Source organism: Actinosynnema sp. NPDC050436 (assembly GCF_040655415.1).
GTDB lineage: Bacteria > Actinomycetota > Actinomycetes > Mycobacteriales > Pseudonocardiaceae > Actinosynnema.
This window is the reverse complement of sequence record NZ_JBFAJV010000028.1, coordinates 1-50,275: the sequence shown is the minus strand read 5'-3', so window position 1 is coordinate 50,275 and position 50,275 is coordinate 1. Positions and strand designations below refer to the sequence as shown.

The following is a 50,275-nucleotide window of genomic DNA, read 5'->3' as shown; positions in this document are numbered from 1 at the left end:
TGGTTGTCTCCAGACCAGGCCACACGGGGAGAACACGACGAACCGCACTTCTCCCCCGGCGGCCTGCCCAGCGGCGAGCGCCGCTTTTGATCTTTCCCCTACACGCTCACAAACCCCGACAACCGCTCACGACTTCAGCCCTGCTGCAACTCTTCAACCAACCGGAACGCGTCGTTCGAAACCTTCTTCATCAACGCGTTGTGCGCTGCTTCATCGGCCCCGTGCTGCACCGTGTCGGATTCGATGATGATCACGTCCCGGTCCTGCTGACGGGCCGCGAACCCGCCGGTTCCCAGCGACCGCAGACCGGGCACCTGCACAGCGCCGTCCTTCACCAGGTCGTTGACGTTGCCCGTGCCGTCGCGCGAGGTCAGTTCCTTCAACTTGGTGGCGTCGTCCAACGTCTTCATCCGCACCACCGACACGGACGTGTACACAGTTCGCCCGTCCGGGGTAGTCGTGGTGAACAGACCTCGGGTCAACTGCTGGCACGGCGTGGAGGTCAGGAACGTCTTCGTCTCGCCGTACGCGTGCGAGGCGCACTGGCTGTCCTTCAACGCCTCGGGGACCTGCGGCGACCGGGTGAAGGTGAACTCACCGACCGGCTTGGACGTAGTAGTGGGTGGCGAGGAGACCGGCGTCTCCTTGGGCATCACGACCAACCAGATCAACCCCGACACCACAGCCACACCCAGCAGCCCGGCACCCTTCAACAACCAGCTCTTCCGCGACGCCTTCGCTGCCCGCGCACTCCCCGACCCAGGGCCACGCCCCACCCCGTGCCCGTACCCCGGCCCCGGTCCCGCCCCAAGCCCCGGACCCGCACCCGGACCCGGACCCGGACCCGGACCAGCGTCCAACAGCGAATCCAACTGCCCCATCTCGGACCGCTGGAACCGCGACGTAGGAGGCCCGGACGGACCACCGAACCCACCCCCGGGCACAGGCCCACCAGCCGGCCCAGGCGGCGAGCCCGAGATGCGTGGTAACCGCTGTGTCACCTCTTCAGGTGACTCGGGAGGTACAGACACAAACAGTCACCGTATCGGACACCGCCTACCGAAGCGCTCCGAGCACAAGATCCACGTCCTCCACCGTGGTGTACAGGTGGCAGCCGAACCGCACCCGACCTGCGCGAACGGAGAACCGCACGCCCGCCGCCCGCAACTTCTCCCCACTGCCCTCCGGCAGCGGCAACGACACGATCGCCGACCCCCGCGCCTCCAGCCCCAGCCCGGCCAGCAGCGAGTCGGCCAGGCCGACGTCGTGGTCCCGCACCGCCCCCAGGTCCAGCGACGCCACGTAGGGCAGCGACGCGGCGGCCCCGATCTGCGACAGCCACACCGGCGAGATGTCCAGCCGTCGCGCGTCGGTCGCCAGCCGCAGCGGCAGCCCGTACACCGAACTCCACGGGTCTTCGCCGGCCCACCAGTTGGCCGCCACGGGCACCGCCGACTCCAGCCCGCGCGGCGAGCACGCCAGCCAGGCGCACCCGCGCGGTGACATCAGCCACTTGTACCCGGCCGCCACCACCCAGTCCGCCCACTCCAAGGACAGCGGCAGCCACCCCACGGCCTGCGAGGCGTCCAGCAGCACCGGCACCCCGGCGGCGCGCAGCCCCTCCAGGTCCACGATCCGGCCGTCCGCCGACTGCACCACGCTCACCGCGACCAGGTCGTACCCGCTCGCCCTGGACGGCACCTCCTCGAGCGGGGCCTCGGTGACGTGCAGCCCGCGCGCCGCGAACGGGAACGTCAACGACGTGAAGTCGCCTTCCGCCACCAGCACCCGCGCGCCGGCGGGCAGCGACGCGGCGACCATCGCCACCATCTGCCCCACGGACGCCCCACTGGCCACCCGGTCGACCGGCACCCCCACCAGCCGCCCGAACGCCTCCCGCGCGGTCGTCACCGCCGCGTCGACCGCGTCCGGTCCGTCCGCGCCGGTGCCCCACCGCTGCACGGCATCGGCGACCGCCGAGGCGGTCGGTGCCGGCGGCACCCCGATGCTCGCGGTGTTCAGGTACCCGACCGGCGGGTCGAAGGTGGTGCCGAATGCAGTCCTCACACCCCACCCCTACCTGCCGCGACGAGGCACCGTCCACCGCTTTCCGACGACCGGGCCCCTCAGGCCCCGACCTCGCTCGACGCCCGCTCGCCCGACGAACCGGCCTTGAGCCGCGCGTAGACCTGCTTGCGCACCCGGGCCACCACGGTCCCGTCCTCCGCGACCACGTCCACCGGGAACCACAGCAGCGCCTTCCCGCCGCCGGACGCCTGCTCGCGCAGGTCCTCCACCTGCTCCCCGGTCAGCCGGAACTCCGCGTACACGGTCCCCCGCCCCGGGCGCACGAACTCGATCTCACCCGCGCGGTCCCACACGACGTGGTCGCGGCCGAGGTGCCGCAGGACCATCAGCATCCAGAACGGGTCGGTCATCGAGAACAGCGAGCCGCCGAAGTGCGTGCCCACGTAGTTCCGGTTGTACCAGCGCAGACGCATCCGCACCTTCGCGTACCGGTAGTCGTCGGACAGCGCCACGACCCGGATGCCGGCGAACAGGAACGGCGGCCACAGGTTCATCCCGAACCGCAAACGAGAAGCCTTCACACCCTCACATTACTCACCAGTAACCCGCCAACCCACCGCACGCGTCACGCCTCACACCCGCTCCGCTCGCGCACCCCGACTCACCTCAGCGAGCGCCCAACTCACCTCAGCACCCCGACTCACCTCGGCACCCCGACTCACCTCGGCACCCCGACTCACCTCAGCACCACCACGTTCCCGGTCACCCGCCCCGCAGCCTCCGAGCACAGGAACGCCACCACGGACGCGACCTCCTCCGGCAGCGCCACGGGGAACTCCGCCCGCACCGCGTCGGACACCCACCCGGTGTCCGTCACCCCCGGCTTGACCATGTTCGCCGTGATCCCGTGCGGCCACAGCTCGGCCGCGGCGGACATCGTGTAGCTGTCCAGCGCCGCCTTGGCCGCCCCGTACGACACCTCGCCCGGGAAGCCCTCCGGCGAGCCCGACGTCAGCCCGACGATCCGCCCCCAGTTGCCGCCGCGCGCCAGGTGGCGGCGCGCGAACTCCGCGATCAGCAGCGCGCCCGCTCGCGCGTCCACCGCGAACTGCGCGTCGAACGTCTGCGGCACGACCGCCCGCTGCACCCGGCCGAACCGGTCCTCGGGATCGGCCAGGAAGGTGTCCTGCACCCACCCCGACGCGTTGTTGACCAGCACGTCCACCGGCCCGAACAGCTCCTCGGCGGTGTCGAACAGCGCGGTCGGCGCGGTCACGTCGGTCAGGTCGACCTCGACCGCGTGCGCGCGGCCCCCGGCCTCCTCGATCGCCGCGACCACCGAGTCCGCGCCGGCCTCGCGGGCGCTGAAGTACTCGCCGGGCAGGCTGGGGTCGGGGGTGGGCGTGCAGCGCAAATAGGTGATCAACACGGAGACGCCCTGGGCGGCCAGGGCTCGCGCGGTCGCCGCGCCGATCCCCTGGTTGGCCCCGGTCACGACGGCGGTGTGCGGCACGGTCCGGATACTGCCCGACCACGCCGCCCGCGAGCAGGTCATTTTCGTCCCGCTGCGCCTAAACTGGCCGGTCATGCGCAGCGAAGAGGTCGAGATCCGCACCGGCACCGACGAGGTCGTCCACGACCTGACCCGCACCTGCGAGGAGTTCCTCGGCGACGTCGACGGCGACGGCCTGCTGCACGTCTGGGTACCGCACGCCACCGCAGGCCTGGCCGTGCTGGAGACCGGCGCGGGCAGTGACGACGACCTGCTGGCCGCGCTGCGGGACCTGCTGCCCCGCGACGGCCGCTGGCGGCACCGCCACGGCACGCCGGGCCACGGCCGCGACCACGTGCTGCCGGCCCTGGTGCCGCCGCACGCGACGATCCCGGTCCTGGGCGGCGTGCTGGCGCTCGGCACGTGGCAGTCGATCTGCCTGGTCGACACCAACGTCGACAACCCGGTCCGCAAGGTCAGGCTCAGCTTCCTCTCCTCCTGAAACACCCACCGGGCAGAACCGGCGCGGTACGGTTTGGCCGTGACGAACCCAGGTGACGGGCAGAGCGGCTGGGGTGGCCAGCCCGGACAGGGCGACTGGGGTCAGCAGGACCCGGCCAACCCCCAGCACCACGGCCAACCCCACCACGGCCAGCCGACCTACGGCCAGCCCGCGTACGGGCAACCCCAGTACGGCCAGCCCGGCTACGGCCAGCCCGACCAGCAGCCCCAGTACGGCCAGCCCGGCTACGGCCCGCCCGACCAGCAAGCGCAGTACGGCCAGCCCCCGTACGGCCAGCCCGACCAGCAGGCCCAGTACGGGCAGCCCCCCTACGGGCAGCAGCAGTACGGGCAGCAACAGCAGCAGTACGGCGGCTACGGCGGCCTGGGCGTGTTCTCCGGCGGCGAGGGCCCGCCTCCCAAGAAGGGCAACGCCAAGATCTGGATCGCCGTGGCGGTCGTCGTGCTGCTGCTGGGCGGCGGCATCACCGCCTTCCTGCTCGTCCAGGGCAAGGACTCCGAGACCGTGGCCAACACCTCGACCCCCGCGCCGTCGACCACCACGCCGAAGCCGACGACCACCACCACGCCGAAGTCCGGCACCGGGAACGCCACCTGCAAGGCGAGCAAGCCGGACTGGAACTGCCTGGCGGTGGAGAGCCTGTTCTCCAGCTACGAGGTGCCCAAGGCGTGGGCACCGAGCCCGAACTCGGCCGCCGTCGACGGCATGAAGGACGTCAAGCTCACCGGTCTCACCGTGTACGGCAACTACGACTGCGGCGGCTCGCGCTACAACCGGGGCAGCACGGGCGGCGTGGTCGTGCCGCCGGGAGACTCGACCGCCACGGCCAAGGACTTCGCGCAGAAGCTCGGCACCCAGTACTACAGCTCGGGCAAGTCGATCGACGTGAAGTTGAGCGAGCCCAAGGCGGTGAAGGTGCCCAACGGCGACAAGGCCGAGATCGAGGGCGTGCAGGTCGACGCCACCATCACCACCACCGGCAGCGAGTGCCTCGCCACCAAGGGCATGGTGAAGGTCCTGGTGCTCAAGGGGTCCACCGGTTCCCTCGTGTTCATGGCCAACGGCGACCTGGAAGGCGGCCCGGCCGAGCCGAAGCCGCCGACCGAGGCCGACCTCCAGGCGGTGGTCGACTCCGTCAAACCCCTGGCGGGCTGACCGGGTGGGCTACTCCGGACTCGGCGTCTACCAGCAGCAGCCGCCACCACCGAACCGCCGCCCGCTGTGGATCGCGCTCGCCGTGGCCGGCGTGCTCGCGGTGGCCGGCGGCGCGACGGCGGCCGTGGTGCTCACCGACAGCACGGCGGCACCCGCGCCCACCACCGCCCAGACCACCGCGCGACCGGAGTGGACGGTGGTCGAGGACACCCAGGCCGGCCTGCGCTACGAGGTGCCGCCGTCCTGGGAGGCGAGCGCCGGCGGCGCGGTCGCCGGCGTGCAGCTGACCAAGTCCCTGGTGTCGCGGCCCTTCGACTGCCAGGGGCGCAGCATGATCCAGGCGCAGGTCGCGTCCGGGACCGGGTCCGGCGAGGTGCCCGACGTGGCCGAGGCGGTCATCGTCGAGCTGGCCCGCAACGGCTACACCGTGAACGGGAAGAAGCCCGAGCTCGGCAAGCCCGAGGTGCGCGGCGTGGGCGAGCACACCGAGGCGTCCGTCGAGGTGACCCCCAGCGCGGTGAGCCCGTGCTACGCGCCGAAGGCGACGATCCGGGCCTACGCGACGTCCAACGGGTCGAGGGTGTCGGTGCTGGTGCTCAACGTCGCGGAGGGCGGCCCGCACGTGGCCGAGGGCCCCAGCGAGGACGACGTGGAACGGATCATGGAGAGCGTGCGACCGCTGTGAACACCCTGGTGCTGTGGGACATCGACCTGACCCTGATCGACGCGCGGGGCCTCGGCCACACCTGGTACCGCACCGCGCTGCACGCCGTGGCCGGCCTGGAGCTGCTGCACACGCCCAGCTTCCCCGGCCGCACCGAGCGCGCGATCACCCAGGAGCTGCTGCTGGCGCACGACCTGGAGCCGACCGAGGAGCTGATCTCCCGGCTGCACGCGGAGCTGATCGACGTGGCGACCCGCGAGCACACCGAGCTGCCGACCCTGGGCCGCGCGCTGCCCGGTGCGGCCGACGCGCTGGAGGCGCTGGCGCTGCAGGAGGCCGTCGTGCAGTCGCTGGTCACCGGGAACCTGGTGGAGATCGCCCGGTTCAAGCTGGCCGCGTTCGACCTGGACCGGCACGTGGACTTCGACATCGGCGGCTACGGCACGGTGTCCGAGCACCGGCCGGAACTCGTGCTGGAGGCGATGCGGCTGGCCTCGGCCAAGCACGGCGAGGACCTCGCCGCCGTCGTCATCGGCGACACGCCGCACGACGTGGACGCCGCGCTGCACCACGACGCGTTCGCCATCGGCGTGGCCACCGGCCGCAGCACCGCCGCCGAACTCCGCGAGGCCGGGGCGCACGTCGTCCTGCAGGACCTCTCGGACACCGCCGCCGTACTCGAAGCGATCCTGGACCGCTGATCCCCGGCACGGTGACGCCGACCGGCCCGACCCCGCCGACAGCTCGGCGCGGCCGTCGTGCGCCGACCGGGGTCCGACGCGCGTCGGACCCCGGTCGGTCAGCACGGTGATCAGCCGCGCACGACGTCCAGCACGTGCTGCACCGCGTCCGCGACCGCGACCTCCACCCGCTCGCCCGAACGCCGGTCCTTGACCTCGACCAGGCCGTTCGCCAGGCCGCGCCCCACCACCACGATGGTCGGCACGCCGACCAGTTCGGCGTCGGCGAACTTCACGCCGGGGCTGGCCTTGCGGTCGTCCAGCAGCACCGCCAGCCCGGCCGCCGACAAGCCGCCGGCCAGCTCCTCGCCACCCGCCAGCAGCGCCTCGTCCTTGCCCGCCACCACCACGTGCACGTCGGCGGGTGCGACGTTGCGCGGCCAGATCAGGCCCCGGTCGTCGTGGCTCTGCTCGGCGATCACCGCCACCAGGCGGGACACGCCGATGCCGTACGAGCCCATGGTGATCCGGGCGGGCTTGCCGTCCGGGCCGAGGGCGTCCAGCCCGAACGCGTCCGCGTACTTGCGGCCCAGCTGGAAGATGTGGCCGATCTCGATGCCGCGCGCGGCGACCAGCACGCCGTGGCCGTCCGGCGACGGGTCGCCCTCGCGGACCTCGGCCACGTCGATCGTGCCGTCGGGCGTGAAGTCGCGGCCCTGCACGAGGTCCACCACGTGGTGGTCGGCCTTGTCCGCGCCGGTCACCCACGCCGTGCCGCGCACCACGCGCGGGTCGACCAGGTAGCGCACGCCGTTGGCCTGGAGCGCCGCCGGGCCGATGTACCCCTTGACCAGGAACGAGTTCTTGGCGAAGTCGGACTCGTCCAGCATCGCCACCTCGGCGGGCTCGACGGCCGCCTCCAGGCGCTTGAAGTCCACCTCGCGGTCGCCGGGGAGGCCGATCGCCAGCAGCTCCGGGGCCTGGCCCGGGGTGACGAGCTTGACCAGCACGTTCTTCAGCGTGTCGGCCGAGGTGAAGGTGCGGCCCAGGCCCGCGCCGTTGAGGAACTCCACCAGGGAGTCGATGGTCGGCGTGTTGGGCGTGTGGTGGACCTGCGCGGCGGGCTTGTCGTCCACCGGCTGCTCCTGGGGCGGGGTGGTGACCACCGCCTCGACGTTCGCCGCGTAGTCCGACCCGGTGCTGCGCACGAAGGTGTCCTCACCCGTCGGCGCGACCGCCAGGAACTCCTCCGACGCCGACCCGCCCATCGCGCCGGACGTGGCGGAGACGATGACGTAGTCCAGGCCCAGCCGGTCGAAGATCCGGATGTAGGCGTCCCGGTGCCGCTGGTAGGACTCGGCCAGGCCCTCGTCGGTGAGGTCGAAGGAGTACGAGTCCTTCATGACGAACTCCCGGCCGCGCAGGATGCCCGCGCGGGGGCGTGCCTCGTCCCGGTACTTGGTCTGGATCTGGTAGAGCGCGACCGGGTAGTCCTTGTACGACGAGTACTCGCCCTTCACGGTGAGCGTGAACAGCTCCTCGTGGGTGGGCCCGAGCAGGTAGTCCGCGCCCTTGCGGTCCTTGAGGCGGAAGATGTTGGGGCCGTACTCGGTCCACCGGTTGGTGGCCTCGTAGGGCTCCTTCGGCAGCAGCGCGGGGAACTGGATCTCCTGCGCGCCGAAGGCGTCCATCTCCTCGCGCACGACCCGCTCGATGTTGCGCAGCACGCGCAGGCCCAGCGGCAGCCACGAGTACCCGCCCGGCGCGACGCGGCGGACGTAGCCGGCGCGGACCAACAGCTTGTGGCTGGGGACTTCGGCGTCGGCCGGGTCCTCGCGCAGGGTGCGCAGGAACAGCGACGACATCCTCGTGATCACGGTGGGTGCTCCTCGTGGCGCTGGTAGTCCCACGAAGGGTAGTGAACACCCTCCGACCAGTTCCAACGGGTTCCGCGCGGGCCGGCGTCCGGCACCGGCACGAGCCGGCGACGCACCGTGGCCGCAGGCTCGGAGACCACGGTGGTTGTCGGGGGTCGCGGTTACCGTCCCCGGCATGACCCTGACCATCGGCATGATCACCATCGACACCCCGGACCCGCACAAGCTCGCCGAGTTCTGGACCGGCGCGCTGGGCACCGACGTGCGGCACGACTGGGGCGAGTTCCTCATCATCGGCCCCGCGACCGAGGGCGGCCTGCAACTCGGGTTGCAGCGCGTGGAGGGTGTGACGCCGGGCAAGAACCGGGTGCACTTCGACGCGCACGTCGCGGACCGCGCCGCCGAGGTTTCCAGGCTGGTGGAGCTGGGCGCGACCGAGGTGGGCGAGCACACCGTGCCCGGCCTGACCTGGACCGTGCTGGCCGACCCGGACGGCAACCAGTTCTGCGTCGGCCAGCCGGGCTGACCGCGCCCGCCGCACCTCCGCGCCGCGCCCGCCGCCGGCCCGCACCGCGCGGGCCGGTCGCGCCGCGCCGGCCTAGGCTCCCGGTCCGTGCTGGTACTGCTGCCCCCGTCGGAGACCAAGGCGACCGGCGGCGACGGTGCGCCGCTGGACCTCGACCTCCTCGCGCGCCCCGAGCTGAACCCGGTCCGCGCCAAGCTGGTGGACGCCCTGGTCGACCTGGCCGGTGACGTGCCCGCGAGCCTCGCCGTCCTGGGGCTGTCCGGGCGGCAGGAGGCCGAGGTGGCGCGCAACGCCGAGCTGCGCACCGCACCGACCAGGCCGGCGCTGGAGCGCTACACCGGCGTGCTCTACGACAACCTCGACCTCAAGACGCTCACCAGGGCCGAGCGCGCCCGCGCCGACCGGCGGCTGGCCGTCGCGTCGGCACTGTTCGGGATCGTGCACGGCGGCGACCCGATCCCGGCCTACCGGCTGTCCGGCGGCAGCGTGCTGCCCGCGACCGGCCCGCTGGGTGCGCTGTGGCGGCCGGTGCTGACGCCGGTCCTGGCCGACACGCCGGTGGTCGACCTGCGGTCGGCCCCCTACAGCTCGCTGGCGAAGATCCCGCACGCCATCACGGTCCGGGTGGTCACCGAGGACCCGGACGGGCGGCGGCAGGCGGTAAGCCACTTCAACAAGGCGCACAAGGGCCTGCTGGCCCGCGCGATCGTGCAGTCGCGCGCCGAGGTCAAGTCGCCGCGCAGCCTGGTCAGGATCGCCGCCGCCGCCGGGCTCCGCCTGGAGCCCACCGGTGAGCTGGCCCTCGACCTGGTCGTCTGACGGGACAACCCGTCCCAGCTCTCGCGGACCCGGCGGCGCGGCGCACCACCGCACCGCCGGGTCCGTCTCGTGGTGCCCGCTCACACCGAGCGGACGGAGAGCCGGGCCGCGACCCGGGGTCGGGCCGGCGCGGGGTGGTCGGCCGGCGCGTGCAGCTCGGTCGACACGCGGACCAGGTCGCGGTCGTCCACGTCGTGGCTGCCGGCGAGCCGGGGGCCGAAGCGGGCGTGGCGGTGGTGGTTGCGCTCCAGTCCGTAGACGACGAGGGCCAGGACGGTCAGTACGACGAGCAGTGCGGTCATGGCACCAACTATGCGACCGACAAGAAACCGCCACAATTGGCAGTCTTGCCGTTGTCCATCAAGATCCCGCCAGTTACGCTGGTGCCATGCTCACCTCCGTGGCCGTGCCGGTGATCGAGGGCCTGGCCCCCTTCGAGTTCGGTGTCATCTGCGAGGTCTTCGGCGTCGACCGCACCGAGGAGGACGTGCCGCTGGTCGACTTCCGGGTCTGCGGCGAGCACCCCGGCCGGCCGGTGCGCACGAACGTCGGCGCGTCCGTGGTGGCCGACCACGGCTTCGACGCCCTCGACGACGTCGACCTGGTGGCCGTCCCGGCGTTCGCCATCCGCGACGAGTACCCGCCCGCCCTGCTCGACGCGCTCCGCCGGGCGTCCACCGTGCTGTCGGTGTGCAGCGGGTCGTTCGCGCTCGGGGCGGCGGGCCTGCTGGACGGCCGGCGGTGCACCACGCACTGGCGGCACGCCGCCGAACTGGCGCAGCGCTTCCCGCTCGCCCACGTCGACCCGGACGTGCTGTTCGTCGACGAGGGCGACCTCATCACCAGCGCGGGCACGGCCGCCGGCATCGACGCGTGCCTGCACCTGGTCCGCCGCGAACTCGGCTCGACCACCGCCACCACCATCGCCCGGCGCATGGTCGTCGCACCGCAGCGCGAGGGCGGGCAGCGCCAGTTCGTGCAGCCGATCCCCGTCCAGGCGGACAGCCTGCAACCGACCCTCGCCTGGATGATGGACGCGCTGGACACCGAGCACACCGTGGCGGGCCTGGCCGAGCACGCGCGGATGTCCGAGCGCACGTTCGCCCGCCGCTTCGCCGCCGAGACCGGCACCACCCCGCACCGCTGGCTGACCACCCAACGGGTGTTGCGGGCGCGGCAACTGCTGGAGGAGACGCAACTCAGCGTGGAGACCATCGCCCACCGATGTGGTTTCGGCACAGCGGCGCTGCTCCGGCACCACTTCAATGCAGTAGTCGGCCTGTCGCCGAAGGACTACCGGAGGTCGTTCGCTCACCGCTAGCTACACCGGTAGCCGCCATTGGCGTGACTCAGCGCAGTGACTTGTCACCTCGCGTGACGGTGCTGCCACAATGGCCGAGTGAGTCCCGACACACCCGGCGATGCCGCCGCCGAAGGTGCCCCCGACGTACCGGGCGACCACCTCGTGACCGCCGCGACCCTGCGCGACCTCACCGACGACCTGGACACCGGCGAGCTGGACGCGCCGGAGGCGTTGAAGCGGGTGTGGGCCGGGCTCTGCACGGCGCGGCTGCTGGGCCTGCGCCTGGCCGCGTCCGGGCTGTGCCGGCTCCAGCGCAACGCCGAGTCCGTGGAGCACCAGTTGGCCGGGGACCTGGCCGGCACCGCGACCTTCGGGCACGAGCGGCTCGCCCTGCCCTCGCCGGCGGCACCCGTGCCGCTGGCCGCCGACGAGGTGGACGACGCCCTGGAAGCCCTGGTCGAGTTCAGCGCCACCGCGCGCCGCCGGATGCTCGCCACCGCGCGCCTGGCCCACGAGTGGCACGACGAGCGCGTGCTGCGGCACGACTCGCTGGTGATGGGCGAGCTCGCCGCCGCGTGGCTCGGCCACCGCACCAGCTACCGGGTGGACCGCCGACCGCAGTGGCCCTGACCAGGCAGGACGGCGAAACCGATAAATCGGTTGCCCGCGCCCGGCGAGTCGGGCAAGCTGCACGTCGTACGCGCTGAGCGCCGGTTTCGACGCGGCGGAGACAGAGGAGGTGCCCCGATGGCTACAGCTGTCCGGGACGTGGCACCGACCCGTCCTCTCGCCCCGAACCCCTAGCGCGCCGACCACACGCGCCGGTGGGGCGATCCTCCTTCTTCTCCTTGGAGCCCACCCAGTGCGCAAGCACGAACGTTCTTCCGATCTCGACGACGACTACGACTCCACCTTCGGCCACGCCGACGACCTGACCTGGCGCTCCAAGCGCCGGAGCAACCGCGACGCGGACGAGCCCGCGCCCACCCGGCGCGGCCGGCTCACCGAAGAGGCCCGCGAGCGGCTGGCCCAGCAGCGCGACGACGCCGAGGACGCGGACGTCCCCGACGGGGCCGACCGCTGGTCCAACTGGGACACCGCCGACCACGGCCCCAAGCCGTGGCCCCAGTGGCTCATCCCCGACCTGTCGGCGGTGGACCGCGAGCTGGGCATCGTGAAGACCGGCAAGGAGGCGGACGTCTTCCTGCTGGAGCGCTCGCTGCCCGGCACCGACCGGTCCTGCCTGCTCGCGGCCAAGCGGTACCGCAGCAACGACCACCGGATGTTCCACCGCGACGCCGGGTACCTGGAAGGGCGCCGGATGAAGCGGTCCCGCGAGCAGCGGGCCGTCGAGAACCGGACGTCGTTCGGGCGCAACCTCATCGCCGAGCAGTGGGCGGTCGCGGAGTTCGCCGCGCTGTCCACGCTGTGGCAGATGGGCGCACCCGTGCCCTACCCGGTGCAGCGCGCCGGCACCGAGCTGCTGCTGGAGTTCGTCGGCGAGGACGGCGCGGCGGCACCCCGGCTGGCGCAGCTCCGGCCGGACCAGGACGAGCTGCTGGACCTGTGGCGGCAGCTGGTCGAGGCGTTGACCACGCTCGCCTCGGCGGGCCTGGCGCACGGCGACCTGTCGGCGTTCAACCTGATGGTGCACGACGGGCGGCTGGTCGTGATCGACCTGCCGCAGGTGGTGGACGTGGTGGCCAACCCGCGCGGCGCGGAGTTCCTGGAGCGGGACGTCCGCAACGTGGCGGGCTGGTTCGCCTCGCGCGGCCTCGCGCCGGAGCTGGCCGACCCGGCCGACCTGGTCGAGCTGCTGCTCGACACGGCCGGCCTGACCCGCTGACCCCACAACCGGCACACCGCCGCACCCGTACCGCCGCGCGCCGCAAGTCGGCGCGCGGCGGTCGGGTGCCGCTTCCCGTCGCGGCGGAGCGGGGAAACCGGAACGGTCCGGCGAGGTGATCGTGATCAGTGCCGAAAACGCCTCCGCACACCTCGGCGGAACCGCATAAATGTGGTTCCAATGATCCCTTCGACTGCGTTCGCGCAACCGCCTGGGTGCGGCCTGAGCAGCACCGCGACCCCCGCACCCGGCCACCCGTGTGCGCGATTTCACCGGCTCGATGCGGATGCCGGCCCATTGATCGGCTAGACTGAGTGGTGCACCGCCCGGAGGCGCGACAACCGTGTGCGGCCCAGACCCGGCAGGGCGGCGGTGCTCCCAACCACTATCGGCGCAAGCAGCGCCGGGCCCGTCCTTGCGATTAGCGCCTGCGCCAAAGGCAGAAGCGATCCCCGAGACGTGCCTTGTCCCGGAGGTTTCTTTTGCCACCCATGTCCCAGAGCCGTTCCGAGCGCCCGCAGTTCCGCAAGCCGCGCGGCAGGCGCCCCGCCGGCCAGGGCAACCGCCGTCCCCAGCCCGTGCTGGAGACGACCGTCCCGGACCACGTCGAGAGCACGATGCCCGAGGGCCCGCTGCCCTCGTTCGCCGAACTCGGCCTGGCCGACGAGCTGCTGAAGGCGCTCACCCAGGCGGGGATCACCGACCCGTTCCCGATCCAGGCCGCGACGCTGCCCGACGCGCTGGCCGGTCGCGACCTGCTCGGCCGGGGCCAGACCGGCTCCGGCAAGACGCTCGCGTTCGGGCTGGCGCTGCTGTCCCGCCTCGCGGGCGGCCGGGCCAAGCCGCTCAAGCCGCGCGCCCTGGTGCTCGTGCCGACGCGCGAGCTGGCCATGCAGGTCGAAGAGGCCCTGTCGCCGTTCGCGCGGGCCCTGGGCCTGTGGTGCCGCACGGTCGTCGGCGGCACGTCGTTCCCGAGGCAGATCGACGCGCTGCGGCGCGGGGTCGACCTGCTCATCGCCACCCCCGGCCGGCTCTCCGACCACGTGCGGCAGGGCACGGCCGACCTGTCCGAGGTCATGTTCAGCGCGCTGGACGAGGCCGACCAGATGGCCGACATGGGCTTCATGCCGCAGGTCCGCGCCATCCTCGACCTGACCCCGCAGGACGGCCAGCGCCTGCTGTTCTCGGCGACGCTCGACGGCGACGTCGACAAGCTGGTCCGGCAGTACCTGCACGACCCGGTGGTCCACTCCGTCGCGCCGCCCACCGGCAGCGTGACCACGATGGAGCACCACCTGCTGTTCGTGTCGGCGGAGGACAAGCAGTCCGTGGTGACCGAGGTCGCCGCGCGCGAGGGCCGCACGATCATGTTCGTGCGCACCAAGCACCACGTGGACCGGCTGGCGAAGAAGCTGCGGTCGATGGGCGTCCAGGCGGGTGCCCTGCACGGCGGCAAGGCGCAGAGCGCCCGGACCCGCGTGCTCGGGCAGTTCCGCGAGGGCACCACGCCCGTGCTGATCGCCACGGACGTCGCCGCGCGCGGCATCCACGTGGACGACGTGAGCCTCGTCGTGCACGTCGACCCGCCGGCCGACCCGAAGGACTACCTGCACCGGGCCGGGCGCACCGCGCGGGCCGGGCAGTCCGGCACCGTGGTCACCCTGGTCACCCACGACCAGCGCCGCGCGGTGCAGGGCCTGACGGCGCGGGCGGGCATCCGCCCGGAGTCCACCAAGGTCCGGCCGGGCGACGAGGACCTGATCCGCATCACCGGCGCCCGCACGCCCAGCGGCGTCCCGGTGGTCGAGCCCGAGGTCCCCGTGCGCGCCGCCCGCCGGGGCGGTCCCCGGCGCACCGGTGGCGGCGGGTTCCGGGGCGGTCGCTCCGACCGCGCGGACCACGGCCGCGACCGCGAGCGCGGTGGCCGGCCGCGTCGCGTGGCCCAGCACTGACCCACCCGCGTGGCGCCGCCCGCCACGCGGACCGGTCGACACCCGAGCCGCCCGCTCCCCGCACTCCGGGGGCGGGCGGCTCGTTCCGTGCGCCGCCCACCGCCGGAGCGCTCTCACTCCAGCAACGCGTCCGCGCGGGCGGTGCGCAGGTGCAGGACGGCCCGCCCGTCCCGCCGCGTGGTCACCAGGCGGGCCGCCCGCAGGACGCCGACGTGCTGCGACACCGCGCCCGCCGTGACACCCAGGCGCGCGGCCAGCTCCGTGGTCGACATCGGGCCGGCCAGCAGCACCAGCAGCGCCGCCCGGGTCCGCCCGACCAGCGCCGCCAGCGCGTCCGGCGCGGCCGGGGCGGTCTCCCACAGCGTCGCGATCCCGCGCGCCGGGTACCGCACGACGCCGGGCCCCACGGGGTCGATCGCGGCCCACGCGCGCGGCCAGCAGAAGGCGCTGGGCGACAGCACGAGCCCGTCGCGCGCCAGGTCCACCGAGTGCGGCCGGTCCGGGCGCAGGTCCCCGTAGAGCACCAGCTCCCCGTCCGCCCACGTCACCTCGGGGTGCAGGTCGGCGAACACCGCCGCCGCGCCGCGATCCGCGAGCAGCGCCGCCCGCGCGGCCACGTCCGCCTCCAGCACCGCCGCGATCCGCCGCCAGAACGGCGCCACCAGCACTTCGTGGCACCTCCGCACGACGTCCGCCACCCGCGCCGGCACGTCGGCCAGCTCGGTCTCCAGGTCGGGCATCCGGACGTCCGGCACGGGCATCAGCAGCGCCGGCTTCACCGGCCCCTCCAGCAGGTCCAGCAGCACCGGCAGGTCGTCGATCGTCGACACCCGCTCGCGCGCCCACGCCACCCACGGCAGGTGCACGGCGTGCGCGCCGGGCACCCGCAGGCCGTCCACCGCCATCACCGTCTCGAACACCGGCGAGAAGGCGAAGCGCACCTTCGCCAACCCCGCGCCGGCCAACGCGATCCGCACCGCCACCGGGCTGCCCTCCTTCCACGACTGGGGTTCCCCCCACCTCCGACCGGCCGGTCGGCACCAGTGAGCGGGCCGCCGGGACCGAGCACGCTCTACCGCATGACGAAGACCTGGCACCGACCCACGCTCTGGCTGGCGTGGGCGATGGCCGCGCTGACCCTGGTGTCCCTCGGCGGACTGCTGTTCGACGGTCGGGTGCTCCAGGGTTCCCCGGTGTGGCTCAAGCCGTTCAAGTTCGCCGTGTCGCTGGCGGTCTACTCGGCGACGCTGTCCTGGATGCTCTCCCTGGCGCACCGGGGCCGGCGGTTCACCTCCGGCCTGGGCACCACCATCGCGGTCATCATGTTCGCCGACGTCGGCCTGATCGCGGTGCAGGCGGCGCGCGGCACGTTCAGCCACTACAACACGAGCCAGGACTTCTGGAACGTGCTGACGCAGAACATGTTCAAGTACACGATCCCGGTGATGTTCTTCGCCAACGTGGCGCTGGCGATCGTGCTGTCGGTGCAGCGGCTGCGCGACCGGCAGACCACGTGGGGCATCCGCACCGGGCTCTACCTGGCGGTGCTCGGCATGGCGTCGGGCTACCTGATGGTCGGGCAGGGCAAGCGGTCCACCGCCACCGACGCGGCCGGCCACGAGATCGGCCTGCGCGGCGGGAACACGGTGGGCGCACCGGACGGCGGCGACGGCATCCCGGTGACCGCGTGGAGCACCACGGGCGGGGACCTGCGCATCCCGCACTTCTTCGGGATGCACGGCCTCCAGGTGATGGTCCTGGTCGCCCTCGCGGTCACCGCGCTGTCGCTGAGCGAGCGCGCCCGGGTGCGCCTGGTCGGTGTCGCCGCCTTCGGCTACGGCGGCCTGTTCGCCCTGCTGACCTGGCAGGCGCTGCGCGGTGAGCCGCTGGTGCACCCGAGCACCACCACGCTGGTCGTGCTCGCCGGGTTGGTCGCCCTCGTCGCGGCCGGGGTGGCGTGGACGATCACGCTCGACAGGGCAGCTCCCGCGCCAGCCCGGCAACCGGTCCGACCACGATGATCGCCGGGGGGCGGACCCCGTGCTCGACCACGTCGTGCCCCAGGGTGTCCAAAGTGGACTGCACGACGCGCTGCGCACGGGTGCTGCCCTCCTGGATCACCGAGACCGGCGTGCCACCGGGCCGCCCGGCCCGCAGCGCCGCCGCGAACGCGCCCGCCCGCTCGACGCCCATCAGGATCACCACGGTGCCGCGCAGGCGGGCCAGCGCGTCCCAGTCCACCAGCGAGCGCTCGTCGTCCGGTGCCGCGTGCCCGGACACCACGACCACCTCGTGCGCCACGCCCCGGTGCGTCACCGGCACGTCGGCCAGCGCGGGCACGCCGAACGCGCTCGTCACGCCCGGCACGACGGTGACCGGCACGCCCGCCTCGGCGCAGGCGATCAGCTCCTCGAAGCCGCGCCCGAACACGTACGGGTCACCGCCCTTGAGCCGCACCACGAACTTGCCCGCCTTGGCGTTGTCCACCAGCGCGGTGTTGATGAAGTCCTGGGTGGCGGCCCGCCCGTAGGGGATCTTGGCCGCGTCCACCACCTCGACGTGCGGCGGCAGCTCGTCCAGCAGCTCCATCGGGGCCAGCCGGTCGGCCACCACGACGTCCGCGCGGGCCAGCAGCCGCCGCCCGCGCACGGTGATCAGGTCCGGGTCGCCGGGCCCGCCGCCGACCAGCGCCACGCCGGCGGGCTGGTCGTGCTGGTCGGCCAGCGACCCGTCGCGCAGGGCCGCCAGCACGCCGTCGCGCACCGCCGCCGAGCGCCGGTGCTCCCCGCCCGCCAGCACGCCCAGCAGCAGGCCGTCGTGCCCGCCCACGGCGGGCGTCACGGCGGTGCCCTTCACGGCCACGTCCGCGCGCACGCAGAACACCCGCTGCGCGGTGGCGTCGGTGGTGATCCGGGCGTTCACCTCGGGGTCGGACGTGCAGGCCAGCACGTACCACGCGCCGTCCAGGTCGCCGGCCGCGTAGCGGCGCTCGTGCCAGACCGCGCCGCCCGCCTCGACGATCCCCTGGACCGAGGGCGTGACCTCGGGCGAGACGACCTCGACCAGCGCGCCCGCCGCCACCAGGCGCGGGAGCCGGCGCTGGGCGACGGTCCCGCCGCCCACCACGACGACCTTCCGGCCGGCCAGGTCGAGGCCCACAAGGTAGTGCTGTTCACCGTGCATGGGTAGAAGCATCCACATCAGACATGGCCTGTCCAACCCGGGTGCTTCACATCACCACCAGTTCGAAGGGCACCGCCGGGCGACCGCCGAACCGCTCGCCCGCCGCCTCGGCCGTCCGGCGCAGGAACGCCTCCGGGTCGGCCATCTCGCCGCCGCCGAGACCGGCCAGGTAGGCGGCGTGCGCGCGCAGCGACTCGACGCCCCGGTCGAACGTGGCGGTCAGGTCGACGGCGTGCCCGGCGTGCGGGGAGGAGGCGATCGCCACGGCGCGGACCCCGTTCCACGGCCCCAGGTCGGGGTCCGGGAACACCCACCGGTTGCCGGCGTCGCGCACCGCGTCGAGCACGGCCTGCCCGACCACCCGGTGGTCGGCGGTGTTGAGCGCGCCGCCGACGAAGGTGGGGTGGTGGTTGGCGGTGATCACCAGGTCCGGCCGGTGCCGGCGGATGGCGACGGCGATGTCGCGGCGCAGCGGCAGGCCGTACTCCAGCACGCCGTCCTGGTGGTCGAGGAACCGCACGTCGGTCACGCCGACCACCGCCGCCGAGGCGACCTGCTCCCGGACCCGCAGCGGGCCCGCCTGCTCGGGCGGCAGGCCGTCGATCCCGGCCTCGCCCCTGGTGACGAGCAGGTAGGCGACGGTCTTGCCCTGGTCGGTCCACCGCGCGACCGCTCCGGCCGCGCCGTACTCCAGGTCGTCGGGGTGGGCCACCACGGCGAGCGCGCGGTCCCAGTCCTCGGGCATCGGCAGGTAGTCGTCCACGGGCTCGGACACTACGCGCCGACGATCGTGCCGTCGGCGAGCAGCTCCTCGACCTCCGCGCCCACCGCGCGCGAGCCGCAGGTGGCGTCGGTGGTGCCCCGGCGCTGGTCGATGGTGAGCCACGGGCCGCGCGCGAACCGGCCGTCCTCGCAGGCCACGAGGACGCGGAAGGTGCCCGTCCCGCTGCACCGGCCGGTGCCGGTGCGGTCGGCCACCTCGGCGGCGCAGTCGTGCAGGCCGCTCCCGGCGGCCGACGCGGTGACGGGCAGGGTGTGCAGGGCGAGCAGGAACAGCAGGAGGACCACGGATCGCATGATCAACATCGGACCACGCGCGCCGTGCCCACGCCGGAGAACCACCCGGTCGTGGGCACGGCGCGAGGTTTCAGCCGTTGATCTGCTGCGTCAGCACGGAGTGGTAGGTCGCGATCCGGGCGTACACGCCGGGGTAGCCCGCCGACGCGCACCCACGACCCCAGGAGGTCGCGCCGATCAGCTTGCCGCCGGCCACGATCGGGCCGCCGGAGTCGCCCTGGCAGGTGTCCGTGCCGCCCTGCGGGTAGCCGGCGCACACCATCGCGGAGGCGTTGTACTGCGAGTAGGACTGCTTGCAACTGGCGTCCGAGACCACCGGCACGGTCGCCTTGAGCAGGTAGCGCGACGCGGAGCCGCCGGAGGACGTGGTGCCCCAACCGAGGATGGTGGCGCTGGTGCCCGCCGCGTACAGCGCGGTGTCGGACGGCCCGGCCAGCGGCAGGTAGGCCGAGCTGATGGAGCGGTCGAGGGTCAGCACCGACACGTCGTAGCCCGACGTGGCGCTGCGGTAGCTCGGGTGGATCCAGATCTTCGTCACCGAGGCGACGATCCCGGTGGAGCTCTGCTTGTCCTCGCGGCCCCACACCACCCGGGTGCTCGCGGCGGAGCGCCCGCTGGTGCAGTGCGCGGCGGTGACGACCTTGTTGCCCGCCACCAGGGTGCCGCCGCAGAACTGGCCGCCGCTGGAGGTGGCCAGGTAGACGGTCCACGGGTACTGGCCGATGGTGGCACGGGTCCCGCCGACGATGTAGGGGGACACGTCGGCGCTCGCCGGGACGACGGTGAGCAGGCCGACCGCGGCTGCGGCGGTGGCCAGCGCGGTGATCAGGCGACGCAGGGTTTTCGCCATGGGTGCGCTCGTTCCTTCCGGACGGTTGACGGCAGGCGGCGTCCCCCCAGCTAGGACCAAAACCGCAGACCCGACAAGCGCCGAACCCGGCTTCACAGTTGACGTGCGGCGTTCCCCGACCGCGCACCGCCCGGCGGCGCAACGATGTGGCCACCCCACGGCGAATCGTTGCTCACGACCCGCCGCGCGGCGGTACGGGGATCAGGGGGCGACGCCGCCGACCCGCACGACCTCGGCGTGCACCGGGCCGTCCACGACCGGGCCGCCGTCGCGGCCCACGAAGGCGACCGCCGCGCCCGCCTCCGCCAGCCCCACCGCGCCGTCCGGCCGGACCCGGGTGCCGGGGCGCAGCAGGTGCCGCACCTGGGCCACGCACTCGTCCGTGCCGACCACGACCGACGCCCGGCGCAGCTCGGCCTCGGCGCGCGGGGTGCGCTCGTCCGCGCCGCCCGGCCCGAGGCCGATCAGCGCCAGCCGGCCGCGCGGCAGCACGCGGGCCGCCGCCACGGTCACCGCCGCGCCCTTCACCTTCTCCACCGCGATCTCCACCCGGCCGCCGCCGGACAGCTCCATCGCGCCGCGCAGCGCCGCCGCCTCGGCCACGCTCGGGATGCCGATGGCCAGCTCCGCCGGGTTCGGCACGGGGATCACCGCCAGCTCCTCCCCCGAGTAGGCGAGCAGCGGCGCGGTGGTCGAGTCGTGCCAGAAGCCCCAGTCGTCCAGGGCGTCGGCGATGCCGCGCTCCTCGGTCTTGCGGTCCAGCGTGGCGAACGCCCGCACCGCGCGCAGGTCCAGGCCCCGGACCTCCAGCTCCGCCAGCGCCTCCGACACCGCCGACGCGGAGACCCCGGTGCCCGCGCCGACGCCGACCACCAGCGTGCGCGGCACCAGCCGCAGCACCCGCTCCGGCTGCGGGCCGGACGGCACCCGGTCGTCCAGCACCACGGTCCACTCCGGGTGCCCCGACGCGTCGTCGACCTGGACGTTGTCCGGCAGCGCGGGCAGCGGGAAGCCCAGCGGGTTGCGCAGCAGCACCGGGTCGCCGTCGCGGACCACCGCGCCGAACGCGGCCAGGTCGCCGTCCACCACCACGTCGAGCAGCTCGACCAGCTCGTCCAGCGGCGACGCCGACGACGCGGAGGTCACCACCGGGGTGCTGTCGAGCAGTTCGCCGATCCGGCCGGCCAGCGCGTCCACGCCGCCCAGCAGCGCCACCGCGAACCCGCCGTCGACGCACACCACGCCCGGGTCCGAGCGCTCGTCGCGCAGCAGCGGCGCGACCAGCCGGACGGTGGCGTCCGTGCCGAGGAAGAACACGGCGGACCCCAGGCGGGGCCACAGCCGGCGCAGCGCCGGGCCGACCGGCCCGTCCGGCACCACCGCGTCCGGCCCGAGGAACCCCGCGAGCTCGACGGCCGCCCGCCGCCCGCGCTCGCCGGCGGCGAACAACCCGATCACGCCCAAGCCCTCCCCATCACGACTTCCGCACCCCCTGAACCGGGAGCGGCGACCACCGCGCGCGACCCCGTCCGGTCAGCGCTTCCTGGTGGCCCACAACACCATCACCGGGTCCACCGCGCGCAGGGCGCCACCGACCAGCCGCGCGGCGGAGAGCTGGCTGCCCGCCACCTCGTAGCCGGCAACGGCCAGCGCGTCCCGCGCGGGCAGCACCCGTTCCAGGTCCGCGGTGGCCACCACGACCCGCGACGCGCCGACCCGCGCGCACTGCCGCACCACGTCCGGTCCGCCGCCGCCGACGAACACCGCGTCCGGGCGCGGCAGGTCGGCGGCCTCGGCCAGCGGCGACTCCACCACCCGCACGTCCACGCCGTGCGCGGCGGCGTTGGCGATGATCCGCACGCACTGCACCGGGTCCCGCTCCACCGCGACGACGGCCGCGCCGAGCCGGGCGCACTCGACGCCGACCGCGCCCGGACCCGCGCCGACGTCCCACACCAGCTCGCCGGGGCGGGGCGCGAGCCGGGGCAGCGCGAGCGCGCGCACCTCGGCGGTGGCCACCATCCCGTCCCGGTGGGCGAAGTCGTCGTCGGGCAGCGCCCAGCCGCCGGGCGAGGGCGTCCAGCCGGCGTCCGCCGCGCACAGCGCGAACCCCGGCTCGACCCAGCGCCGCACCACCGCGTCCGCCGGGTCCACAGTGGACAGACCGGACGCGTCGGCGACGGTGAGCGTGCGCCGCCAGCCGGCCAGGCCCCGGCCCAGCTCGGCCGGGTCGGCACCGGACACCGCGACGGCCGGCCGCGCGCGGCACACGTTGAGCGCGTGGCGCAGGCCGTGCGAGCCCACGTCCACGACGGTCACCGAGTCCCAGCTCCGACCCGCGTCGGCGAGGAACCCGTGCAGCGCGACGACGTCCACGTCAGTCGGCGCGCTTGGTCTTCTTGGCCCGGGTCGCGGCGGCGGTCCTCGCAGCCGGCTTGCGCGGCGTGGTGCTGGCCTGCACCGTGGTCGGCTTGCGCTTGGCCGCCGCCGCGACGGTCGGCTTGGGCTTGGCCTGCTCGACCGGCGCGGCACCGCCGGCGTCGACCGGCACGGCGTCCGCCGGGACGTCCTCGGCACCGGTCGGGCCGGTCACCAGCTCCAGCACCGGGTCGTCGCGGTCCGGCTTCGGCCGGGCGGGCGCGGACCGGCGGGCCCGCGCGGTCTCCTGCCAGTCGTGCACGGCGGACCACGCGGCGACCGAGGCCGAGTCGCGGGACGCGCGCATCGACCACTTGGACCGGGTCCGGCGCACCGGCTCGTCACCGGGGGCCGCGCGCCGGGGCGCGGCGGGCCTGAGCACCTCGCCGACCAGGAACAGCGTGGTGCGGTAGAGCTTGTGCTCCTTGACGCACGCCTCCAGCCCGCCCAGCGTGGTCTGCGCGACCGTCTCGTCGGGCAGGGAGACCTTGTAGGCCACCACGACCGGCGTGTCGTCGGGGTAGCCGCCCGCCCGCAACTGCTCCACGATCCGGCCGGTCCGCGCGCCGGACGCGCTGATCGCCATCGTGGTGCCGTGCGCGGCGAACTCGGCCACGTGCTCCGCGCCCTCGGGCCCGGTCAGCACGAGCGACTGCGCGACGTCCGAGGTGGTCAGCTCGCGGCCGACCGACGCGCCCACGGCGGACACCGCCGACACGCCGGGCACGACCTCGACGGCCAGCCCGAGCTTCTGGCACGTGTCGTGCTGCTCGCGCAGCCCGCCCCACAGCGACGGGTCGCCCGCGTGCAGCCGCACCACCGCGAGCTTGCTCGCCGACGCGCGCCGGTACAGGTCCACGACCTCGGACTCCGACACCCGGGAGAGGTCCACCAGCTCCGCGTCCGGGCGGGCGTGCTCGCGCACGCACTCGACCTCGACGACGGCGGGCGACCACACGACCACGTCGGCCTCGGCTATCCGCTTAGCGCCCCGGACGGTGATGAGATCGGCGGCACCGGGACCGGCGCCCACGAAGGAGACCCGACCAGTCATCACAACTGCTCCCCACGACGTGTACGGCTTGCTGGGCACGGACGGTACCGCGCCGGAGTGAACCACTATCGAGTGGCCTCGTGCCGCGCGGACGTGCCCGCGCACGCCCGCGCGAAGCGGGCCACCGCTCCCGGCGCGGACGCCGGGTGGGTGTGCAGGTACGACGCGTGCACGCGGTCGAGCACGAAACCCTCGGCGACGGGCCGCTGGTCGTGGCCGCGCCACTGCCAGGCCGGGCGGGCGCCGCCGGGGCCGCCGCAGGGCGGGCTGAGCGCCGTCCGGTGGAACTCGTGCCCGGTGATCCGGGTGCCGGCCACGGCCAGCACGGAGTCGGCCGGCGCGACGGCGTCGCGGTAGCCCAGCGTGAGCTTGGGCGTCATCGAGCCGACCGCGTCGAGCACGCCGCACATCGGCACGCCGTCCAGCTCCCGCGCCAGGTACAGCAGGCCGCCGCACTCGGCGTGCACCGGGCCGGTCCGCGCGAACGCGGCGACGGCGGCGCGCAGGCCGGTGTTGGCGGACAGCTCGTGGGCGTGCTGCTCGGGGAACCCGCCGGGCAGCACCAGGCCGGCCGTGCCGTCGGGGAGGCCCGGGTCGCGCAGCGGGTCCACCACCACGACGTCCGCGCCGGCCGCGCGCAGCAGCTCGACGTGCTCGGCGTAGCCGAAGGTGAACGCCGCGCCGCCCGCGACCGCGACCACCGGTGCGCCGCCGACCGGCTCGACCTCGGCGGCCGGGTCCCAGGCGGGCACGGCCAGGGCGGGCACCTGTGCGGCGAGCCGGCGCACCGCGTCGAGGTCGACGTGCTCGGCGACGGCCGAGGCGATCGCGTCCACGGCGTCCAACGCGGCCTGCCCGTGCTCGGCGGCGGTGACCAGGCCGAGGTGGCGGGACGGCAGCCGGAACCTGTCGTCGCGCGGCAGCACGCCCAGCACCTCCAGCCCGACTTCGGCGCACGCGCCGCGCAGCACGTGCTCGTGCCGCTCGGAGCCGACCTGGTTGAGCACCACGCCGCCCAGCCGCACGGTCGGGTCGTAGCCCCGGAACCCGTGCAGCAGGGCGGCCAGGCTGCGGCTCTGGCCGCGCGCGTCCACCACGAACAGCACGGGCGCGGACAGCAGCTTCGCCACGTGCGCGGTGGAGCCGACGCCCTCGGTGTCGACCCGGCCGTCGAACAGGCCCATCACGCCTTCGACCACGGCCAGGTCGCAGCCGCGCGCGCCGTGCGCGAACAGCGACGCGACCCGGTGCTCGCCGACCATGACCGGGTCCAGGTTGCGGCCCGGCCGGCCGGTGGCCAGCCCGTGGTAGCCGGGGTCGATGTAATCCGGCCCGACCTTGAAGGGGGCCACCCGGTCCCCCGCGCGGCGCAGCGCCGCCATCAGGCCGGTGGCCACGGTGGTCTTGCCGCTGCCCGAGGCGGGCGCGGCGACCACCAGGCGGTTCACCACTCGATCCCCTTCTGGCCCTTCTGCCCCGCGTCCATGGGGTGCTTGACCTTGGTCATCTCCACGACCAGGTCGGCGGCGTCGACCAGGGCCTGCGGCGCGTACCGGCCGGTGATCACCACGTGCTGGTGGCCGGGGCGGTCGCGCAGGGCGGCGACCACCTCGTCCACGTCGACCCAGCCCCAGTGCAGCGGGTAGGTGAACTCGTCGAGCACGTACACGCCGTGCTGCCCGGCGGCGAGCCGGCGGGCGATCTCGCGCCAGCCCTCCAGCGCGGCGGCGGCGTGGTCCTCGGTGCCCGCCTTGCGGGACCAGGACCAGCCCTCGCCCATCTTGTGCCACTCGACCGGCCCGCCCTCGCCGGTCTGCTCGTGCAGCCGGCCCAGGGCGCGGAAGGCGGTCTCCTCGCCGACCTTCCACCTGGCCGACTTGACGAACTGGAACACGCCGATGGACCAGCCCTGGTTCCACCCGCGCAGGGCGAGCCCGAAGGCGGCCGTCGACTTACCCTTCATCTCGCCGGTGTGCAGGATGGTCAGCGGCCGGTTGCGGCGCTGCCGGGTGGTGAGCCCGTCGACCGGGACGACGGACGGCTGTCCTTGGGGCACGGCGGTCTCCTAAGCGGCCCGCACGGCGCGCACGACGCCGGCGACCTGGTCGGCGGACAGTTCTTCCAGGCGCAGGCACACCGCGCCCAGCGCCCCGGCGACCCGGCCGGCGAGGCCGAGCCGGACGTGACCGGACTCGCAGTCCACGACCACTGAGGCCACCTCGTCGGCGGCCAGCAGGCCGGCCGCGCGCAGGGCGTCGCGCAGCGGGTCGCCGCCGGAGCCGGTGGCGGTGGCGCGGCCGTCCGTCAGCAGCACCAGCAGCGGGCGGCGGCGCGGGTCGCGGACCCGTTCGGACTCCAGCACCCGGCGGGCGCGCAGCAGGCCGTCGGCGAGCGGGGTGCGCCCGCCGGTGCGCAACTGCCGGAGCCGGGCCGCCGCCGCGTCCACCGAGGTGGTCGGAGGCAGGGCGGTCTCCGCGCCGGCGCCCCGGAAGGTGATCACGCCGACCTTGTCCCGGCGCTGGTAGGCGTCGCGCAGCAGGGAGATCACCGCGCCGCTGACCGCCGACATGCGCTGCCGCGCGGCCATCGAGCCGGAGGCGTCGACCACGAACAGCACCAGGTTGCCCTCCTTGCCCTCCCGGACCGCTCGTCGCAGGTCGGTGCCGCGCAGCACCAGGCCGGGCCCGCTGCGGCCCCGGGCGGCCTGGAACGGGGCCGCCGCGCCGAGCGTGCCCACCAGGTGCAGCCCCGATCCGTCCACAGTGGACGCCCGGACCACCCGCCCGGTCCGGGCGCGGGCGCGGGAGCGCCTGCCGGGCGCACCCTCGCCGACGCCGGGCACCTGGAGCAGCCGGGCCTTGAACGACGGCGCGGGCGTGTGCGGGCGGTCGCCGGACGAGCCGCCCGGCCGCTGCGGCGGACCGTCCGGAGTGGACTCGGCGGGCGGTTCGGCGGTGTCCGGCGGCAGCCCGCCGTCCGGGCCGTCCGGGTCGTCGTCCGGGTCATCCGGGCTGTCGGGGTCGTCCGGGCTGTCGTCGGGGTCGTCGGCGGCGTGCTCGGCGCCCTGCCGCATCGCGTCTTCGAGCTGCTGCTCCTCCAGGCCGGGCTCGTCGAACGGGTCGCGGCGCTTGCGGTGCGGCAGCGCCAGCCGGACGGCGGCCTCCACGTCCTGCTCCGCGACCTCGGCCACCCCGCGCCACGCGGCGTGCGCGACGGCCGTCCGGGCGACCACCAGGTCCGCGCGCATCCCGTCGACCTCGAACGCGGCGCAGATGCCGGCGATCCGGCGCACCTCGGCGTCGGGCAGCACGACGGCGGGCAGCCGGTCGCGGGCCGCCACGATCCGGTCGGCCAGCGCGGCGTCCTCGTCGGCCCAGCGTGCCGCGAAGCCGCCGGGGTCCGCCTCGTAGGCCAGCCGGCGGCGGATCACCTCGGTCCGGGTGGCCACGTCCCGCGCCGCCCGCACGGACACCGTGAGGCCGAAGCGGTCCAGCAACTGGGGCCGCAGCTCGCCCTCCTCCGGGTTCATGGTCCCGACCAGGAGGAACGACGCGGCGTGCGACACGGACACGCCTTCGCGCTCGACGTGCGCGCGGCCCATCGCGGCGGCGTCGAGCAGCAGGTCCACCAGGTGGTCGTGCAGGAGGTTGACCTCGTCCACGTAGAGCACGCCCCGGTGCGCGGCGGCCAGCAGGCCGGGCTGGTAGGCCCGCACGCCCTCGGTCAGCGCGCGCTCCAGGTCCAGCGAGCCGATCAGCCGGTCCTCGGTCGCGCCGACCGGCAGCTCCACCAGGCGCGCGGTGCGGCGTTCGGCCGGACCGCCGTCGTGCGGGCCGTCCGGGCAGTCGGCGACCGCCGCCGGGTCGCAGCCGAAGCGGCAGGCCGCGACGACGTCCAGGGCGGGCAGCAGCGCGGCCAAGGCGCGGACCACGGTCGACTTCGCGGTCCCCTTCTCACCTCGGACGAGCACGCCGCCGATACCGGGGTGCACGGCGTTGAGCAGCAGCGCCGTGCGGAGGTCGTCGTGGCCGACGACGGCGGAAAAGGGGAAACGCGCGCCCATGCGGCGGTGTCCTTCCTCGGGTGTCCACGCCCGTGTCCGGTCTCGTGAGATCGGGGCCGAGTTCCTGACTCCCGGATCCACGCGCCCGGTCACAGTGGCGGGACCGCGCCGGATTCGCACCGGCTTCCTCGCGCACCCCTACAGCCCCGGCATCGTCGCACTTCGGCCGACCGGCTCCAAGCCCCCGGCGGGCTCCGGCCGGGCGAGCGCCGTCACACCCGATCGGACCTGGTCGGACGGCGGACCCGCGCTCCGGGGCGGTGCACGGGACCCGGTCGACCGGCCCTCGCCGGGGACCTGACCTGCGCAGTCGCGTCCCCGGACCGGTCACGGACCCGGCGCGACCACTACGGGTTCCCGGGGCGCGGGCACCGGGGAACCGGGCCGCCGAGGGCCCCGGCGGACGTGATCACCCTCTCGTCGGCGAGCCCACGAGCCCCGCGCCCGGAGCGGCCACCCGGCCGGCACCGCCCAGCTCGACCCGCACGCTGAGCGGCGCGCGGAACGACAGCAGCCCCAGCATCGGCGGCGGCTCGGCGGAGGCCAGGCGCAGGTCCGGGAAGCGCTCGCGGGTCTCCCGCAGCACCACCTCCGCCTCCAGCCTGGCCAGCCCCGCGCCCAGGCAGAAGTGCCGGCCGTACCCGAAGGCGAGGTGCTTGCGCGCGTTCGGCCGGGCCGGGCACAGCCGCTCCGGCTCGGCGAACACCTCCGGGTCCGAGCCGCTGCCCGCGAGCATCAGCAGCAACTGCGCGCCCGCCGGGACGTCCACGCCGGAGATCGTCACCGGCTCGGCCGCGACCCGCCGCCACGTGCTGACCGGCGGGTCGCGGCGCAGCACCTCCTCCACCACCCACCCCGCCGTCCCCGGCTCGGCCAGCCGCGACCACAGGCCGTCCTGCCGCAGCACCGCGTCGAACAGCGCGCCGAGGAGCTGGGTGGTGGTCTCCTGGCCGGCGATCAGCAGGAAGTAGCACAGGCCGGCGGCCTCCCGGACCGGCACGTCCCGCAGCGCGCCGAACAGGTCGTCGCCCCGGGCCGCCCGGAGGCGCCCGGTCAGCCACCGGTGGAACTCGGCGGTCGGCCCGGCCAGCTCGTGCTGGCGCTCCGGCGACGGGGTGCCCCAGAACAGCTCCAGCGACGCCGTGCTCCACCGCTTCAGCAGCCCGACGTCCACCCCGTCGATCCCCATCACCTCCAGCAGCACGACCGCCGGCAGGTCGCGGGCCAGCGCGGCGTGCAGGTCGGCGACCGGGCCCGTCAGCCGGTCGAGCCGTTCCCGGGCCAGTTCGGCGATCCGGGGCCCCATCGCGCGCACCCGGTCCGGGGTGAGGAACCGGGCGACGAGCCGGCGCAGCCCGGCGTGGGTGCCGGTGCCGTTGTTGGCCAGCGTCGGCGGCAGCGAGAAGCCCGCGCGGGCCAGCACCCGCAGCACCGGGCGCGGCACGGCGGTGACGGCGGTGAGCGCGTTGTCCGGGTGGAAGCGCTTCGGGTCGGCCAGCACCGCCCGCACGTCGTCGTACCGGCTGACCAGCCACAACCCGGTGGCCGGATCCCGGTGCACCGGCGCGGTCGCGCGCAGCGCCCGCAGGTCGTCGGAACCGAGCTGGAAGAGGTCCACGCCGGGACGCTATCCGCCGGATGCGACACTGCCGGCGTGAGCGTGAGCACAGGGGCGGCGACCGGACCGGAGTCGGTGTTCGACTGGATCGACACCCGCGCGGAAGCCCGCGCGAAAGCCGGCCTGGCCCGCCGGGTGCGCCCCCGCCCGGCCGACTCGACCGACCTGGACCTGGCGTCCAACGACTACCTCGGCCTCGCCCGCGACAAGCGGGTGATGGGCGCGGCGGCAGCCGCCACCCTGCGCTGGGGCGCCGGTTCCACCGGCTCCCGGCTGGTCACCGGCTCGACCGAGCTGCACACCGAGCTGGAGTACGAGCTGGCCAACTTCTGCGGCGCGCAGTCCGCGCTGGTGTTCTCCTCCGGCTACCTGGCGAACCTGGGCGCGCTCACCGCGCTGTCCGGGCCGGGCACCGCGATCGTGGCCGACCAGCACATCCACGCGTCGCTGATCGACGGCACCCGGCTGTCCAAGGCGGACGTGGTCGTGGCGGGGCACTGCGACGTGGCGCAGGTCGCGCACGCGCTGGCCACCCGGGGCAAGCGGCGGGCGCTGGTCGTCACCGACTCGGTGTTCTCCGTGGACGGCGACCTGGCCCCGCTGGGCGAACTCGCCTCGGTGTGCCGGGAGCACGGGTCGGCGCTGGTCGTGGACGACGCGCACGGCCTGGGCGTGCTCGGCGACGGCGGCCGGGGCGCGGTGCACGCCGCGGGGCTGGCCAAGGCACCGGACGTGGTGACCACGGTGACGCTGTCCAAGTCGCTGGGCGCGCAGGGCGGCGCGGTGCTCGGCCCGAGCCGGGTGGTCAAGCACCTGGTGGACACCGCGCGGCCGTTCACCTTCGACACCGGTCTCGCGCCGGGCAGCGCGGCGGCGGCGCTGGCCGCGCTCAAGGTGCTGCGCGAGGAGCCCGACCGGGCGGCGCGCGCGCTGGACGTGGCGCAGGACCTGGCCTTCCGGCTGCGCGACCAGGGCCTGCGGGTGAGCAGCCCGACCGCCGCCGTGGTGTCGCTCCAGGCCCCCTCGCCCGAGGCGGCGCTCGGCTGGGCCGAGGCGTGCCGGGCGCGGGGCGTGCGGGTCGGGTGCTTCCGGCCGCCGTCGGTGCCCGACCAGGTCTCCCGGCTGCGGCTGACCGCGCGGGCCGACCTGACCGACGCCGACGTCGAGCGCGCGGTGCGGGTGATCAGCGAGACCGGCGCATCCGCAGGTGCGGTATCCCGTCCTCGATGAACTCCGCGCCCACCGGCATGAACCCGAACGAGGCGTAGAAGTCGGCCACGTAGGTCTGCGCGTCCAGCACGCACACCCGCCGGCCGACCTCGACCAGCGCGGCCTCCACCAGCCGCCGGCTGTAGCCGCGCCCGCGCGCGGCGCGCGCCGTGCAGACCCGGCCGATGCGGAACGTGCCGTCGGGTTCCTCCAGCAGCCGCAGGCAGGCCCGGGGCTCCGGGGAGCCGTCCGACTCCAGCCAGAAGTGCCTGGTATCAGGTTCGAGGTCGCGGCCGTCCAGCTCCGGGTAGGGGCAGGACTGCTCGACCACGAAGACCTCGCCACGCAGTTTGAGCAGGGCGTACAGCTGCGCGGAGGTCAGGTCCGCGGACCACTTGCGGCGCAGCGTGGCCGGGTAGGGATGCGAGCGCACACCGCGTTGGTACCACAGTCTCAGATTTCGCCGAGGTAGTGGCTCACCCTCGTGTAGACGCCCGGTGCGCCCGCCCGCGCGCAGCCGTGACCGTAGGAAACGACCCCTACCAGCAGTCCGTCCACGACGAGCGGCCCGCCGGAGTCGCCCTCGCAGGCGTCCTTGCCGCCCTCGGGGTAGCCGGCGCACAGCATCGACTCGGCGCGGTAACCGTTGACGGCTTTCGCGCACTCGGCATCCGCCAGCACCGGCAGGTCCACCTGGCGCAGCACCCGGCTCGGCGGTGCGCCCTCGGCGGTGCGGCCCCAGCCCAGCACGGTCGCCCGGTCGCCCGCGCGGGCCCGGCCGACGCCGATCGGCTGGAACGGCACCGGCTCGGCGAGGGTCAGGGCGGCCACGTCGTCGCCCTCCTCGACGGTCCGGAACGCCGCGTGCCGGCGAACCTCCCGGACCGCGACCAGCCGGCCGGCCCGGGTGTCGAGGTCGCGCCGGCCGACGGCCACGCGGAGGTCGGCGGGCCGCCGGTCGCGGTCCAGCAGCGCGGTGTGCTCGATCGTGCAGTGGCCGGCGGTGAGCACCTTGCGGTCGCTGACGAGCACGCCGCCGCAGAAGAAGTTGCCGCGCGCGTCGAACAGCGCGACGACCCACGAGGTGTCCGGGGCGTCCCGGCCGCCGACCACGGCCTGGGCGGGCAGCGCGCTCAGCAGCAGCGCGGTCAGGACCAGTGCGCTCAGGCGCATGGAGTACTTCCTTACTGCGGTCGGCGGACGTCTCACCGCCTGCGTCCGATTGACCACGAACCGTAGCGGACGGGTCAGGGTGGTATCAAATCCGGAAATCTTGTTGTTAGGATCGTGTAGCGCCGTGAATTTTACGGCTCGTGAGGCAGATCACGCTCATCTGTCCGGTCACCGAGGGAGGGAAACCAATGCACCTGGACTTCACCCAGCTACCGACGTTCCTGATCGCCTGCGCGGTGGTCGTGCTGACGCCCGGCGTGGACGCCTTCCTCCTGCTCCGGACCTCCATGCGCGCCGGCACCCGCGCCGGGCTGTGGGCGCTGGCCGGCATCCACACGGCGGCGGCCGTGCAGGTCGGGCTGGTCATCTCCGGCCTCGGCGTGGTGATCGCGCGCTACCCGGCGGTGCTGACCGCGCTGAAGTGGGTCGGCGCGGGGTACCTGCTGTACCTGGCGCTGAGCATCGCGCGCGGGCTGCTGCGCCGGGACGCGGCCGGTGACGAGGGCGGCGAGGTCGCCGCCGACCGGCCGTTCCGGCGCGGGTTCCTGACCAACATCACCAACCCGAAGATGCTGCTGTTCAGCCTGGCGTTCCTGCCGCAGTTCATCGGCACCGGCAGCCCCGCCGCGCAGTTGACCCTGCTCGCGGTCGTCTTCCTGGGCCTGGCGGCGCTGTGGGAGCTGATGATCGTGCTCGCGGCGAGCAGCATGGGACGCCGGCTGCGCCGGCCGGGCGTGACCACGGCCCTGGACGCCGTCTGCGCCGCCGTGTTCCTGACCATGTCGGTGGGCCTGGTCGTCTGATGCCGGAGACCGGCGGAACACCGCCGGTTCACCCGATCGAGCCGGGAGGGGGCGGCCCGCCGAGAGCAAGCGGCGGGCCGCCCCATCGTCATTCCGCCGACGTCACCCGGTCGCGTTGATCTGCTCCTCGATCACCTTGCGGTAGGTCATCACCTTCGCGTAGACGCCGGGCTTGCCCCTGCGCGCGCAGCCCTCGCCCCATGACGTGACGCCGATCAGCTTCCCGCCGGCCGCGAGCGGGCCGCCGGAATCGCCCTGGCAGGTGTCCCTGCCGCCCTCCGGCACGCCGGCGCACACCATCGACTCCGGCTTGAACAGCCCGTACGCGGTCGCGCACGACTCGCTCGACACCACCGGCACCGCCACGCCCAGCAGGTACCGCGACGTCGCGCCCTGCTCCGAGGTGCGGCCCCAGCCCAGCGCCGTCGCCGGCGTGCCCGCCTCGTACAGCGCCGGGTCGTCGGCCAGCGGCAACGGGGTCGCGGACGTGGCGCGGGCCAGCGTCACCACCGCCACGTCGCTGCCCTGGTCCGCCGACCGGTACTCCGGGTGCGTCCAGACCCGCGCCACCGGCAGCGCCTCGCCCGAGCGGGCGTCGTTGCGGTCCTCCCGGCCCACGACCACCGTGGCGATCCGGGGCGCGAGCCCCGTCGTGCAGTGCGCGGCGGTCAGCACTTTCGCCGGGGCGACCAGCGTCCCCCCGCAGAACTGCTTCCCGCTCGAATCCGCCAGGTAGACGACCCACGGGAAGTCGCCGATCGACACCCGCGAGCCACCCACCACCCTGGGGTCGGCGCTCGCCGCGCCGCCGCCCACCAACGCCAACACCAGCGCCACCAGAACCGCCCGCACAGCCCCTCCTCCGATCAGAGCAACTGATCAGAGGCTAGCCCGGACGTACGACATCCATGCTCCGTTCGGCCCAATGCCGACCGGTTCACACGTTCGGCCTACTGGCCGTTGAACTTGGACCTGACCTTGTCCGCCGCGCCGACCAGCACGTCGCCGACCTCGTTGAGCACCTTCACCAGCGGGTCCTCCGAGCGCTGCGCGGAGTCGCGGTACGACTTCGCCGCCGACTTGATGTCCTCGGTGAAGGTCGAGGTGGGCTGGTCGTCGTCGCGCCGGGGGTAGGTGCCGGTGAGGATCTCCCGGTACTGCTCGCCCGCCGCCCACCGCTGGAGCTCGGCGGCCCGCACGACGGCCATCGGGTGCGTGCTGCGCCAGGTCTTGATCAGCTTGAGCAGGCTGTCCCGGACGTCCTCGACCTGCTCGTACTCCTTGGCCTGCTTGAGGAACTCGGCGGTGTCCACCTGGGACAGGTCCATCCCGCCGGCCAGCGCCACGTGCACCCGCAGCGCCGCCGCCGGGTCCTGGCAGACCAGCAGCCCGGCCCGGTCGCAGCTCAGCTCGGTCTTGCGGTACCACTCCAGCAGCGCCGCGATCACCGCGCGCACCGCCCAGAACCCCGCCGGCATCCAGCCCAGCCCGTGCTGCAACTCCATCAGCCGGTACAGGATGGTCTGGTACAGCGCGTGCCCGGACAGCACGTGGCCCATCTCGTGGCCGATCACGAACCGCCGGCTGTCGTTGTCCAGCAGCTCCAGCAGGCCCGTCGACACGACGATGAACGGCTTGTCGATGCCCAGCGTGCGCGCGTACACCTGCGGGTCGCGCTGCACGAACAGCTCCGGCGCCGGGTCCAGGTCCAGCGTCGCCGCCGCTTCCAACCGGATCCGGTCCAGGTCCGGGAACTGCTTCGGCCCCACGCGGATCGCGGACGCCACGTACATGAGCCGTTCACCCCTCTCGGTGAACGCACCCGCCACCGCCTGCAACACGGGCCCGATCCCCGGAACCGCGCGCAAGACCGCCAACGCCCCCCTGTCGACGGGGTGTTCGTAGGCCCGCGGGCTGATGCCCGGGAACCGAACGCGCGCCGTCGACCGCTCGATCTCCTCGCTCATGCCTTCCAGACTGCCACGACCCGCGACCGGCATCTCCCCGAAAGGCGCAATCGGCGTGCACACTGGCGGGGTGACCGCTGACGTGCTCGGTACCGACTACGAGACCAGGACGCTACCGCTGGGCGGCGGCGACGTGGCCGCGACGCTGGTGCGCCGCCGCGCGCGGCCGGCGACCAGGGGTGCCGTGCTCTACGTCCACGGCTTCGCCGACTACTTCTTCCAGGCCCACGTCGCCGAGCACTTCACCGCGCGCGGCTTCGACTTCTACGCGATCGACCTGCGCGCCTACGGCCGGTCGCTCAAGCCGGGCGGGCCCGCGAACTACGTGGCGGACCTGACCGACCACTTCGAGGAGGTCGACGCGGCGGTCCGGGTGATCCGCGAGGAGGACCACCACGGGCGGCTGGTGGTGATGGGCCACTCCACCGGCGGGCTGATCACGTCGCTGTGGGCGCACGAGCGCCGCGCCGACGACGTGCTGGATGCCCTGGTGCTCAACAGCCCGTGGCTGGACCTGGCCGAGCCGTGGATCACCCGCACGGTCGGCACCGCGTTCATCCGGGGCCTCGGCCGGGTCGCGCCGCGCCTGGTGCTGAAGAAGGGCCTGGGCCCGGTGTACGGCGAGAGCATCCACGCCGACCACCACGGGGAGTGGGCCTTCGACACGACGTGGAAGCCGATCGAGGCGTTCCCGGTGCTGGCGGGGTGGCTGCGCGCGGTGCGCCGGGCCCAGGCGCAACTGCACCGGGGGCTGGACGTGCGGGTGCCGGTGCTGCTGCTGCGCTCCAACCGCAGCCTCCTGCACGCCAAGCGGTGGTCGCCCGAGGCGATGACCGCCGACACCGTGCTCGACGTCGAGCACATGCAGCGGTGGGCCCCGAAGATCGGCCGTGACGTCACCGTGGTGCAGGTGGACAACGGGATGCACGACCTGTTCCTGTCGGCGGGCCCGGTGCGGGAGCGCGCGCTCGCCGAGGTGGACGAGTTCCTGGACCGCGTCTAGCGCTCGTGGGGCTGCGGGCGGTGGTGGACGTACTCGACCACCGTCCCGTCCGGGTGGCGCGCGGTGAAGCCGACGCCGGTCGGGACGTCGACCGGCGGGTCGGTGATCACCGCGCCCCCGGCCTCCAGCCGGTGCAGGTAGCCGGTGACGTCGTCCACGAGCAGGGTGCCGTGGGTGGCGCGGAACGGTCCGGTGACCTCCTCCTCGCCCTCGATGATCAGGAACGCGCCCACGGTCGCCAGGGACAGCCCCTTCTCCGGGTACGGGGTGCGCAGGTCGGCTTCGACGCCGAGCAGCCGCTCGTAGAAGCCGACGGTCTGCTCAAGCGTGCCGGGCGGGGTGAAAGCCCTGATGTACACCCGGGGTTCGGTGCGGTCGGAGGAGTCCGGGTCGCGTCGCCACAGTGCCATGCCCACGATGCTGCCGGGGTCCGGTCCAGCCGACGAGACAGCAATTCATGCGGTGACCGGCGGTAATAGGCTCGGGCCCATGTCGACCAGGCACGAGTTGGGGCGGTTCCTGCGGGCGCACCGGGCGCTGCTCGGCCCGGCGGACGTGGGGCTGGCCGAGGGCGGGCGGCGGCGGACGCCGGGGCTGCGGCGCGAGGAGGTCGCGGCGCTGTCCGGGGTCGGGCTGGCCTGGTACACGTGGCTGGAGCAGGGCCGGGTGGACACGTCCCGGCAGGTGCTCGACGCGGTGTCGCGGGCGCTGCGGCTGGACGCGGACGCGCACCGGCACGTGCTGGCGCTGGCCGGACTGCGACCGGAGGACCCCGACCCGCACCCGGACGTGCTGCGGCCCCTGGTGGACGGGCTGGCCGCACCGGCTGCGGCGGTGGACCGCCGGTTCGACGTGGTAGCGGCCAACGACGGGTTCGCGGCACTGGCGCTACCGGACCGCAACCTCGTGCTCGCGCTCACGGACCCGACCTGGCGGGCCCGCACACCGGACTGGGAAGTTGGCGCGCAACGTCTTCCGACAGTTCCGCGCGCAAGCCGACCGGAACCCGGACGATCCCCGGTTCGCGGAGCTGCTGCGGGTGCTGCCCGAGCTGCGCGACGACCTCGCGCCGTGGTGGGACTGCCGCGCGGTGCGCGAGTTCCAGGCGACGGAGGCGACCGTGGACGGGCGGCCGTGGCGGTTCGCGCTGCTGCGCCCGACCGAAGCCCCGGAAGCCGGCGTGCTGGTGCTCACCGCCGCTGCCCCACCACCGGCCGGCTGATCCGACGCCGATCACCGGCCGCCAAGCGCGCCCCGGACACCGCGCACTCACGGGTGCCCGGTCGGGGCGTGAAAGGGTCGGGGGACACGAGTCCCGATAGGAGTGGTTGTGACGCCCGACCCGAACGTCCTGCACCCCATGGCCGAGCACCCCCGGGTGGTGCTGCTCAAACCGCTGCTGGAGGGGTCGCCGACCGTCGAGGTCGGTGACTACACCTACTACGACGACCCCGATCACCCCACCGAGTTCGCCACCCGCAACGTGCTCTACGGGTACGGCCGGGAGAAGCTGGTCATCGGCCGCTTCTGCGCCCTGGCCACCGGCACGCGGTTCATCATGGCCGGCGCGAACCACCTGACCACGGGCGTCTCCACGTTCCCGTTCACCATCTTCGGCGGCGAGTGGGCCGAGCGCACGCTCGACCTCATGACGGGCATGGAGACACGCGGCGACACGGTCGTCGGCAACGACGTCTGGTTCGGCTACAACGCGCTCGTCATGCCGGGCGTGCGCATCGGCGACGGCGCGATCATCGCCACCGGCGCGGTCGTCACGTCCGACGTGCCGCCTTACACCGTGGTCGGCGGCAACCCCGGTCGGCCGGTGAAGCGGCGCTTCTCCGACGAGGGCGTGGACCTGCTGCTGCGGGCCGCGTGGTGGGACTGGCCGATCGAACTGGTGACCGCGAACGTCCGCACGATCATGTCCGGCACGCCGGAGGAGGTCGCCGGGATCGCGCGGGCCAACGGCCTGTTCGGCACCGGGTGAGGTCGGCGGGGAGCAGTCGATCGGCCTAACGCGCGCGGCCTCGCCGGAGGTGATGATGGTCCGGCGCGAGGGAGGTCGCCCATGGCCGACGAGCAGGCCGACGAACGGGAAGAGTTCAACCGCTACTGCGACGTGACCATGCGGGGTGGGACCACGAGCGGCGTGGTGTACCCGTGGGCGGTGGTCGAGCTGGCCCGGCACTACCGGTTCCGGTCGTTGGGCGGGGCCTCGGCCGGGGCGATCGCGGCGGCCTTCACCGCCGCCGCCGAGAAGGGGCGCGAGCGGGGCGGGTTCGAGCGGCTCGCCGAGACCGTCGGGTGGTTCGCCGCACCGGGCTGGCGGATGGCGCAGCTCTTCCAGCCGAGCGAGGCGACCCGCAAGCTCTACCGGATCGTCGCGGCGTCCATGCAGTCCCGGGACACCACCGGGCGCAGCGCGACGACGTGCCTGGTGCTCGCCCTGCTCGGGGCGATCGGCTTCCGGGCGCGCGTCGGGCTCGCGCTGGCCGTGCTGCTGTGGCTGGTCGGCCCGACCGCGTGGTTCCTGGCGGCCGGCTGGGGCGGTACGCCGACGTGGGTGCTGGTCGGCGTGGTCGTGGTGGTGGCGGTCGCGGTGCCGGCGGTGCTGGTGCGGGTGCGGCCCCGGCGGAGGTCCGCGACGTCCGGGTGGTCGGCGTGGGTGCGGCGGGCGGGCACGGCGCTGCTGCTGGTGGTCCCGCTGGTCCCGATCCCGTTCGCCATGTCGTGGAGCGCGGCGGACCTCGCGTCGCTGGCGGTCGCCGTGCTGTGGTGGGTGGTGCTGGGGTTCGCCCTCACCAGCGCGGTGGCCGTCACCTACCTGCTGGGCGCGAAGCGGTTCCTGGACCGGATGGCGCAGAAGGTCCACTTCGGACTGGTGCCGGGCACCGGGTCGTTCCGGGCGAACTTCTGGGACCGGCGGTGCGGGGTGCCCCGGTCCACCGGGGTGCCGCCGATCGCCGACTGGTTCTCCGCCAAGCTCGACGAGCTGTCCGGCGTCACCGACCTCAGGTTCAGCCACCTCACCTCGAACCTGGTGCTGATGACCACGGACCTGTCCGAGGGCCGTCCGTACCGGCTGCCGTTCAGCGAGCCGGCCGCCGCGTGGCTGTACTGCGTCCCGTGCCTGGAGCACGTCCTCCCGCAGCGGGTGGTGCGCGCGGTGGGCGGTTCCGCGACCGGGCACCGGTGCCCGTTGCACCCCGACGAGGCGCTGCACGACCTGCCCGCCGACCTGCCCGTCGCCCTCGCCGTGCGGATGAGCATGCCGCTGCCCGGCCTGATCGCGGCCGTGCCGCTGTGCCGGGCCGAGCCGGAGCCGAGGCTGCACTGGTTCTCCGACGGCGGGATCACCAGCAACTTCCCGATCCACTTCTTCGACGTGCTGCTGCCGCGCTGGCCGACGTTCGGCCTCACCCTCGGCCCGTTCCCGGAACCGGACGCGCCCCCGGTGTGGCTGCCCGAGCAGGACGCGGGCACCTCCGGCCGGCCGTGGGCCGACCTCGGCGGGGTGGGCCGGTTCGCGGCGTCGATCCTGAACACGATGATGGACTGGCGGGACACCATGCAGTCCGCGCTGCCCGGCTACCGGGGCCGGATCGCGCACGTCCGGCTCGCCGACCACGAGGGCGGCACGAACCTGTTCATGCGCCCGGAGACGATCGTGGCGCTGGCCGAGCGCGGCCGGGCGGCGGGCGAACTGCTGCGCACCCGCTTCACCGCCGACGACGGGGCCGCCACCGACCGCTACCGCTGGATCCGGGTGCGGCTGGCGATGCGCGAGTACCAGCAACTCGGCGAGCAGGCGCGGCGGCGCGGCGAGCTGTATAAGGACCTGGCCGAGGAGTTCCCGATCCCGGACGACCTGAAGAGCTGGTTCGACGCGCGCCCGGCCGGCGCGGACCCGCACGCGACCGACATCGCGCTGGTGCTCGACGCCCTGGGCGCGATCGGCTCCACCCGCTTCGACGGCGAACCGCCGCTCGACCCGGACCTCCGCCTCACCCCGCCCGAGTAGACCGGGCGGGGTGGGGGCGGGTCAGTCCAGGTCGAGGTTGAGCAGCGCGTTCTCCACGACCTCGGGCATGGCCGGGTGGATCCAGTACTGGCCGCGCGCCACGGACTTCGCGTCCTGGCCGAAGCTCATCGCCTGGACCAGCGGCTGGATCACGCTCGACGCCTGCGGCCCGATGACGTGCGCACCGAGGATGAGCCCGGTCGCCGGGTCGGCCAGCACCTTGGCGAACCCGGTGGTGTCCTCCATCGCCCAGCCGTAGGCGATCGCGGCGTAGTCCTGCCGCGCCGCCACGTACCGGACGCCGCGCGCCACCGCCTGCTCCTCGGTCAGCCCGACCGAGGCGATCTGCGGCGACGAGAAGACCGCCGACGGCACGAACCGGTGGTCCGCCGCGATCGGCGCGTCGGGGTGCAGCAGGTTGTGCTGGACGACCCGCGCCTCGTGGTTGGCCACGTGCTTGAGCTGGTGCTCGGAACTGATGTCGCCCAGCGCGTACACGCCGTCGGCGGTGGTCCGCTGGAACTCGTCGACCACGACCCGGCCGTCCGGGTGCACGTCGACGCCCGCCGCCGCCAGGTCCAGCAGGTCGGAGTTGGGCGTGCGGCCGACCGCGACGAGCAGGTCGTCCGACACCACCACCTCGGCCCCGTCCGGGCCCTCCAGGTGCAGCCGCACCTCGCCGCCGACGCGTTCGGCGCGCACCGCCTTGCGGCCCAGGCGCACGTCCCACTTGTCGGTGGCGATGGCCGTGAAGCGCGCGGCGACGTCGTGGTCCTCGTGGCGCAGCAGCAGGTCCGAGCGGCCCACCACGGTCACCTCGACGCCGAACGACGAGAACACGTGGGCGAACTCGGCCGCGACGAACCCGCTGCCGAGGATGGTCAGCCGGCGGGGCAGCGCGTCGAGCCGCATGACCGTGTCCGACGTGTGGTAGCCGGTCGTCGCCAGGTCCGCGACGTCCGGCAGCACCGGGCGGGAGCCCGCCGCCAGCACGAACCGGTCGGCGGTGATCACCTCGCCGGTGCCGGTGTCGAGGGTCTTGGGACCGACGAACCGGGCGGTGCCCGCGTACACGGTGGTGTTCGGGTTGCCCTCGGCCCGCCAGCGCCGGCCGCCCTCCGAGATGGGGTCGATGCGGCCGAAGACCCGGTCGCGCACGTCGGTCCACCGGACGCCGTCCAGCGTCGCGTCCACGCCCAGGCGCGCGCCCGCCGCCGGTGTCGCGGCCACGTCCGCCGTGTGCACGAACATCTTGGTGGGGATGCACCCGACGTTCAGGCAGGTGCCGCCGAACACGCCCTTCTCGACGATCGCGATGTCCCACCCCGCGAATCGCTCGTCGGCGATCGAGTTGCCGGAGCCGGAGCCGATGATGACCAGGTCGAAGTGCCTCACACCCTGGTCGAACCCCGGACGCGGGCCGCTCATTCCCGGCTCAGCTCGCGTAGGTCGGGGTGATGATCGCGCGGGCCAGCGTGTGGAAGGCCAGGTTGAACGAGACGACGGCGGGCGACGCGTCCGGCGTCACGTCCAACCGGTCCACGTCGACCGCGTGCACCACGAAGGCGTACCGGTGCGCCGGGTCGCCGGGCGGCGGCGCGGCACCGCCGAACGACCGGGTGCCGTAGTCGTTGCGGACGTGGAAGGCGCCGGCGGGCAGGGTGTCGTCGGACGCACCCGCCCCGGTGTCCAGCGAGGTGGTCGACGCGGGCAGGTTCACCGCGACCCAGTGCCAGAAGCCGGACGGGGTCGGCGCGTCCGGGTCGAAGCAGGTGACCACGAAGCTCTTGGTGCCGTCCGGGAAGCCCGACCAGGACAGCTGCGGCGAGGTGTCGCCGGCCGCCTGCACGTGCGCGTCGGGCAGGGTCTCGCCGTCGCGCACGTCGGTGGACGTCACGTCGAACGCCGCCACGGCGGGCAGCAGCGAGTAGGGGTCGGGAGCGACCGGGCGCTCAAGGCTCATCGGAATCCTCCACAATCGGGTCGACCGGACCCTACCGTCGGGTGAACTCCGTTGCAGATTCATCACCGGGCAACCCCCCGAACCCGGCGCACGCCCCAAAATGGGCGTGAGGCACCCTGGCTCCGCAGGGTGCCGGGCCCACGGGGGGATCTCCAGTCATGCGCAGAATCGGGGTGGCGGTGGCCGCCGCCCTCGCCGTCGTCACGGTGTCGTGCGGCGCGGAGCCGGTGGCGCAGCCGGCCGCGCCCGCGAGCACCACCACGACCACGACGACCGTGACCACCACCACACCGCCCACGGCGGTGCCCGGTCCGGGCGGCGTCACCGTGCCGGTGTTCCGCCACCCGTACGAGTTCGGCACGGCGCAGGGGAAGGTGCCGACCGCGCCCGACGGGCTGCTGCCGGTGGTGCGGCGGATCGAGACGGACAAGCCGTACGTGTTCATCACCATCGACGACGGCGCGGTCCGGCACCCGGCGGCCCTGGAGCTGATGCGCTCGTCGAACGTGCGGCCGTCGCTGTTCCTCAACACCAAGCACGTCCAGGACGGGCCGCCGTTCTTCCAGGCCCTCCAGGACGGAGCCGGCGCCAAGGTGCACGCGCACACCGCGACCCACCCCGACCTCCAGGGCAAGGGCTACGAGTTCCAGAAGCAGGAGATCTGCGGCAACGCCGACTACCTCCAGGGGCAGTTGGGCGTGCGGCCCACGCTGTTCCGGCCGCCGTTCGGCAACTACGACGGCACCACCCGGCGCGCGGCCACCGACTGCGGGTTCTCCGCGCTGGTCATGTGGACGGCGGCGGTGAACGACGGCGTCGTGCAGTTCCAGGCGGGCAGCAGGCTCAACGCGGGTGACATCGTGCTGATGCACTTCCGCCAGACGTTCGTGGAGGACTTCGTCGCGTTCCTGGAGCGCTGCAAGCAGGACGGCCTGACGCCGGTCCCGTTGGAGGACTTCCTGCCCACCACCCGGCCGTAGCGACCTGTCCGGGGCATGAAGTCCCGGTGAACCTCGGGGTCGCAGCGGGGTGGAGGGGCCGTGGGCGAGCCCAGAATCCGGTGTGCAGATGCTGCGGTCCGCGCTGGACTTCCTCGGTGGTCCCGGCCCGGTGGCGCTCGCGATCGCGTTGCTGTTCGCAACCCCGGTCATCGACCGGCTCTTCGTGCGCCGCAAGCGGGTCGGGTTCCGCGTGCTGTACAACTCCAAGATCGGCCTCGGTCCCGAGCAGCTCCACGACGGGACCGACGCGCACGCGCCCCAGCTCCGCGAGCTGGTGCGGGTGCTGGACCGGATGTCGATCGTCGTCATCCGGGTGCGCAACTCCGGCACCTACGACATCGACCGCGACGACTTCGACAAGCCGCTGACGTTCACCTTCGGCAGCCGGGTGGTGTGGAACGCCCGGGTCTCCGAGGCGGGCAGCGAGGAGCTGCGCGCCGAGGTGCGGCGCAGCCTCCAGTTCTTCGGCCGGGAGGAGGGCCAGGTCCGCGCGCCGCTGACCACCGTGCGGGAGCGGGTGGCGCTGACCGTGGGCCGCCTGTTCCGCACCGCACCGGACCGCCCGCCGGTCGTGTCCGAGCCGGTCTGGCACGGGGTGCGCCTGGACGGCCTGGTGCTGCGCCGCAAGCAGAAGTTCAAGCTGCTGGTGGTGCTGCGCGAGCCGGAGGGCAACCGCACCGGCGAGCTGGGCAAGGAGGTCAAGGTCTCGGGCAGCCTCGGCAGCGCCGGCGTGCTGCACGACGAGAAGCAGGAGCGGTTCCTCACCCTGCCGAGGCTGACCGGCGGCCTGGCCGCGATCCTGGCGGGCGTGCTGGTGCTGACCCTGGCGCTGCCGCCGGACGGCCGGGACCCGACCGTGGCGTGCGGCACCGGGTCGCTGCGGGTCGAGGGGTCCAGCGTGTTCATGCCGACCATGGCCCGGATCGCCGAGCAGTACGCGCGGGCGTGCCCCGGTGCGGCGGTCGTGACCGAGGCCACCGGCAGCATCGCCGGCGTCCGCGCGGTCGCCTCGGCCGACCCGGGCAAGGCGCTGGTGGCGCTGTCGGACGGCCGGCAGGAGACCCGGGACGTGGTCGCGCAGCAGGCGGCGATCGTGGTGTACCACGTGGTGGTGCACGACTCGGTCGGCCTGGACGCGCTGACCCTGGAGCAGCTGCGCGGCGTCTACTCCGGCAAGTACACCGACTGGCGGGAGCTGCGCGGTGGCGACCCGCTGCCGATCCGGATCGTGGGCCGGGGCAGCGAGTCCGGCACCCGCGAGCTGTTCGAGCGGCGCGTGCTGGGCACGTCGGAGGGCGCGCTGTCCTCCAACGACTGCCGTTCCCCGGACCGGGACCCGCAAGCGCGGGTGATCCGGTGCGAGCGCGACAAGAACAGCGATGTCGTGCACGAGATCGCGGCCGTGGAGGGGGCCATCGGGTACGCCGACGCGCCGTCGGTCGCCGAAGCCCGCAAGACCGACAAGCTGACCGCGCTGTCGTTGGACGGCAAGGTGTTCGACTCGGTCTCGGGCGTGGACACGGGGTACCAGTTCTGGACCGTCGAGTACCTCTACACCAGGGCGCAGCCGCCGGAGGACTCGTTGCAGGCCAGGTTCATCAAGTACGTCCGCGAGCACGACGACGCCCGCATCCGCATGAAGGACGCGGGCTACCTGCCGTGCCGGACGCCCGAGGGCGGCCCGCTGGAGCTGTGCAACCTGCGCTGAACCACGGGCTCGGCGGACCGGGCAGCCCCGGTCCGCCGGTCGCGGTCACGCCGCCGCCGTCACCTCGGCCGGCTCCAGCGCGAGTTCCAGCACCTCGCGCACGTCACCCACCAGGTGCACGGTCAACGCCCCCAGCACCTCCGCCGGCACGTCGTCCAGGTCGGGTTCGTTGCGCTGCGGCAGGAGCACGGTGGTGATGCCGGCCCGGTGCGCGGCGAGCAGCTTCTGCTTCACCCCGCCGATCGGCAGCACCCGCCCGGTCAGCGACACCTCTCCGGTCATCGCCACGTCCGACCGGACCGGGCGCCCGGACAGCAGCGACGCCAGCGCCGTCGTCATCGTCACGCCCGCCGACGGCCCGTCCTTCGGCACCGCGCCCGCCGGCACGTGGAGGTGCACGCCCCGGTCGGCCAGCTCCTCCGCCCGGCTGTCGTGCGAGCGCAGGTAGGACAGCGCGATCTGGGCCGACTCCTTCATCACCTCGCCGAGCTGGCCGGTCAGCGCGACGCCCGCCGCGCCGGTGCCCCGCGAGGCCAGCGATGCCTCCACGAACAGCACGTCACCGCCCGCGCCGGTCACCGCGAGCCCGGTCGCCACGCCCGGCACGGCCGTCCGCTCCGCCGACTCCGGCGTGAACTTCGGCGAGCCCAGGTAGCCCCGCAGGTCGGGCACGTCCACCGCGACCGGCAGCGCGGCCTCGTCCAGCGCGACCCGGGCGGTCACCTTGCGCAGCACGCGCGCGAGCGACCGTTCGAGCTGCCGGACCCCGGCCTCGCGGGTGTACTCGCCCGCGAGCTTGCGCAGCGCGCCCTCGGTCACGGTCACGTCGTCGCCGGTCAGGCCGGCCCGCTCGACCTGGCGCGGCAGCAGGTGGTCGCGCGCGATGGTGACCTTCTCGTCCTCGGTGTAGCCGTCGAGCCGCACCAGCTCCATCCGGTCCAGCAGCGGGCCGGGGATGGACTCCAGCACGTTCGCCGTGGCCAGGAACACCACGTCGGACAGGTCCAGCTCGACCTCCAGGTAGTGGTCCCGGAAGGTGTGGTTCTGCGCCGGGTCGAGGACTTCGAGCAGCGCGGCCGTCGGGTCGCCCCGGTAGTCCGCGCCGACCTTGTCGATCTCGTCGAGCAGCACCACGGGGTTCATCGAGCCGGCCTCGGTGATGGCCCGGACGATCCGGCCGGGCAGCGCGCCGACGTAGGTGCGGCGGTGGCCCCGGATCTCGGCCTCGTCCCGGACCCCGCCCAGCGCGACCCGGACGAACTCCCGCCCCATCGCCCGCGCGACCGACTCGCCCAGCGAGGTCTTGCCGACACCGGGCGGCCCGACCAGCGCGAGCACCGCGCCGGAGCGCCGCCCGCCGACCACGCCCATGCCCCGGTCGGCCCGCCGGCGGCGCACCGCGAGGTACTCGGTGATGCGCTCCTTGACGTCGTCCAGGCCCGCGTGGTCGGCGTCGAGCACGGCCCGCGCGCCCGCGATGTCGTAGGAGTCCTCGGTCCGCGAGTTCCAGGGCAGCTCCAGCACGGTGTCCAGCCAGGTCCGGATCCACCCGGTCTCGGGCGACTGGTCGGAGGTCCGCTCCAGCTTGTCGACCTCGGCCAGGGCCGCCTTGCGCACGGTCTCCGGCAGGTCCGCTCCCTCGACCCGGGCCCGGTAGTCCTGCTCCTCGGTGGCGGGCTTGCCGTCCAGCTCGGCCAGCTCCTTGCGGATCGCGGCGAGCTGTTGGCGCAGCAGGAACTCCCGCTGCTGCTTCTCGACGCCCTCCTTGACGTCCTTGCGGATGGTCTCGGCGACGTCCAGCTCGGTCAGGTGCTCGCGGCCCCACTCCAGCAGCTTCTCCAGCCGCTGCGCCACGTCGCCGGTCTCCAGCAGCCACACCTTCTGCGCGTCGGTGAGGTAGGGGGCGTACCCGGCGAGGTCCGCGAGCGCGGACGGCTCGTCCACCTGCTGCACCGAGTCGACCACCTGCCACGCGCCGCGCTGCTGGAGGATTGTGGTGACCATGGCCCGGTAGTCGCGGGCCAGCTCGCGCGCCCGGTCGTCGGCGGGCGTCTCGTCGACGACCGTCGCCTCCACCCACAGCGCCGCGCCGGGCCCGGTGGTGCCGGTGCCCAGGCGGACCCGCTCGGTCCCGCGCACGACCGCCGCCCGCTCGCCCCCGGACAGCCGGCCCACTTGCTCGACCACGGCCAGCGTGCCGACCTTGGCGTACTTGCCGTCCAGCCGGGGCACCAGCAGCACCCGGGCCGGGCCGTCCCCCGCCGACGCCGCCTCGACCGCGGCACGCGCCTCGGCGGTGGCGTCCGAGCCGGTGAGCCGGATCGGCACGACCATGCCGGGGAGCACGACCGCGTCGTCCAGCGGCAGGACCGGCAGTGCCAGCGTCTCACCCATGATGATCCTCCAAAGTTGAGTCTGCCTGGCTCAACCATCGTGAGCAGCCGGTTGTTTCCCGCAAGCGTTCGCCCTGAGCGAGCACAACCCGGAACTGCGGGTTCGGTGGAAGTTGCAGCGATCGGGTGCTGCCGGCGGGCACGTGCTGCGGTCGGCGGTCCGGCACGGGCACGATGCTCGACGTGACGGCAGACCTCGCCACCCCGGCCCGGTGACGCGGTGGGCTCGGCGGTGCACCGGACGATCGTGGTGGTCGACGTGGAGGGCTTCGGCGACCGGCGGCGGACCCTGCCGCACCAGCTCGGCACCCGCGCGGCCCTCTACCGGGTGGTCGAACGCGCGCTGCGGGCGGCCGGCGTGCCGTGGGCCGGCTGCCACCGGGAGGACCGGGGCGACGGCCTCTTCGTGCTCGTGCCGCCCGAGGTGCCCAAGACACCGCTGGTCGAGGTGCTGCCGGCCGCGCTGGTGGCGGCCTTGCGGGAGCACAACGCAACCGGGCCGCCCGAGCAGCGGTTCCGCCTCCGGCTCGCCGTGCACGCGGGCGAGGTCGCCTTCGACGCCCACGGCGTCACGTCGACCTCGCTCACCACGGCCTTCCGGCTGGTCGACGCCGCCCCGCTCAAGCAGGCGCTCGCCGACTCGCCGGGCACGCTCGCCCTGGTCGTGTCCGGCTGGGTGTTCGACGAGGTGGTGCGCCACTCGGCGGTGCTCGACGCGGCCACGTTCCGGCCGGTCGAGGTGCGGGTGAAGGAGGTCCGGGACACCGCGTGGGTCGCGCTGCCCGACCACCCCTACCCGCACGCGCCGACCGTGCTGGACCGCCCTGCCGACGACCGGGGCGCGGTGCCCCGCCAACTGCCCGCCGCACCCGCGCCGTTCGTCGGGCGCGACGACGAGGCGGCCCGGATCGACCACGCCCTGGGCGGCCCCGGCGCGGCGGGCACCGTGCTGATCTCGGCGATCGGCGGGGCCGGCGGGATCGGCAAGACCTGGCTCGCGCTGCACTGGGCGCACCGCCACGCCGAGCGCTTCCCCGACGGCCAACTGTTCGTGGACCTGTGCGGATTCTCGCCCACCGGCGAGCCGCTGCCGTCGACGGAGGCGCTGCGCGGATTCCTCGACGGGCTGGGCGTCGACCCGGGCCGGGTCCCGGCGGACCTGCGCACCAGGGCCGCCCTCTACCGCAGCCTGGTGGCCGGGAAGCGGCTGCTCGTCGTGCTGGACAACGCCGCGACCGTCGAGCAGGTCGCCCCGCTGCTGCCCGGCGAGGCGGGCTGCACGGTGGTGGTGACCAGCCGCCGACGCCTGGACAGCCTGGTCACCGCGCACGACGCGCACTACGTGAACCTGGGCGTGCTCGCCGACACCGAGGCGCACCGCCTGCTCACCACCCGGCTCACGCTCGGCCGGGTCCAGTCCGAGCCTGACGCCGTGGACCACCTGCTCGACGTCTGCGGCGGCTTCCCGCTGGCCCTGGCGATCATCGCCGGACGCGCCCGCACCCACCCCCACCTGCCGCTGTCGGCACTGGCGGCCGAACTGCGCGACGAGGCCACCCGGCTCGACGTGCTGGACAGCGACGACCCGGCCGCCAGCCTCCCCACCGTGCTGTCCTGGTCGCTGCGCGCCCTGCCGGAACGGGAGCGGAAGGTGTTCGCCCTGCTCGGGACCGCACCGGGCCCGGACATCGGCATCGACGCCGCAGCGGGCCTGGTGGCCCTGCCCGCGCCCGACGCCCACCTGGCCCTGCGCCGCCTGGCCCAGGCGTCGCTGCTGGTCGAGGACACCCCGGGCCGGTGGCGGATGCACGACCTGATCCGCCGCTACGCCGCCACCCGCGCCGCCCACGACCTCACCGAAGCCGAACGCGAGGCCGCACTGCGCCGCGTGGTGGACGCCTACCTGCGCATCGCGCGGGTCAGGACCCGGACGCTGTACCCGACGATCACCGAGAGCACGTCGTTCATCGACGTGGTGGGCACCGGCCACGTGCTGAGCCACCCGAAGGACGTGCGCCGCTCCCTGGACTGGTTCCGCGGCGAGTACCCGAACCTGGCCGCCGCCGAGCAGGTGGCCGCGGAACGGGGGTGGGAAGCGGAGGTGTGGCAGTTCGCCTGGGTGCTGCTGGTCGTGCGGGTGGCCACGGGCCGCCTGGACGACAACCTGGCCGCGTGGCGGGCCGCGTTCGCCTGCGCCGGCCGCTCGACCGACCCGACCTCGCTGCTGTGGGCGCACGGGTTCCTCGGCGCGGCGCTGAACTGGTGCGGGGAGACCACCGAAGCGGAACACCACCTGACCACTGCGCTGCGAGCCGCGCTCGACCACGGCAACGTCGGCGCGGCGGCCCACGTCCACTTCCTGCTGGCCTGGCGGCACGAACTGGCAGGCGAGGACGACCGCGCCCGGGAGCACGCCGAGCACTGCCGACGGCTGGGCAGGCAAGTGGACTCGGAGCGCGCGGAGGCGTACGCCCTGCACGTCCTGGGCCGCTGCCACCTGCGCGCGGGGGACTACGACCAGGCGTGCGCCTGCTTCGAAGCCGCCGTCGGCCTGCACCGCCGCGACGACGACCGGTTCGGGGAAGTGGAGATGCTGGACAGCCTCGGCGAGAGCACCCGCCTGGCGGGCCGCCCCGGGGCGGTGGAGCACCACCGACAGGCGCTGGTACTGCACCGGCAGCACGGCATCACCAGCTTCGGCACCGACAGCCTGGACAAACTGGGACACGCCCACCTGGCCGAGGGCGACCGGGACGCAGCCCGCGCGGCGTGGCAGGAAGCCCTGGAGCGCTACCAGGACCAACACCGCCTGAACGACGCCACCCGCGTCCAACAACAACTACACGACCTGGACACCCCCTAACCCCACTCCCCCCGCCCCCATCACCCCCATCACCCCCATCACCTCTACTTCCCCCATAACGCCCATTCAGAGGTTGTGCCCACCCCACACCCCCGCAACGATCACCCGATCGACAACGGAGGGATGACATGGAGCAGGCCAGCTGGGTCCCGTCCTCGGTGGACCTGGACCGCCCGAGCGCAGCCCGCATGTACGACTACTTCCTGGGCGGCTCGCACAACTTCGCGGTGGACCGCGAAGCCGCGAAGTCCGTGGAGCAGATCTTCCCCGGCATGGCGGGAGCCTCCCGCGCGAACCGCTCCTTCCTGCGCCGCGCGGTCCGCTACCTCCTCGCCCAGGGCATCGACCAGTTCCTGGACCTGGGCTCGGGCATCCCGACCGTCGGCAACGTGCACGAGATCGCCCAGCAGTCCGACCGGAACGCGAAAGTCGTCTACGTCGACGTGGAACCCGTGGCCGTCGCCCACAGCACGGCCATGCTGGTGGACAACCCCAACGCCACCGCCGTCCAGGCCGACCTGCGCAACCCGGACAGCGTGCTGGAGAACCCCGCGGTCCAGGACATGCTGGACTTCACCCGCGCGATCGGCCTGCTTATGGTCGCGGTGCTGCACTTCGTCCCGGACAGCGACAACCCGCACAAAGCCGTGGCCCGCTACCGGGAAGCCCTCCCCAGCGGCAGCTACCTGGCCATCTCCCACGGCAGCCTGGAAGGCATCCACCAAGACGGCCTGGAAGATTCAGAACGAATCCAGGACATCTACCGCCGCACGGACAGCCCCCTGGCCTTCCGCACCCGCGACGAGGTCGCCGAATTCTTCACCACCTTGGACCTAGTAGACCCAGGCGTGGTCCAACTCTCCGAATGGCACCAAGACTCAGCCGACGCCTACATCAGCGCCTACGTAGGCGTGGCAAAGAAGTCCTGACCCACTCACAAAGGCCCCGCAGAGTCGTGTTCTCCCCGTGTGGCCTGCGCGCAGCGAACCGCGCTTTGCCAGGGTGTGCAAGCACGCCCTTCGCTTGCACACCCTGGCAAA

Annotated in this window: 46 protein-coding genes, 1 pseudogene and 1 riboswitch; of the genes and pseudogenes, 21 read left to right on the top strand and 26 right to left on the bottom strand. The window is 73.9% G+C overall.

Annotated features, from left to right (window positions below; genetic code table 11):
- Nucleotides 1-134: 134 nt before the first annotated feature.
- From AB0I60_RS36595 to AB0I60_RS36580, 4 genes are all read right to left on the bottom strand, one after another.
- On the bottom strand, nt 135-671 hold the full coding sequence (locus tag AB0I60_RS36595; RefSeq protein WP_360738624.1) for a hypothetical protein: 537 nt from the start codon (nt 669-671) through the stop codon (nt 135-137).
- Nucleotides 672-1,056: 385 nt separating this feature from the next.
- The gene (locus tag AB0I60_RS36590) at nt 1,057-2,067 is read right to left on the bottom strand and encodes an aminotransferase class V-fold PLP-dependent enzyme (protein WP_360738621.1); all 1,011 of its coding nucleotides are present in this window, start codon (nt 2,065-2,067) and stop codon (nt 1,057-1,059) included.
- 59 nt (nt 2,068-2,126) lie between these two features.
- Nucleotides 2,127-2,609 (bottom strand): DUF4442 domain-containing protein, encoded by a 483-nt coding sequence (locus AB0I60_RS36585; RefSeq protein ID WP_360738618.1) that lies wholly within the window; start codon nt 2,607-2,609, stop codon nt 2,127-2,129.
- Between the two features lie 155 nt (nt 2,610-2,764).
- Nucleotides 2,765-3,541, bottom strand: a complete 777-nt coding sequence (locus AB0I60_RS36580; RefSeq protein WP_360738616.1) for an SDR family oxidoreductase — start codon at nt 3,539-3,541, stop codon at nt 2,765-2,767.
- Between the two features lie 73 nt (nt 3,542-3,614).
- Here AB0I60_RS36580 and AB0I60_RS36575 point away from each other — a divergent pair, with 73 nt between their 5' ends.
- From AB0I60_RS36575 to AB0I60_RS36560, 4 genes are read left to right on the top strand one after another with little or no spacing between them, the layout of a single operon-like run.
- Entirely contained in the window at nt 3,615-4,022 is a 408-nt protein-coding gene (locus tag AB0I60_RS36575) for a YjbQ family protein (RefSeq protein ID WP_360738614.1), read from the top strand.
- 39 nt (nt 4,023-4,061) lie between these two features.
- On the top strand, nt 4,062-5,198 hold the full coding sequence (locus AB0I60_RS36570; RefSeq protein WP_360738611.1) for a hypothetical protein: 1,137 nt from the start codon (nt 4,062-4,064) through the stop codon (nt 5,196-5,198).
- 4 nt (nt 5,199-5,202) lie between these two features.
- On the top strand, nt 5,203-5,883 hold the full coding sequence (locus AB0I60_RS36565; RefSeq protein WP_360738608.1) for a hypothetical protein: 681 nt from the start codon (nt 5,203-5,205) through the stop codon (nt 5,881-5,883).
- The gene (locus tag AB0I60_RS36560) at nt 5,880-6,563 is read left to right on the top strand and encodes a haloacid dehalogenase-like hydrolase (protein ID WP_360738605.1); all 684 of its coding nucleotides are present in this window, start codon (nt 5,880-5,882) and stop codon (nt 6,561-6,563) included. The genes AB0I60_RS36565 and AB0I60_RS36560 overlap by 4 nt, the downstream gene beginning before the upstream one ends.
- Nucleotides 6,564-6,673: 110 nt before the next feature.
- Here the strand turns inward: AB0I60_RS36560 and AB0I60_RS36555 are convergent, their stop codons facing one another.
- Nucleotides 6,674-8,419: a proline--tRNA ligase gene (locus tag AB0I60_RS36555; RefSeq protein ID WP_360738603.1), complete on the bottom strand. Its 1,746-nt coding sequence runs from the start codon at nt 8,417-8,419 to the stop codon at nt 6,674-6,676.
- Between the two features lie 175 nt (nt 8,420-8,594).
- Between AB0I60_RS36555 and AB0I60_RS36550 the strand changes: the two genes are divergently transcribed.
- Nucleotides 8,595-8,945 (top strand): VOC family protein, encoded by a 351-nt coding sequence (locus tag AB0I60_RS36550; protein ID WP_360738601.1) that lies wholly within the window; start codon nt 8,595-8,597, stop codon nt 8,943-8,945.
- Between the two features lie 87 nt (nt 8,946-9,032).
- Nucleotides 9,033-9,764 (top strand): peroxide stress protein YaaA, encoded by a 732-nt coding sequence (yaaA, locus tag AB0I60_RS36545; RefSeq protein WP_360738599.1) that lies wholly within the window; start codon nt 9,033-9,035, stop codon nt 9,762-9,764.
- A gap of 80 nt (nt 9,765-9,844) precedes the next feature.
- On the opposite strand, the gene AB0I60_RS36540 is transcribed toward yaaA, so the two are convergent.
- Nucleotides 9,845-10,066, bottom strand: coding sequence for a hypothetical protein (locus tag AB0I60_RS36540; protein ID WP_360738597.1), 222 nt, complete (start codon nt 10,064-10,066; stop codon nt 9,845-9,847).
- A gap of 86 nt (nt 10,067-10,152) precedes the next feature.
- On the opposite strand from AB0I60_RS36540, the gene AB0I60_RS36535 reads away from it, so the two are divergent.
- The 4 genes from AB0I60_RS36535 to AB0I60_RS36520 all read left to right on the top strand — a co-directional run bounded on the left by AB0I60_RS36535 (nt 10,153) and on the right by AB0I60_RS36520 (nt 14,865).
- Nucleotides 10,153-11,085 carry a helix-turn-helix domain-containing protein gene (locus tag AB0I60_RS36535; protein WP_360738594.1) on the top strand — a complete coding sequence of 311 codons (933 nt, stop codon included), beginning with the start codon at nt 10,153-10,155 and terminating at the stop codon, nt 11,083-11,085.
- A gap of 78 nt (nt 11,086-11,163) precedes the next feature.
- Complete coding sequence (locus AB0I60_RS36530; protein WP_360738592.1) at nt 11,164-11,697, top strand: hypothetical protein; 534 nt, start codon at nt 11,164-11,166, stop codon at nt 11,695-11,697.
- A gap of 232 nt (nt 11,698-11,929) precedes the next feature.
- Nucleotides 11,930-12,913: an RIO1 family regulatory kinase/ATPase gene (locus AB0I60_RS36525; RefSeq protein ID WP_360738589.1), complete on the top strand. Its 984-nt coding sequence runs from the start codon at nt 11,930-11,932 to the stop codon at nt 12,911-12,913.
- Nucleotides 12,914-13,530: 617 nt separating this feature from the next.
- Entirely contained in the window at nt 13,531-14,865 is a 1,335-nt protein-coding gene (locus tag AB0I60_RS36520) for a DEAD/DEAH box helicase (protein ID WP_360738634.1), read from the top strand.
- A gap of 113 nt (nt 14,866-14,978) precedes the next feature.
- On the opposite strand, the gene AB0I60_RS36515 is transcribed toward AB0I60_RS36520, so the two are convergent.
- Entirely contained in the window at nt 14,979-15,848 is an 870-nt protein-coding gene (locus AB0I60_RS36515) for a DUF5937 family protein (RefSeq protein ID WP_360738587.1), read from the bottom strand.
- A gap of 96 nt (nt 15,849-15,944) precedes the next feature.
- Here AB0I60_RS36515 and AB0I60_RS36510 point away from each other — a divergent pair, with 96 nt between their 5' ends.
- Nucleotides 15,945-16,886, top strand: coding sequence for a hypothetical protein (locus AB0I60_RS36510; RefSeq protein WP_360738585.1), 942 nt, complete (start codon nt 15,945-15,947; stop codon nt 16,884-16,886).
- Here the strand turns inward: AB0I60_RS36510 and cobA are convergent.
- From cobA to AB0I60_RS36455, 11 genes are all read right to left on the bottom strand, one after another.
- Nucleotides 16,831-18,048, bottom strand: coding sequence for a uroporphyrinogen-III C-methyltransferase (gene cobA, locus AB0I60_RS36505; RefSeq protein ID WP_360738582.1), 1,218 nt, complete (start codon nt 18,046-18,048; stop codon nt 16,831-16,833). The genes AB0I60_RS36510 and cobA overlap by 56 nt on opposite strands.
- Before the next feature lie 46 nt (nt 18,049-18,094).
- Nucleotides 18,095-18,793 carry a PIG-L deacetylase family protein gene (locus tag AB0I60_RS36500; protein WP_360738632.1) on the bottom strand — a complete coding sequence of 233 codons (699 nt, stop codon included), beginning with the start codon at nt 18,791-18,793 and terminating at the stop codon, nt 18,095-18,097.
- 29 nt (nt 18,794-18,822) lie between these two features.
- Entirely contained in the window at nt 18,823-19,125 is a 303-nt protein-coding gene (locus AB0I60_RS36495) for a hypothetical protein (RefSeq protein WP_360738579.1), read from the bottom strand.
- A 70-nt stretch (nt 19,126-19,195) separates the two neighbouring features.
- Nucleotides 19,196-19,975 carry a serine protease gene (locus AB0I60_RS36490; RefSeq protein ID WP_360738577.1) on the bottom strand — a complete coding sequence of 260 codons (780 nt, stop codon included), beginning with the start codon at nt 19,973-19,975 and terminating at the stop codon, nt 19,196-19,198.
- Nucleotides 19,976-20,176: 201 nt separating this feature from the next.
- The gene (locus tag AB0I60_RS36485; RefSeq protein ID WP_360738574.1) at nt 20,177-21,433 is read right to left on the bottom strand and encodes a cobalamin biosynthesis protein; all 1,257 of its coding nucleotides are present in this window, start codon (nt 21,431-21,433) and stop codon (nt 20,177-20,179) included.
- 75 nt (nt 21,434-21,508) lie between these two features.
- Nucleotides 21,509-22,351 carry a hypothetical protein gene (locus AB0I60_RS36480; RefSeq protein ID WP_360738571.1) on the bottom strand — a complete coding sequence of 281 codons (843 nt, stop codon included), beginning with the start codon at nt 22,349-22,351 and terminating at the stop codon, nt 21,509-21,511.
- Between the two features lies 1 nt (nt 22,352).
- On the bottom strand, nt 22,353-23,447 hold the full coding sequence (locus AB0I60_RS36475; protein ID WP_360738569.1) for a cobalt-precorrin-4/precorrin-4 C(11)-methyltransferase: 1,095 nt from the start codon (nt 23,445-23,447) through the stop codon (nt 22,353-22,355).
- A gap of 65 nt (nt 23,448-23,512) precedes the next feature.
- Entirely contained in the window at nt 23,513-24,895 is a 1,383-nt protein-coding gene (locus AB0I60_RS36470) for a cobyrinate a,c-diamide synthase (RefSeq protein ID WP_360738567.1), read from the bottom strand.
- Nucleotides 24,892-25,503: a cob(I)yrinic acid a,c-diamide adenosyltransferase gene (gene cobO / locus AB0I60_RS36465; RefSeq protein ID WP_360738565.1), complete on the bottom strand. Its 612-nt coding sequence runs from the start codon at nt 25,501-25,503 to the stop codon at nt 24,892-24,894. The genes AB0I60_RS36470 and cobO overlap by 4 nt, the downstream gene beginning before the upstream one ends.
- 9 nt (nt 25,504-25,512) lie before the next feature.
- Nucleotides 25,513-27,510, bottom strand: coding sequence for a putative cobaltochelatase (locus AB0I60_RS36460; RefSeq protein ID WP_360738563.1), 1,998 nt, complete (start codon nt 27,508-27,510; stop codon nt 25,513-25,515).
- A gap of 36 nt (nt 27,511-27,546) precedes the next feature.
- Nucleotides 27,547-27,674: riboswitch (cobalamin riboswitch) on the bottom strand.
- A 245-nt stretch (nt 27,675-27,919) separates the two neighbouring features.
- The gene (locus AB0I60_RS36455; protein WP_360738561.1) at nt 27,920-29,128 is read right to left on the bottom strand and encodes a cytochrome P450; all 1,209 of its coding nucleotides are present in this window, start codon (nt 29,126-29,128) and stop codon (nt 27,920-27,922) included.
- A gap of 42 nt (nt 29,129-29,170) precedes the next feature.
- On the opposite strand from AB0I60_RS36455, the gene AB0I60_RS36450 reads away from it, so the two are divergent.
- Entirely contained in the window at nt 29,171-30,358 is a 1,188-nt protein-coding gene (locus AB0I60_RS36450; RefSeq protein ID WP_360738629.1) for an 8-amino-7-oxononanoate synthase, read from the top strand.
- On the opposite strand, the gene AB0I60_RS36445 is transcribed toward AB0I60_RS36450, so the two are convergent.
- Together AB0I60_RS36445 and AB0I60_RS36440 are read right to left on the bottom strand one after the other, a co-directional pair.
- The gene (locus AB0I60_RS36445; protein ID WP_360738558.1) at nt 30,312-30,770 is read right to left on the bottom strand and encodes a GNAT family N-acetyltransferase; all 459 of its coding nucleotides are present in this window, start codon (nt 30,768-30,770) and stop codon (nt 30,312-30,314) included. The two genes, AB0I60_RS36450 and AB0I60_RS36445, sit on opposite strands and share 47 nt — an antisense overlap.
- A 20-nt stretch (nt 30,771-30,790) precedes the next feature.
- The gene (locus AB0I60_RS36440) at nt 30,791-31,510 is read right to left on the bottom strand and encodes a serine protease (protein WP_360738555.1); all 720 of its coding nucleotides are present in this window, start codon (nt 31,508-31,510) and stop codon (nt 30,791-30,793) included.
- Nucleotides 31,511-31,698: 188 nt separating this feature from the next.
- Here AB0I60_RS36440 and AB0I60_RS36435 point away from each other — a divergent pair, with 188 nt between their 5' ends.
- Complete coding sequence (locus AB0I60_RS36435) at nt 31,699-32,313, top strand: LysE family translocator (RefSeq protein ID WP_360738552.1); 615 nt, start codon at nt 31,699-31,701, stop codon at nt 32,311-32,313.
- 102 nt (nt 32,314-32,415) lie between these two features.
- On the opposite strand, the gene AB0I60_RS36430 is transcribed toward AB0I60_RS36435, so the two are convergent.
- Together AB0I60_RS36430 and AB0I60_RS36425 are read right to left on the bottom strand one after the other, a co-directional pair.
- On the bottom strand, nt 32,416-33,165 hold the full coding sequence (locus AB0I60_RS36430) for a serine protease (RefSeq protein WP_360738550.1): 750 nt from the start codon (nt 33,163-33,165) through the stop codon (nt 32,416-32,418).
- A 98-nt stretch (nt 33,166-33,263) separates the two neighbouring features.
- Complete coding sequence (locus AB0I60_RS36425; RefSeq protein ID WP_360738548.1) at nt 33,264-34,280, bottom strand: M48 family metallopeptidase; 1,017 nt, start codon at nt 34,278-34,280, stop codon at nt 33,264-33,266.
- A 70-nt stretch (nt 34,281-34,350) separates the two neighbouring features.
- On the opposite strand from AB0I60_RS36425, the gene AB0I60_RS36420 reads away from it, so the two are divergent.
- Nucleotides 34,351-35,283, top strand: coding sequence for an alpha/beta hydrolase (locus AB0I60_RS36420; protein ID WP_360738545.1), 933 nt, complete (start codon nt 34,351-34,353; stop codon nt 35,281-35,283).
- On the opposite strand, the gene AB0I60_RS36415 is transcribed toward AB0I60_RS36420, so the two are convergent.
- Nucleotides 35,280-35,693: a VOC family protein gene (locus tag AB0I60_RS36415; RefSeq protein ID WP_360738543.1), complete on the bottom strand. Its 414-nt coding sequence runs from the start codon at nt 35,691-35,693 to the stop codon at nt 35,280-35,282. The genes AB0I60_RS36420 and AB0I60_RS36415 overlap by 4 nt on opposite strands.
- On the opposite strand from AB0I60_RS36415, the pseudogene AB0I60_RS36410 reads away from it, so the two are divergent.
- The 3 genes and pseudogenes from AB0I60_RS36410 to AB0I60_RS36400 all read left to right on the top strand — a co-directional run bounded on the left by AB0I60_RS36410 (nt 35,635) and on the right by AB0I60_RS36400 (nt 39,307).
- Nucleotides 35,635-36,505, top strand: a pseudogene (locus AB0I60_RS36410) (helix-turn-helix domain-containing protein). The gene AB0I60_RS36415 and the pseudogene AB0I60_RS36410 sit on opposite strands and share 59 nt — an antisense overlap.
- A 108-nt stretch (nt 36,506-36,613) precedes the next feature.
- The gene (locus AB0I60_RS36405; protein ID WP_360738540.1) at nt 36,614-37,273 is read left to right on the top strand and encodes a CatB-related O-acetyltransferase; all 660 of its coding nucleotides are present in this window, start codon (nt 36,614-36,616) and stop codon (nt 37,271-37,273) included.
- An 81-nt stretch (nt 37,274-37,354) separates the two neighbouring features.
- Complete coding sequence (locus AB0I60_RS36400) at nt 37,355-39,307, top strand: patatin (protein ID WP_360738537.1); 1,953 nt, start codon at nt 37,355-37,357, stop codon at nt 39,305-39,307.
- Between the two features lie 21 nt (nt 39,308-39,328).
- Here AB0I60_RS36400 and AB0I60_RS36395 read toward each other — a convergent pair whose 3' ends face one another.
- Nucleotides 39,329-40,702 (bottom strand): mycothione reductase, encoded by a 1,374-nt coding sequence (locus tag AB0I60_RS36395; RefSeq protein WP_360738534.1) that lies wholly within the window; start codon nt 40,700-40,702, stop codon nt 39,329-39,331.
- A 40-nt stretch (nt 40,703-40,742) separates the two neighbouring features.
- The gene (locus AB0I60_RS36390) at nt 40,743-41,270 is read right to left on the bottom strand and encodes a YbhB/YbcL family Raf kinase inhibitor-like protein (RefSeq protein WP_360738532.1); all 528 of its coding nucleotides are present in this window, start codon (nt 41,268-41,270) and stop codon (nt 40,743-40,745) included.
- A 158-nt stretch (nt 41,271-41,428) separates the two neighbouring features.
- Between AB0I60_RS36390 and AB0I60_RS36385 the strand changes: the two genes are divergently transcribed.
- Together AB0I60_RS36385 and AB0I60_RS36380 are read left to right on the top strand one after the other, a co-directional pair.
- On the top strand, nt 41,429-42,250 hold the full coding sequence (locus AB0I60_RS36385) for a polysaccharide deacetylase family protein (protein ID WP_360738530.1): 822 nt from the start codon (nt 41,429-41,431) through the stop codon (nt 42,248-42,250).
- An 88-nt stretch (nt 42,251-42,338) separates the two neighbouring features.
- Nucleotides 42,339-43,979 (top strand): substrate-binding domain-containing protein, encoded by a 1,641-nt coding sequence (locus tag AB0I60_RS36380; RefSeq protein WP_360738627.1) that lies wholly within the window; start codon nt 42,339-42,341, stop codon nt 43,977-43,979.
- 45 nt (nt 43,980-44,024) lie between these two features.
- Here AB0I60_RS36380 and lon read toward each other — a convergent pair whose 3' ends face one another.
- Nucleotides 44,025-46,373 carry an endopeptidase La gene (gene lon / locus AB0I60_RS36375; protein WP_360738527.1) on the bottom strand — a complete coding sequence of 783 codons (2,349 nt, stop codon included), beginning with the start codon at nt 46,371-46,373 and terminating at the stop codon, nt 44,025-44,027.
- A gap of 219 nt (nt 46,374-46,592) precedes the next feature.
- Between lon and AB0I60_RS36370 the strand changes: the two genes are divergently transcribed.
- Together AB0I60_RS36370 and AB0I60_RS36365 are read left to right on the top strand one after the other, a co-directional pair.
- The gene (locus AB0I60_RS36370) at nt 46,593-49,235 is read left to right on the top strand and encodes a tetratricopeptide repeat protein (protein ID WP_360738525.1); all 2,643 of its coding nucleotides are present in this window, start codon (nt 46,593-46,595) and stop codon (nt 49,233-49,235) included.
- A 128-nt stretch (nt 49,236-49,363) separates the two neighbouring features.
- Nucleotides 49,364-50,164, top strand: a complete 801-nt coding sequence (locus AB0I60_RS36365; RefSeq protein ID WP_360738522.1) for an SAM-dependent methyltransferase — start codon at nt 49,364-49,366, stop codon at nt 50,162-50,164.
- Nucleotides 50,165-50,275 lie beyond the last annotated feature (111 nt).

Coding starts and splice junctions, on each gene's coding strand:
- AB0I60_RS36575 (WP_360738614.1), top strand. CDS start 3,615: ATGCGCAGCGAAGAGGTCGAGATCCGCACCGGCACCGACGAGGTCGTC.
- AB0I60_RS36550 (WP_360738601.1), top strand. CDS start 8,595: ATGACCCTGACCATCGGCATGATCACCATCGACACCCCGGACCCGCAC.
- AB0I60_RS36540 (WP_360738597.1), bottom strand. CDS start 10,066: ATGACCGCACTGCTCGTCGTACTGACCGTCCTGGCCCTCGTCGTCTAC.
- AB0I60_RS36535 (WP_360738594.1), top strand. CDS start 10,153: ATGCTCACCTCCGTGGCCGTGCCGGTGATCGAGGGCCTGGCCCCCTTC.
- AB0I60_RS36520 (WP_360738634.1), top strand. CDS start 13,531: ATGCCCGAGGGCCCGCTGCCCTCGTTCGCCGAACTCGGCCTGGCCGAC.
- AB0I60_RS36510 (WP_360738585.1), top strand. CDS start 15,945: ATGACGAAGACCTGGCACCGACCCACGCTCTGGCTGGCGTGGGCGATG.
- cobA (WP_360738582.1), bottom strand. CDS start 18,048: ATGCACGGTGAACAGCACTACCTTGTGGGCCTCGACCTGGCCGGCCGG.
- AB0I60_RS36500 (WP_360738632.1), bottom strand. CDS start 18,793: ATGCCCGAGGACTGGGACCGCGCGCTCGCCGTGGTGGCCCACCCCGAC.
- AB0I60_RS36495 (WP_360738579.1), bottom strand. CDS start 19,125: ATGCGATCCGTGGTCCTCCTGCTGTTCCTGCTCGCCCTGCACACCCTG.
- AB0I60_RS36490 (WP_360738577.1), bottom strand. CDS start 19,975: ATGGCGAAAACCCTGCGTCGCCTGATCACCGCGCTGGCCACCGCCGCA.
- AB0I60_RS36475 (WP_360738569.1), bottom strand. CDS start 23,447: ATGACTGGTCGGGTCTCCTTCGTGGGCGCCGGTCCCGGTGCCGCCGAT.
- AB0I60_RS36460 (WP_360738563.1), bottom strand. CDS start 27,510: ATGGGCGCGCGTTTCCCCTTTTCCGCCGTCGTCGGCCACGACGACCTC.
- AB0I60_RS36440 (WP_360738555.1), bottom strand. CDS start 31,510: ATGCGCCTGAGCGCACTGGTCCTGACCGCGCTGCTGCTGAGCGCGCTG.
- AB0I60_RS36435 (WP_360738552.1), top strand. CDS start 31,699: ATGCACCTGGACTTCACCCAGCTACCGACGTTCCTGATCGCCTGCGCG.
- AB0I60_RS36425 (WP_360738548.1), bottom strand. CDS start 34,280: ATGAGCGAGGAGATCGAGCGGTCGACGGCGCGCGTTCGGTTCCCGGGC.
- AB0I60_RS36415 (WP_360738543.1), bottom strand. CDS start 35,693: ATGGCACTGTGGCGACGCGACCCGGACTCCTCCGACCGCACCGAACCC.
- AB0I60_RS36400 (WP_360738537.1), top strand. CDS start 37,355: ATGGCCGACGAGCAGGCCGACGAACGGGAAGAGTTCAACCGCTACTGC.
- AB0I60_RS36390 (WP_360738532.1), bottom strand. CDS start 41,270: ATGAGCCTTGAGCGCCCGGTCGCTCCCGACCCCTACTCGCTGCTGCCC.
- AB0I60_RS36385 (WP_360738530.1), top strand. CDS start 41,429: ATGCGCAGAATCGGGGTGGCGGTGGCCGCCGCCCTCGCCGTCGTCACG.
- AB0I60_RS36380 (WP_360738627.1), top strand. CDS start 42,339: ATGCTGCGGTCCGCGCTGGACTTCCTCGGTGGTCCCGGCCCGGTGGCG.
- lon (WP_360738527.1), bottom strand. CDS start 46,373: ATGGGTGAGACGCTGGCACTGCCGGTCCTGCCGCTGGACGACGCGGTC.
- AB0I60_RS36365 (WP_360738522.1), top strand. CDS start 49,364: ATGGAGCAGGCCAGCTGGGTCCCGTCCTCGGTGGACCTGGACCGCCCG.